55 protein-coding genes (1 of these 55 cut by a window edge) are annotated in these 57,671 nt (G+C 43.3%); 7 read left to right on the top strand and 48 right to left on the bottom strand.

Annotation, left to right across the window (positions count from 1 at the left end):
* The 24 genes from ACFVP7_RS08910 to ACFVP7_RS08795 form a co-directional block, all read right to left on the bottom strand.
* Positions 1–489, bottom strand: partial view of an ABC transporter ATP-binding protein gene (locus ACFVP7_RS08910; protein WP_014479731.1) — the 5' portion only. It extends 306 nt beyond the left edge of the window; the window shows 489 of its 795 coding nt (coding positions 1–489); the start codon lies at positions 487–489; its stop codon lies off the left edge, out of view.
* A gap of 147 nt (positions 490–636) precedes the next feature.
* Positions 637–1,419 carry an RNA polymerase sporulation sigma factor SigG gene (sigG, locus tag ACFVP7_RS08905; RefSeq protein WP_009967190.1) on the bottom strand — a complete coding sequence of 261 codons (783 nt, stop codon included), beginning with the start codon at positions 1,417–1,419 and terminating at the stop codon, positions 637–639.
* Between the two features lie 139 nt (positions 1,420–1,558).
* A complete protein-coding gene (gene sigE / locus ACFVP7_RS08900) occupies positions 1,559–2,278 on the bottom strand; it encodes an RNA polymerase sporulation sigma factor SigE (protein ID WP_003221446.1) in 720 nt (239 codons plus the stop codon).
* 62 nt (positions 2,279–2,340) lie between these two features.
* Complete coding sequence (gene spoIIGA / locus ACFVP7_RS08895) at positions 2,341–3,270, bottom strand: sigma-E processing peptidase SpoIIGA (protein ID WP_338734148.1); 930 nt, start codon at positions 3,268–3,270, stop codon at positions 2,341–2,343.
* Positions 3,271–3,464: 194 nt separating this feature from the next.
* Complete coding sequence (locus ACFVP7_RS08890) at positions 3,465–7,766, bottom strand: bacillopeptidase F (protein ID WP_396583157.1); 4,302 nt, start codon at positions 7,764–7,766, stop codon at positions 3,465–3,467.
* A gap of 302 nt (positions 7,767–8,068) precedes the next feature.
* Complete coding sequence (ftsZ, locus tag ACFVP7_RS08885) at positions 8,069–9,217, bottom strand: cell division protein FtsZ (RefSeq protein WP_003232167.1); 1,149 nt, start codon at positions 9,215–9,217, stop codon at positions 8,069–8,071.
* A gap of 35 nt (positions 9,218–9,252) precedes the next feature.
* Positions 9,253–10,575, bottom strand: coding sequence for a cell division protein FtsA (ftsA, locus tag ACFVP7_RS08880; protein WP_003232169.1), 1,323 nt, complete (start codon positions 10,573–10,575; stop codon positions 9,253–9,255).
* A gap of 173 nt (positions 10,576–10,748) precedes the next feature.
* Positions 10,749–11,114 carry a small basic family protein gene (locus ACFVP7_RS08875; RefSeq protein WP_003238683.1) on the bottom strand — a complete coding sequence of 122 codons (366 nt, stop codon included), beginning with the start codon at positions 11,112–11,114 and terminating at the stop codon, positions 10,749–10,751.
* Between the two features lie 17 nt (positions 11,115–11,131).
* Positions 11,132–11,839: a DUF881 domain-containing protein gene (locus ACFVP7_RS08870; RefSeq protein ID WP_009967184.1), complete on the bottom strand. Its 708-nt coding sequence runs from the start codon at positions 11,837–11,839 to the stop codon at positions 11,132–11,134.
* Between the two features lie 22 nt (positions 11,840–11,861).
* Positions 11,862–12,557: a DUF881 domain-containing protein gene (locus tag ACFVP7_RS08865; RefSeq protein ID WP_014476745.1), complete on the bottom strand. Its 696-nt coding sequence runs from the start codon at positions 12,555–12,557 to the stop codon at positions 11,862–11,864.
* Complete coding sequence (divIB, locus tag ACFVP7_RS08860; protein WP_003232178.1) at positions 12,554–13,345, bottom strand: cell division protein DivIB; 792 nt, start codon at positions 13,343–13,345, stop codon at positions 12,554–12,556. Before divIB ends, ACFVP7_RS08865 begins: the two co-directional genes overlap by 4 nt.
* 129 nt (positions 13,346–13,474) lie before the next feature.
* Positions 13,475–14,386 carry a UDP-N-acetylmuramate dehydrogenase gene (gene murB, locus ACFVP7_RS08855; RefSeq protein WP_003232182.1) on the bottom strand — a complete coding sequence of 304 codons (912 nt, stop codon included), beginning with the start codon at positions 14,384–14,386 and terminating at the stop codon, positions 13,475–13,477.
* A 31-nt stretch (positions 14,387–14,417) separates the two neighbouring features.
* The gene (gene murG, locus ACFVP7_RS08850; protein ID WP_338733662.1) at positions 14,418–15,509 is read right to left on the bottom strand and encodes an undecaprenyldiphospho-muramoylpentapeptide beta-N-acetylglucosaminyltransferase; all 1,092 of its coding nucleotides are present in this window, start codon (positions 15,507–15,509) and stop codon (positions 14,418–14,420) included.
* 120 nt (positions 15,510–15,629) lie between these two features.
* On the bottom strand, positions 15,630–16,730 hold the full coding sequence (spoVE, locus tag ACFVP7_RS08845) for a stage V sporulation protein E (RefSeq protein WP_003244810.1): 1,101 nt from the start codon (positions 16,728–16,730) through the stop codon (positions 15,630–15,632).
* A 60-nt stretch (positions 16,731–16,790) separates the two neighbouring features.
* Complete coding sequence (gene murD / locus ACFVP7_RS08840; RefSeq protein ID WP_003232189.1) at positions 16,791–18,146, bottom strand: UDP-N-acetylmuramoyl-L-alanine--D-glutamate ligase; 1,356 nt, start codon at positions 18,144–18,146, stop codon at positions 16,791–16,793.
* Complete coding sequence (gene mraY / locus ACFVP7_RS08835; RefSeq protein ID WP_003232192.1) at positions 18,147–19,121, bottom strand: phospho-N-acetylmuramoyl-pentapeptide-transferase; 975 nt, start codon at positions 19,119–19,121, stop codon at positions 18,147–18,149.
* Positions 19,122–19,232: 111 nt separating this feature from the next.
* On the bottom strand, positions 19,233–20,717 hold the full coding sequence (locus ACFVP7_RS08830; RefSeq protein ID WP_021479338.1) for a UDP-N-acetylmuramoyl-L-alanyl-D-glutamate--2,6-diaminopimelate ligase: 1,485 nt from the start codon (positions 20,715–20,717) through the stop codon (positions 19,233–19,235).
* 175 nt (positions 20,718–20,892) lie between these two features.
* The gene (locus tag ACFVP7_RS08825; protein WP_003245048.1) at positions 20,893–22,833 is read right to left on the bottom strand and encodes a stage V sporulation protein D; all 1,941 of its coding nucleotides are present in this window, start codon (positions 22,831–22,833) and stop codon (positions 20,893–20,895) included.
* A gap of 116 nt (positions 22,834–22,949) precedes the next feature.
* A complete protein-coding gene (pbpB, locus tag ACFVP7_RS08820; protein WP_338733656.1) occupies positions 22,950–25,100 on the bottom strand; it encodes a penicillin-binding protein 2B in 2,151 nt (716 codons plus the stop codon).
* Positions 25,097–25,450, bottom strand: coding sequence for a cell division protein FtsL (gene ftsL / locus ACFVP7_RS08815; RefSeq protein WP_003232200.1), 354 nt, complete (start codon positions 25,448–25,450; stop codon positions 25,097–25,099). Before ftsL ends, pbpB begins: the two co-directional genes overlap by 4 nt.
* A gap of 39 nt (positions 25,451–25,489) precedes the next feature.
* Complete coding sequence (rsmH, locus tag ACFVP7_RS08810; protein ID WP_338733653.1) at positions 25,490–26,425, bottom strand: 16S rRNA (cytosine(1402)-N(4))-methyltransferase RsmH; 936 nt, start codon at positions 26,423–26,425, stop codon at positions 25,490–25,492.
* A gap of 69 nt (positions 26,426–26,494) precedes the next feature.
* Positions 26,495–26,926 carry a division/cell wall cluster transcriptional repressor MraZ gene (mraZ, locus tag ACFVP7_RS08805; protein ID WP_003221402.1) on the bottom strand — a complete coding sequence of 144 codons (432 nt, stop codon included), beginning with the start codon at positions 26,924–26,926 and terminating at the stop codon, positions 26,495–26,497.
* Between the two features lie 125 nt (positions 26,927–27,051).
* A complete protein-coding gene (gene bshC / locus ACFVP7_RS08800; protein WP_163131328.1) occupies positions 27,052–28,671 on the bottom strand; it encodes a bacillithiol biosynthesis cysteine-adding enzyme BshC in 1,620 nt (539 codons plus the stop codon).
* A gap of 70 nt (positions 28,672–28,741) precedes the next feature.
* Positions 28,742–29,638 (bottom strand): 2-dehydropantoate 2-reductase, encoded by an 897-nt coding sequence (locus tag ACFVP7_RS08795; protein ID WP_021479342.1) that lies wholly within the window; start codon positions 29,636–29,638, stop codon positions 28,742–28,744.
* 159 nt (positions 29,639–29,797) lie between these two features.
* Here ACFVP7_RS08795 and ACFVP7_RS08790 point away from each other — a divergent pair, with 159 nt between their 5' ends.
* Positions 29,798–30,280 (top strand): N-acetyltransferase, encoded by a 483-nt coding sequence (locus ACFVP7_RS08790; RefSeq protein ID WP_003244940.1) that lies wholly within the window; start codon positions 29,798–29,800, stop codon positions 30,278–30,280.
* 56 nt (positions 30,281–30,336) lie between these two features.
* Here ACFVP7_RS08790 and gerR read toward each other — a convergent pair whose 3' ends face one another.
* The 3 genes from gerR to ACFVP7_RS08775 form a co-directional block, all read right to left on the bottom strand.
* Positions 30,337–30,918 (bottom strand): sporulation specific transcriptional regulator GerR, encoded by a 582-nt coding sequence (gene gerR / locus ACFVP7_RS08785; protein WP_015383592.1) that lies wholly within the window; start codon positions 30,916–30,918, stop codon positions 30,337–30,339.
* Between the two features lie 145 nt (positions 30,919–31,063).
* A complete protein-coding gene (gene rpmF, locus ACFVP7_RS08780; protein ID WP_003154457.1) occupies positions 31,064–31,243 on the bottom strand; it encodes a 50S ribosomal protein L32 in 180 nt (59 codons plus the stop codon).
* A 21-nt stretch (positions 31,244–31,264) separates the two neighbouring features.
* Positions 31,265–31,783, bottom strand: a complete 519-nt coding sequence (locus ACFVP7_RS08775; RefSeq protein WP_069837491.1) for a DUF177 domain-containing protein — start codon at positions 31,781–31,783, stop codon at positions 31,265–31,267.
* Between the two features lie 27 nt (positions 31,784–31,810).
* Here ACFVP7_RS08775 and ACFVP7_RS08770 point away from each other — a divergent pair, with 27 nt between their 5' ends.
* Both ACFVP7_RS08770 and ACFVP7_RS08765 read left to right on the top strand, forming a co-directional pair.
* Entirely contained in the window at positions 31,811–31,996 is a 186-nt protein-coding gene (locus ACFVP7_RS08770) for a hypothetical protein (RefSeq protein ID WP_003232215.1), read from the top strand.
* Positions 31,993–33,240 (top strand): nucleotidyltransferase, encoded by a 1,248-nt coding sequence (locus tag ACFVP7_RS08765; RefSeq protein ID WP_338733646.1) that lies wholly within the window; start codon positions 31,993–31,995, stop codon positions 33,238–33,240. The genes ACFVP7_RS08770 and ACFVP7_RS08765 overlap by 4 nt, the downstream gene beginning before the upstream one ends.
* A gap of 16 nt (positions 33,241–33,256) precedes the next feature.
* On the opposite strand, the gene ddcP is transcribed toward ACFVP7_RS08765, so the two are convergent.
* Together ddcP and ACFVP7_RS08755 are read right to left on the bottom strand one after the other, a co-directional pair.
* On the bottom strand, positions 33,257–34,282 hold the full coding sequence (gene ddcP, locus ACFVP7_RS08760) for a protease DdcP (protein ID WP_003245451.1): 1,026 nt from the start codon (positions 34,280–34,282) through the stop codon (positions 33,257–33,259).
* A gap of 1 nt (position 34,283) precedes the next feature.
* Positions 34,284–35,066, bottom strand: a complete 783-nt coding sequence (locus tag ACFVP7_RS08755) for a patatin family protein (RefSeq protein WP_003232221.1) — start codon at positions 35,064–35,066, stop codon at positions 34,284–34,286.
* Between the two features lie 180 nt (positions 35,067–35,246).
* Between ACFVP7_RS08755 and spoVV the strand changes: the two genes are divergently transcribed.
* The gene (gene spoVV / locus ACFVP7_RS08750; protein WP_015252149.1) at positions 35,247–36,473 is read left to right on the top strand and encodes a dipicolinic acid transporter SpoVV; all 1,227 of its coding nucleotides are present in this window, start codon (positions 35,247–35,249) and stop codon (positions 36,471–36,473) included.
* A gap of 10 nt (positions 36,474–36,483) precedes the next feature.
* Here spoVV and coaD read toward each other — a convergent pair whose 3' ends face one another.
* The 8 genes from coaD to ACFVP7_RS08710 all read right to left on the bottom strand — a co-directional run bounded on the left by coaD (position 36,484) and on the right by ACFVP7_RS08710 (position 41,198).
* Complete coding sequence (gene coaD, locus ACFVP7_RS08745; RefSeq protein ID WP_003245283.1) at positions 36,484–36,969, bottom strand: pantetheine-phosphate adenylyltransferase; 486 nt, start codon at positions 36,967–36,969, stop codon at positions 36,484–36,486.
* Positions 36,970–36,973: 4 nt separating this feature from the next.
* The gene (gene rsmD / locus ACFVP7_RS08740; protein WP_019258325.1) at positions 36,974–37,528 is read right to left on the bottom strand and encodes a 16S rRNA (guanine(966)-N(2))-methyltransferase RsmD; all 555 of its coding nucleotides are present in this window, start codon (positions 37,526–37,528) and stop codon (positions 36,974–36,976) included.
* A gap of 322 nt (positions 37,529–37,850) precedes the next feature.
* Positions 37,851–38,123 (bottom strand): YlbG family protein, encoded by a 273-nt coding sequence (locus tag ACFVP7_RS08735; RefSeq protein WP_072175371.1) that lies wholly within the window; start codon positions 38,121–38,123, stop codon positions 37,851–37,853.
* A gap of 54 nt (positions 38,124–38,177) precedes the next feature.
* On the bottom strand, positions 38,178–38,627 hold the full coding sequence (ricF, locus tag ACFVP7_RS08730; protein ID WP_003221370.1) for a regulatory iron-sulfur-containing complex subunit RicF: 450 nt from the start codon (positions 38,625–38,627) through the stop codon (positions 38,178–38,180).
* 115 nt (positions 38,628–38,742) lie between these two features.
* Positions 38,743–38,982 (bottom strand): YlbE-like family protein, encoded by a 240-nt coding sequence (locus ACFVP7_RS08725; protein ID WP_003232231.1) that lies wholly within the window; start codon positions 38,980–38,982, stop codon positions 38,743–38,745.
* A gap of 15 nt (positions 38,983–38,997) precedes the next feature.
* On the bottom strand, positions 38,998–39,396 hold the full coding sequence (locus ACFVP7_RS08720; protein ID WP_003232233.1) for a YlbD family protein: 399 nt from the start codon (positions 39,394–39,396) through the stop codon (positions 38,998–39,000).
* Positions 39,397–39,627: 231 nt separating this feature from the next.
* Positions 39,628–40,668 carry a CAP domain-containing protein gene (locus ACFVP7_RS08715; RefSeq protein WP_396583156.1) on the bottom strand — a complete coding sequence of 347 codons (1,041 nt, stop codon included), beginning with the start codon at positions 40,666–40,668 and terminating at the stop codon, positions 39,628–39,630.
* Positions 40,669–40,751: 83 nt separating this feature from the next.
* On the bottom strand, positions 40,752–41,198 hold the full coding sequence (locus ACFVP7_RS08710; protein ID WP_106073895.1) for a CBS domain-containing protein: 447 nt from the start codon (positions 41,196–41,198) through the stop codon (positions 40,752–40,754).
* Positions 41,199–41,337: 139 nt separating this feature from the next.
* Here ACFVP7_RS08710 and ACFVP7_RS08705 point away from each other — a divergent pair, with 139 nt between their 5' ends.
* Positions 41,338–41,700, top strand: a complete 363-nt coding sequence (locus ACFVP7_RS08705; protein ID WP_080474471.1) for a YugN family protein — start codon at positions 41,338–41,340, stop codon at positions 41,698–41,700.
* Positions 41,701–41,731: 31 nt separating this feature from the next.
* Here ACFVP7_RS08705 and ctaG read toward each other — a convergent pair whose 3' ends face one another.
* The 6 genes from ctaG to cyoE all read right to left on the bottom strand — a co-directional run bounded on the left by ctaG (position 41,732) and on the right by cyoE (position 47,739).
* Positions 41,732–42,625, bottom strand: a complete 894-nt coding sequence (gene ctaG / locus ACFVP7_RS08700) for a cytochrome c oxidase assembly factor CtaG (RefSeq protein WP_338733631.1) — start codon at positions 42,623–42,625, stop codon at positions 41,732–41,734.
* A gap of 27 nt (positions 42,626–42,652) precedes the next feature.
* Positions 42,653–42,985: a cytochrome c oxidase subunit IVB gene (gene ctaF / locus ACFVP7_RS08695; RefSeq protein ID WP_003232242.1), complete on the bottom strand. Its 333-nt coding sequence runs from the start codon at positions 42,983–42,985 to the stop codon at positions 42,653–42,655.
* Between the two features lie 2 nt (positions 42,986–42,987).
* Positions 42,988–43,611: a cytochrome c oxidase subunit III gene (gene ctaE, locus ACFVP7_RS08690; protein ID WP_038828405.1), complete on the bottom strand. Its 624-nt coding sequence runs from the start codon at positions 43,609–43,611 to the stop codon at positions 42,988–42,990.
* Positions 43,611–45,479, bottom strand: a complete 1,869-nt coding sequence (ctaD, locus tag ACFVP7_RS08685) for a cytochrome c oxidase subunit I (RefSeq protein WP_032725638.1) — start codon at positions 45,477–45,479, stop codon at positions 43,611–43,613. Before ctaD ends, ctaE begins: the two co-directional genes overlap by 1 nt.
* Positions 45,480–45,511: 32 nt before the next feature.
* Positions 45,512–46,582, bottom strand: coding sequence for a cytochrome c oxidase subunit II (gene coxB / locus ACFVP7_RS08680; RefSeq protein ID WP_014663859.1), 1,071 nt, complete (start codon positions 46,580–46,582; stop codon positions 45,512–45,514).
* A gap of 239 nt (positions 46,583–46,821) precedes the next feature.
* Entirely contained in the window at positions 46,822–47,739 is a 918-nt protein-coding gene (gene cyoE, locus ACFVP7_RS08675; RefSeq protein ID WP_003232250.1) for a heme o synthase, read from the bottom strand.
* A 354-nt stretch (positions 47,740–48,093) separates the two neighbouring features.
* On the opposite strand from cyoE, the gene ctaA reads away from it, so the two are divergent.
* Positions 48,094–49,014: a heme A synthase CtaA gene (gene ctaA, locus ACFVP7_RS08670; protein WP_021479351.1), complete on the top strand. Its 921-nt coding sequence runs from the start codon at positions 48,094–48,096 to the stop codon at positions 49,012–49,014.
* Between the two features lie 402 nt (positions 49,015–49,416).
* On the opposite strand, the gene pyc is transcribed toward ctaA, so the two are convergent.
* From pyc to glsA, 4 genes are all read right to left on the bottom strand, one after another.
* Positions 49,417–52,863, bottom strand: a complete 3,447-nt coding sequence (pyc, locus tag ACFVP7_RS08665) for a pyruvate carboxylase (protein ID WP_029726522.1) — start codon at positions 52,861–52,863, stop codon at positions 49,417–49,419.
* A 74-nt stretch (positions 52,864–52,937) separates the two neighbouring features.
* Positions 52,938–54,149 carry a cell division protein FtsW gene (ftsW, locus tag ACFVP7_RS08660; RefSeq protein WP_021479353.1) on the bottom strand — a complete coding sequence of 404 codons (1,212 nt, stop codon included), beginning with the start codon at positions 54,147–54,149 and terminating at the stop codon, positions 52,938–52,940.
* A gap of 205 nt (positions 54,150–54,354) precedes the next feature.
* Positions 54,355–54,636 (bottom strand): YlaN family protein, encoded by a 282-nt coding sequence (locus ACFVP7_RS08655; protein WP_003245286.1) that lies wholly within the window; start codon positions 54,634–54,636, stop codon positions 54,355–54,357.
* A 97-nt stretch (positions 54,637–54,733) separates the two neighbouring features.
* Positions 54,734–55,663, bottom strand: a complete 930-nt coding sequence (gene glsA, locus ACFVP7_RS08650) for a glutaminase A (RefSeq protein ID WP_003232263.1) — start codon at positions 55,661–55,663, stop codon at positions 54,734–54,736.
* Between the two features lie 102 nt (positions 55,664–55,765).
* Here glsA and ACFVP7_RS08645 point away from each other — a divergent pair, with 102 nt between their 5' ends.
* Complete coding sequence (locus tag ACFVP7_RS08645; protein ID WP_003245279.1) at positions 55,766–56,251, top strand: hypothetical protein; 486 nt, start codon at positions 55,766–55,768, stop codon at positions 56,249–56,251.
* Between the two features lie 2 nt (positions 56,252–56,253).
* On the opposite strand, the gene ACFVP7_RS08640 is transcribed toward ACFVP7_RS08645, so the two are convergent.
* Positions 56,254–57,582, bottom strand: a complete 1,329-nt coding sequence (locus tag ACFVP7_RS08640; protein ID WP_003245272.1) for a PhoH family protein — start codon at positions 57,580–57,582, stop codon at positions 56,254–56,256.
* Positions 57,583–57,671: the final 89 nt, after the last annotated feature.

Below are 57,671 nucleotides of genomic sequence, written 5' to 3'. Positions count from 1 at the left end.
CAGCAACTCCGGATCGGCCATTAGTGCTCTAGCAATCAACGCTCTTTGTTTTTCCCCTTGAGAAAGGGTTTCATAGCGGCGATCGGCATATTCAATTGCTCCCAAGTCCTCTAACAAACCAATCGCTTTTTCCCTGGTTTCCTTACTTGGCGTTTCATATAACCCAATCGAAGCGTAAGCTCCGCTCAAAGCAATTTCAAAGGCTGAATCTGCCGGATACAATTTTTGCTGAAGAGCTGCTGAGACGAGGCCAATTTTACGTCTGAGCTTTTCCCCAAGCTCTGTTTTGCCAAATTCATGGCCAAGCACCTGCATCTCGCCTGATGTTGGAAAATAATAAGAGCAAAGCATATTTAACAGCGCTGTCTTCCCGGCGCCATTTAGGCCGTAAAGCACCCAATTTTCCTTTTCTTCCACCTTCCAATGAATATCTCTCAGTATCCATTTCCCATTCCGTTTTAGTGAGACATTGTCAAGCTGCAAAATCATCGTGGTCCTCCTCTTTATTGCCTTTTATAATTGTTTTAATTTTCATAAAAGTTTGTACGAACTAGGATACCTTACTTTTTCCAAAACGTAAACCATCCGTAATCAATAGAAAAGCCTTTAAAACAACATCGTTTTAAAGGCTTTTCATTATTGATGAATATTTTTATTCATTTGTTTGATAGCCGCTTTTTCAAGTCTGGACACCTGCGCCTGGGAAATTCCGATTTCCTCGGCGACTTCCATTTGGGTTTTCCCTTGGAAGAATCGCTTTCTCAAAATCATTTTTTCCCTATCGTTCAGCCTTCTCATGCCCTCTTTTAAAGCCAGCTCTTCAATCCATTGTGAATCTGTATTACGCTCATCACTGATTTGGTCCATCACATAGATCGGGTCTCCGCCGTCGTTATAGATCGGTTCAAATAGAGAAACCGGATCCTGGATGGCATCAAGCGCAAATACAATTTCCTCATGCGGTACTTCAAGAACTTTTGCGATGTCTTCTGCAGTCGGCTCCTTGCTTGTCTCACTGATTAACCGCTCTCTTACCTGAAGCGCCTTGTAAGCGATGTCCCGGAGTGATCTTGAGACACGGATCGGGTTATTATCGCGTAAATACCTGCGGATCTCTCCGATAATCATAGGTACAGCGTATGTTGAAAACTTAACATTGTGGCTTAGGTCAAAATTATCAATGGATTTCATTAGTCCGATGCAGCCGACTTGAAATAAGTCATCAACATACTCCCCTCTGTTATTAAATCGTTGAATGACACTTAAGACAAGACGCAAGTTCCCGTTTACAAGCTTTTCTCTTGCTGAATCATCGCCTTCATCCTGCAGCTGCCTAAACAGCTTTCTCATCTCTTCATTCTTGAGTACTGGTAATTTGGAGGTATCCACCCCGCAGATTTCGACTTTATTTCTCGACACTTTTTTCCCTCCCTACAGGAGCTGCTGTACAACGTTAAGTATCTCCTTGGGTGGGAAAAATATGCACTGCACTCAGACCGAAAAACTGTCGAAATCAGGAAATCCCTGTAAAATCAAGGGGTTCTAACCATAAAATTTTTTACACCATTTTGTTGAACTCTTTTCTCAATCTTTTTATAATTCTTTTCTCAAGCCGCGAAATATAAGACTGAGAAATCCCCATCATATCCGCTACATCCTTTTGGGTTTTTTCTTCTTCACCGACAAGCCCAAACCGCAGCTCCATGATTTGCTTTTCTCTCTCATTAAGCTGTTCAAGCGCTTTTTTCAAAAGCTTTTTATCGACGTTAGCTTCTATGTCTTTAGTGATGATGTCATCGTCAGTGCCGAGCACATCAGAAAGCAAAAGCTCATTGCCGTCCCAATCAATATTAAGCGGTTCATCAAAGGAAACCTCTGAACGGATTTTGTTATTTCTTCTTAAATACATCAGGATTTCATTTTCTATACACCGGGAGGCATAGGTAGCAAGCTTGATTTTCTTTTCTGGATTGAATGTATTCACGGCTTTGATTAGACCGATGGTACCGATGCTGATTAAATCCTCTATATTAATTCCCGTATTTTCAAATTTACGGGCGATATATACGACCAGACGCAAATTGCGTTCAATTAGAATGGCGCGCGCCGCCTGATCGCCGTTTGGGAGCTTCATTAACAAAACCTGCTCCTCATCTTTAGATAATGGAGGCGGCAGGGCTTCACTCCCGCCTATGTAATAGACTTCATCACTTTTCAGCCCAAGTTTCATCAGCAGCTTATACCAGAGGTGCGTCAACCGTAATTTCAGTTTTTTCATCTTCCTCTCCCTTCTAAATGTCACGCCGTTTGAGTATGATAAGTAACGGACATTTGCGAACATTATGAAACGTGTTTGACAGCCTTGCCCGAAAGCATTTTCGGATGAATAATCGCGTCAAACTCTCCATCTGCCGACAGCTTTGTTGTGCTGATGCCGATTAAACATTTATCTGCAGAGATCATTTCTTTTTTTGTCATAATCGTTACGTGATCCGGTTTAACGCATAATAAAAATTGATTTTGCTGACCAACTCCCCTGTATGGAATCAACCTCATTTTATCTAAAAAGCGAAAGGAATCATCGAGCTGTTCGATGGCTTCCAATGGGTCTGTGTTTCGAATGATCATCGTTTCGGCTGTTCCGAAAATCGGCTCCAGTTTATCAATGTAAATGATCATTACCGGTGTTTTTGTAAGAGGATCGTACAGCTGATTACCGGAATCAATCAGGCCTCTGACATGAAGTGTTTGGCTGCCCAAATCTGCCTGCACGCTGACTCGTTCCTCATATTGAATGTTTTTTGTTTCAATATCTTCAATTCTTCTTTTAGAAAAAAACCATAATGCTGGAAAGCCACCAACAATAAACAACCAGCTGATCGGGTCTCCAAACCCTGTTTGATTGGTAATCATGACACCGTTTTGAACAATAGAATTTGACTGCAGCAAAGAATGGGCTCCGATAATTCCTCCCCCCATTAAAAAAGTGACAAAATAAAAGGAAAACAAATTTTGAAAGAAAAACCGAAATCTTTTAAAGCCAAATGTCACCACCACAATCACAACTGAAAAAGCTAGCTTCCCAGCCGGATGTTCAACAATCGGCGAAAAAGGAGTAAACATCAAAAGGACAATACTGGAACCGATGAACGCTCCGCCTACCAGTCTTCTTTTTTTTACATGCCGTTTTAAAATAAATGCCGTGAGCAAAAGCAAAAGTGCATCAAAACAAAAGTTTAACAGCCAAATGACATCTAAATAGATTTTCACATCTGACTCCTTTCTTTCTTGCCTCACGCTGTTCCCCTTCTTGCTTCATAAGTATAAAGCAAGCTCTGTGGGAAAGTCTGTCAATTAATGTTGAGAGGAAAATACAATTTTTCAGGGAAATCTGCTTAATTTGTCGAGGAAGTGTACTGAGAGGATATATAAAAAAGCTGCCAATGACGGCAGCTTTTTTCCACTTAATTTTCTGTGTTGATATTAAGTTTTCCATTCGCAGTTTTTCTTGTTTCATTTCCATAATCATCTCGTACGATCACTTCTACTTTTGCTCCTTTTGCTTTAATAGAAGAAGTGGCTGTCCAATAGCCTTCATATCTTCCCGGAGAAATTTCTCTTAACGGGAGTTCGGTGGCGTTTTGCACACTCGCTCTTGCATTGGTCAGCGGCATACGAATGATAAACGTTGCATCTAAATCCTCAGCGCTTGAGAAAGCGATTTTCACAGATTCACCGGCTTTTAAGTTTTTATCCTCTCCCGGAATTAAGCCGGAAATGACAGGCTTATCAAAATTGACATCAATGACAGCCTTTTTCGTCGTTTTGTTGCCTGCTAAGTCTGTAGCAATCACCTTGATTTCATTGCTTCCATTCTCCAAAAGAATCCGGGCTGAGTATGAACCATCGGTTATTGTTGCTTTTTTGCCATTCACCTTGACGTCTTTCAGATTGTCATCGGATACAGCCCCTTTGACAGTCAGCGTTTCTTTATTTGTTTTCCCGCCATCCTTTGGAGTGTCCAGCGTTAACTCAGGCTTTTCTTGATCAAGCGTGACCGTGATTGGGCTGGAGGCATCTGTTGTTCCGTTGTCAGTTGATGCAGTTGCCGTCAGCTCATTTTCACCCTTGTTGAGTGTGATGCCTGCATGGAACGTGCCATCCGCAGCAGCTTTCGTTTCTCCTGCCTCTTTCTCTCCATTATAAATGTGTACCGTTGTACCAGGAGAAGCTTTTCCTTTTACAGTGACGTTCTCCTTATTTGTGTATGACTTGTCTGTCGGTGAAATAATCTCAGGTACAGCAGCTTCGTAATCAACTAATGCGCGAATCATATAGTTGCCGTCTGCTTCGTCACCCGGCTCCCATTGTCCACCTATATACTGCCAGTTGCGGCCGGAATTCTGGCCGGTTTCATCCATTGCCAGTCCAGGTGAATACGGGTCAGGTTTCGACTGGATATATACGAGATAAAAGTCTTTATCGACCATAATCCCTTTTGAACTGAGATCTACCTTAGTCCACTCGCCATTGCGAAGAGCTTCAGCGTTAAATGGCCCGGCAATTTTCTTGCCCGGTGCTCCGTCTTTTCCTGTAGCATCATATACCTCAACCTTAAACTCTGTACCGCCTGGATCTGGGAACTCTGTATCCCAGAATCTGAACAGCCCTCCTGTAAGCATGCCTTTGTCCTTGCCGTCAGCCAGCGTCATTTTTACCGCCCATCCGTTACCGGCAGCAAAATAGGAATTGGCATTCTCCGCTGTTCCGTCATCATATGCAATTTCACCCGGATAACCGACGAAAGGCTTCAATGCAGTTTCTTTTGTAACATCACCTTTTAACTCAACGGAAAATTCATCACTGTAATAACCCGGTGCAGCGACTTTAATCGTATAAGCGCCTTCATAGGCCTCCAGCGTATATTCACCTTTATCGTTTGTCATAGCCGGTTCCACCGCAGCATCCTCTACAACATAAACGGAAGCGCCTTTTACCGGCTCTCCTGTCGTTTTATTGATGACCGTGCCTTTTAATGTGCCCTTCTTCATCTCTTCTAACGTAAAATTAGCTTGTGTCGTCTGATCCGTCTTTAAAGATACTTTTTGTGTTTTCGACTGATAACCATATGCTTCTGCCATAAGCGTATAGTCTCCCGCTTTGTGCTTCAGCGTGTACTGCCCTGTGGATTGATCTGAATATGTTGATTTTCCTGTTTCCACTACACTGACTTGTGCCCTGAGCGGCAAAACTTGAGGCTGTATAGCCTTGTTCTGATGTTTTACCGCTGTGTTTGCAGATGGCTTAGCCTTTTTCGGATTTACTGGCTTTTTCTTTTGCTTTCCAGACGGCTTTTCGACGCCCAGCTTATTCTTTTTGACTGTTTTTCCGGCTGATTTGTCAGAAAGCACTACATCATCAATGTACCAGCCCTCTTTTGCAATGCTTTCATCTGATTGAAGGTTAAACATCACTTGAATGTTTTGACCTTTATAAGCCGATAAATCAATTTCTTCGTCCGTCCAGCTTGATGTCTTTCCGTTATAGACACCAGCCTGCTCCCAATTCTTTTCACCTTCCGGAAGAACAAAAACGTAGCCGTAATCAAAATCATCCTCTAAATTGTGCCAGCTTTTAAATTGAAGGAACAAACTTCCTGAATCAGGTACTTTAACAGGAGGCATAACAAGGTTCATGTTTGCTGAGTTGGCATAATTTCCTGTCAAATTCGTTCCATATACTTTTTCTCCGGATGCTGCTGTATTTGGGCCAGTTGACGGAACTCCCCATTCCCAGTTATTATTTGTTCCGCTCGCAACCCAGCCGCCGGGTGCAGTTTCAAAGTCCTGCTTATATCCCGCCGTGATGCTTGGTTTCACTGTTACATCGTATATGTCAGACGAAACGACATGACCGCCAAAATCGTGAATCATCCACTTATAGCTTAGTTTAGTTCCTTTTATATCTGGGATCTCTGCCTGATACGTTCCTTTTAGATGATCACCGCTGATTCGTTTAGCCGTTATTTCTGTCCATTCACCTTGATCAAGCTTGTAGGACAGCTTTACAGATGTCACACTCACATTGTCTTCAGCTGTCAAAGTCAGTGGCAGCCTGCCACCCTCATAAGCTTCAGTTACTTTCTCATGCTGATAGGCAGGAGGCTCTTGGTCATCCCCCTCTACAGAAACTTGTCCTTCCGCTTTCCCTAAACCATCTGTAACAGCGGATACAGCATCAAAAGCATTCACCAGACCATGGCCATATCCGTTATTCGGTGAATCAGGAAATGTTGAATCCGTGAGCGGTTCAGCCGTGCTGGTTAATATATCCTCCATCTCATCAACAGAAAGTGAGGCATTCGCCTGTTTTAGCAGTGCAGCAACAGCGGATACATGCGGCCCTGCCATTGATGTGCCGTCCCAACCATCCTCATATGTCTGACCGGGAACGGATGAACGAATATTAACGCCCGGTGCAGATATTTCCGGCTTTATTTCATCATATGGAGATGGCCCTTGAAGAGAAAAGTCAGCGAGCTTTTTATTGATATCAGTCGCACCAGTTGCAAACGATTCTGGATAGTTTGCCGGATTTGCGATAGAACCAGGCCCGCCGGGAATAAAGAGATCCGTATTCCCCGCTGAAAACTCAGGGAAAATATCGGCCGCACGCCAGGCATTGACCATGTCTCTGTACCATTCATCAAGTCCAGAGCCCCCTCCCCATGAGTTATTGACAACATCAGGAGCCATTTCCGGGTGGGGATTTCCTTCCGCGTCCTTTGGTGCTAAAACCCATTCACCAGCTTCCAAAATGTCAGCATCAGTGCCGCCATCTTCAGAGAACGCTTTAACAGCAATCCATTTTGCGCCAGGCGCTACACCGATTTGATTTGTTCCATCAGGTTCAGAGCCCACCATCGTGCCTGTCACATGGGTTCCATGAGCCAAATCATCATAAGGGCTTGCCTCGCCTGCTACGGCATCATACCAGTTCATTTCATTTTCAGGCTCATTAGGATTTTCCGGATTATACCCGCGATATTTCTCTTTTAATGCCGGATGATTCCATTCCACCCCGGTATCAATGGACGCAACAACCGTGCCAGTTCCATCATATCCAAGTGCCCAAGCTTTTGGGGCACCGATTTGGTCTACATTCCATTCCACACCGTCAGTTGCTTTAATAGCTTTCTGTGCTTTTTTCATATTAAATGGGGAGGATGACTTAAAAAGCTGCCGTTTCTCATTAGGAAGCACCTTTTCCACTTCCGGAAACTGCGCCACTTTTTCCATAACCTCTTTTGAGGCATGAACAGCAATCCCGTTCACCACATAATAAGAATGAATTTGGTCTGCATTTCCTTTATCTTTCTGGGTGTTCAAGTATTTTAGGACATCTTGCTGGGATTCATCGGCTGTGACTTTTAAAGAAGACACAACAGCAGAACGCTTTTGATATTCCGTCTTAGCGGCAGACAGCTTCTTCGATTTCGCTTTTTTAACAGCCGCTTTTGCCGCTTTTTCTGTGTTAGCCTGATCTTTAAATTTAATCAGAAAAGTCGTTTTTTCTTTCTTTTTAAAGCTTTTCTTTAATGAACTCGAAATCTTGTTTTGAATGGATTCCGCAGATTGAAGCTCCTTTTTAACAGAAGGTGAGGTGACTTTACTGCTTGCCCCGGCTGCTCCCGGAAACAGCAGTGAACTGATGACAACTGTACTTAAAACAGAGCTGATGAGTCTGTTTTTCGTTTTTTTCCTCATTTTCATCCCCCTTTTTCAACATGCTTTTTAAAAAAAGTGTCGTCCCTCCTTTTAATAATGAATGGTTTGTCAGAACATCGCTGTATATTAACTGTAGACAATCTGAATTACAGATATTGTCGTTTCATGTCATTCAATTTCCATATATATGAAAATGATAAAAATGTCACAAAAATAAATGGGTCTAATTATCTGTTTTGTTACTAAGCGAAGGAAGCAATAGGGAAAAAGACTTTATAAGAAGGAAAGTGTGAAGAGAAAAACAAAAAAGGACAAAATCGAAAACGATTTTGTCCTTTACATTAGCCGCGTTTATTACGGTTTCTTAAGAATGTCGGGATGTCAAGCGTATCATCAGCCGGCTGTGAAGTATGACGGCTTACTGTGTTCTGCTGCTGAGGCTCCTCACGTTTTGGCTCACGCTTCGGAACACTTTGATTGTGTGTTTTGATGCTTTGATTTAAGCTTGGACGCTGAGGCTTCGTCACGTCCTTCTCTTGTTCGATAAAGCCGGTTGCAATCACTGTCACCACAATCTCATCTTTTAGATTTTCATTAATAACAGAACCGAAAATCATGTTTACGTCTTGATCAGACGCCGAAGCGACAATGTCTGCTGCTTCTTGAACCTCATATAGGCTGAGGTTTGTTCCTCCAGTGATGTTCATGAGGACGCCTTGCGCACCGTCAATGGCCGCTTCAAGAAGCGGGCTGGAAATTGCTTTTTTTGCTGCCTCTGCCGCGCGATTTTCCCCAGTAGCAATACCGATACCCATCAAAGCAGATCCTTTGTTTGACATGATTGTTTTCACATCAGCAAAGTCAAGGTTGATAAGACCAGGTGTAGCAATCAAGTCAGAAATACCTTGAACCCCTTGGCGAAGTACGTTATCCGCTTCACGGAATGCTTCAAGCATCGGTGTGTTTTTATCAACAATTTCAAGGATACGGTCGTTCGGGATCACGATCAGTGTATCCACCGCTTCTTTCATTGCCGAGATTCCGCCTGCAGCCTGAAGCTGTCTTTTGCGTCCTTCGAAGGTAAACGGTCTTGTCACAACGCCGACAGTTAATGCGCCTAAGTCTTTCGCGATTTGTGCGATAACCGGTGCGGCACCTGTTCCTGTTCCGCCGCCCATACCAGCTGTCACGAATACCATGTCAGCACCTTTAAGTGCTTCTTCAATCTGCTCTTTGCTTTCTTCAGCAGCTTTTTTCCCGACTTCCGGATTCGCACCTGCTCCCAATCCTCTAGTCAGCTTTGCGCCGATTTGCATTTTCACTTCTGCTTTTGACAGGTTAAGAGCTTGAGCGTCCGTGTTTACCGCGATATACTCTACTCCTTGCACTTCATTTTCAATCATTCGGTTAACGGCGTTGTTTCCGCCGCCTCCTACTCCGATTACTTTAATTGATGCTAAGCCGTCTATGTTTGTTTCGAACTCCAACATGCTAAATCCTCCTAATCTGCCGAATGACTATCTATCTATTCCCAAAACATGCTTAATAGTTTTTTCATTTTGCTCTGTTTATTATGTTCGGCTTGTGTTTTTTGTTTTCCTTTTGGCCGCTGCTGCACCTCATTTTGGTGATGATGCTGCTCTTGTTCCTCAGATGATGAGACTGCGATTTCCTGTATCGCTTCTTCAGGCATCTTAAAGCCTATTTTTCTGCCTTGGATTCTTGCATTCCGGCAGGCGAATTGGATCAGGCCCACTCCCGTCATATATTGAGGATCTCTTACACCGATATAATTCGGGCTTGCCACTCTGACATTGTTTTGCAGCACATCCTGTGCCAAAGACATGACACCCGGCATAGCTGCTTGTCCTCCTGTCAGCACGAAGCCTCCCGGCAGATCGGTAATTCCCATACTGCGAAGCTCTTCTGAAACAATTTCAAGAATTTCCTCTACTCTCGCTTCAATGATATTCGCTGCTTCTTGCTGTGTAAATGTTTGTTTTTGATTGGTGCCTATAACGGTTACCTCAAATATTTCATCTTCCGAGGCTTCGTCATAGTAGGCATGTCCAAATTGCTTTTTCACGCGTTCTGCTTCTTCTGTTGACGTTCTCAATCCGATGGAGATATCTTTGGTGATATTTTCGCCTCCGAGAGGAATGACACGGGTAGAAGTGAGATGTCCGTTCTGGAATACGGCAATAGTTGTTGACCCTCCCCCTATATCAATGAGAGCCACACCAAGGTTTTTCTCGTCCTTTGATAATGCAGCAGAACCTGCTGCCAGCGGCTGAAGGCAAATATCAGTTATTTCAATACCAGCTCTTTCAACGCAGCGGAGTAAGTTATGTAAGATTGTTTTTGAACCGGTGATCAAGGTGCCCTCTACTTCTAAACGCACACCCAGCATTTTTTTCGGGTCGGTGATTTCATCTCTTCCATCTACGATAAACTGTTTAGGAATGACGTCAACAATCAGCTGTTCATGCGGTACGGAAACAACCTGTGCCGCCTCCATGACACGGCGTACATCTTCAACCTGAATTTCTTTATTTTCACTGGAAACTGCTACAACACCGTTTGTATCTTGAATATTGATATAATTTCCATTAACGCCGACAATAGCTTTTCTAAGCGGAAAACCTACCATTCTTTCAGCTTGGTCAAACGCTTTTCTTATAGAATGAACGGTCTCATCTATATCAACGATTGAGCCTTTTTTCAACCCTTCAGACGGTACATTTCCCACACCGATAATATTAAGGGAATCATCTGTCATTTCTCCGACGATCACTTTTGTATTGGACGTACCGATGTCAAGACTGACGTAAAGTTCATTGTTGTTCATTCTATGGCACCTCCTCACATTTCGATCATTTCTATTCTATTATTTGCGGAACAACAATACAATGAATGTGGCTTTACAAGTGTGTAACAAAAAATAACAACAGAATATTTTTATGTGCTTTTCACATTTTATGTTTATTGAAAATATTCGTTATATCCTATGTATATCCTCTTTTATATCACATTTTTTTTATTTTTTTTAGAAAGAGTCCACTTTGTTAGTAGATTTCTTCTGATAACGGCTATATTCTGAAATAATCTGACTCCAAATGCGAATATACCTGCTAAATACAAGTCTACACCAAGATGGACTCCCAGAAAAGCTAAACTTATTGCCAATATAATATTAAAAAAGAAACCGGAAACAAATACCATTTCATCATATGTACCTTGTAAATGCGCCCTGATTCCGCCGATTAATGTATCAAGTGCGGCAAGCACCGCAAGCGATAAATAGTTTGAGTATTCACTCGGTATCGTTAAGTTTGTCATTAGTCCAATCGCTATTCCGAGCACCAGTCCCAACACGGGCAGCCACATGACAATTCTCCTCCTTTTCAGTCTTTAAGCAGTTTCAGCTGTTGTACGTCCAGTGGTCTGTCATATGCTTTTAATGTTAGTTTGCTTTCAGATTTACCGGCTTTTAATGCTAAATTTTCAGATGCAAAAAGATCCTCAAGGCCTGACCCCTTCACTCTGCTGTGTAACATGTCCGGATCTTTGGCAAGCACTTTTACTGTTAAAGGATAATCGTCAAGGGCGTATCCGTCTATTTTTGTAGTGCCGTTTATATCTCTGATGACTGTATGATTCACAACTCTTCGCTCGTTAATCGAGATATGCTCTGCACCGTAGGAGTTGAGTTCATTAATCAGCTTTTTCAGCAAATCCGGAGGCGGATTTTCGATCGGCTCTCCTGTTAAGCTTTCAGAAAAAAGCGGGGAAATCGTAATGACAATTCCGCTACCTGTTATATCGGTCATGCCGGCTGTTTTTTTTAAGGATTGCAAGGTATTATTTAGCGCGGTTTCTTTTGTCATTTCTTTCGTTTGCGAATAGCTATTCAGCAGTTTGTCATATTTGTTTATTTCAGCCAGCAGCTTTTCCTGCTTCTTCTGCTCTGATGTCAGCTCTTCCCTAATATCCCACATATCTCTTGTATCCCGGACTTTGGGGTGCTTTAACGAATTAAACTGAACAGATATCATCAGGCCGAAGATGACCATAAGCACACTGATGCTTATGAAGGAACGCTTTATTTTCAATCTATTTCACCCGCTTTTTCAGTCATTCCTTCGTTTTCAGAATCGGTTTCATTTGTACGTTTTTCTCTTTTTCTGCCGACACAGAAATATGATCCATTGACAGCTGATCAATTAGGCCTCCTGCGATATTTAACGAGGGCAGCAGGACATCTGGATCTCCAATAGCGGATACCGTAAACGGAGCGGGATGCTGCACCCCGTCTACCGTTACCACAGGACCATTGCATTTGATATACGAATCATGCGTCAAACGCTGTCCATTAACGGCGACAGCTGCCGCTCCTGAGATATACAGTTCGTTTACTACTTGGAAGATATGGCTTTCGTGAACGATGTAACTATTCACATTCTCCCCTTCCGGTATGTATGACGCATCTTCCAATGTCACCTCAACGCCTTCTCCCTGCACACCGACTTCCCCAATATACATCCTGTATTTTTCTGTATCTTCGAGGACATTATAGTATTCCGTCTTCTCTTTCTTCAGCTTATTTTCCGCCTGACGGACTTTGTTTTGCTTTTGATATAATTCTTTTTCAAGCTTCTTATTTTCTTTCTCTTGTTTCAGAAGTTCATCTCTCAGCGCATATTCTTTTTTCCACTCTTCCGTCTCAGCCGCGCTTTTGTTGTTTTCTTTTGTCATTTGAAAAGAAAATGAAATCAAAAAGCCTGCGATAAGCATAATCAAGGAAAGAAGGACTGCTGATTTGCCCCTCAATTTTCATCTTCCTTTTTAGCAGCTTTATCGTTTTTTCCAAACTCTTCAAAATAGGTGGCAACTTCTAAATGAATGATTCCTTTTTTATTGCTGCTTAGCTGTGAGATGATAGAAGGATACGTCTTCATTCGGTCTGCAAACGTTTTAATAGATGCAGTAACAACATAACCGTCGTTCATGTACAACTTAATACGGTTTTCATCCATTTTTACAGGCGTATAATAAATTTCTGAAATCGACTGTTTTAACGAATTTGACAATGCATCGAGCTGCTTGGCCATTTGAGACCGCTTCTTCGCGTTTGTCCAATTCACTAAAATCGGTCCGGCATCATCTGGCGTTACTTCGTTTGGCAGAACTGAGCCGTTTTCAAGCACTTCATAGTACACATCGTCTTTTTCTAAATAAGCAATCGCTTTATATTCTTCGATTGCAATGTTGATTTTATTAGGAAGCGATTTGCTGATCTCCGCTTTTTTCACTAATTTATTTTGCTGAATCTTCTTTTCTGTTTTTTGCTTGTCCAAACTCCAAAACTCAGTATCTCCGCTATTAATATCGGAAAGGTCGATAATTTCCTTTTTTGATACATTTTCATTCCCTGTAACAGAGATTGTTGACACTTTACTGATTGGTGTTTGCAGGTACACAATGATCAGCACCATAATAAAAAAGAGCATAATAAATGAAATGAGACGGCGGTTTGCCTTTTGTTTCCTCTGCTCTTTAATTTTAGGGATACGTTCTTCAATGTTAACGATTTTTTCTCGGTCTTGACCCGGGTTCATTGCCTGTTCACCTCATTCAAATGAAACAGCTGTTAAAAGTCTGTCTATTCCAAAACAAACGGCATACTATGATGCCGTTTGTCGTTTGCTTACAGTATATCATATGAACAGCTTCAGTCAGAACTTGAATCAGCGATTTCCGCCGATGATTTCAACCTCTGTGTGCATATCAATCTCGTATTTTTCACGGATTGTCTTTTTCACATGGTCAATGAGATCAAGCACATCTTTTGCTGATGCTCCCCCCGCATTGACGATGAAGTTTCCGTGCATCTCCGATATCTTTGCACCGCCGATTTGATATCCTTTCAAGCCCGCTTTTTCTACAAGGTTCCCGGCATGATTCGGAAGCGGATTTCTGAATATGCTTCCCGCACAAGGGCTTGAATACGGCTGTGTATTTTTTCTATAGTCTTTATTGCTTTGCATTTGCTGAACGATTGATTCCTTATCCTTCTGCTCCAGCTGCAAAACAGCTTCAAGGCAAACGCCCGGGCGTTTCTTTTGCAGTACAGATGTCCTATAGCTGAAATCCATCTGCTCATTTGTCAGCCACTCAATCGTTCCGTCTTCAAATAAAATATGCGCTTTGACGAGGATCTCGCTCATATCAGAACCGTGAGCGCCGGCATTCATATAAACCGCTCCGCCGACTGATCCTGGAATGCCGGCAGCAAATTCCAAACCGGACAGACCTTTTTTGCTCAATGATGTAGCAAGGCGGACCACTGAATAACCGCCTCCGACTGTTACTTGTTCCCCTTCAAGCTCCAAATGGTCAAGACCCGCACCCAGCTTGATCACTACGCCTCTAATTCCTTCATCTAAAACAAGAAGATTTGATCCGCGGCCGATGACTGTCCACTTCACATCATATTTTTTAATCACGTCCATGATGTCTTTAACAGCATCTACACTGCTTGGAATGACCAATACATCCGCAGGTCCGCCGATTTTCATCGTTGTATGATTCGCGAGCGGTTCATTTGCAAGAACCTTGCCGACTTCGCGTTCTTTTAATTCCTGTATCACTTTCTCCATCGTAAACCTCCGCATTCCATTTGCTTTTCTACTATTTTTTTAATTCCTCGAGTACGCTGTATAAACGGGCAGCCGCGTCAGGAACACCAAGTGACTTTGTTCGTTCGCTCATTTCCTTTAACGTTTGCTCATTCAGTACAATCCGGTCTAGCGCTTCAATCAGCTTCTCCCCGCTGAGCTCTGTTTCTTTCAGTACAATCGCCGCATCATGCTGGCCAAGAGATCTCGCATTGACCTCCTGGTGATTCGCTGTCACATATGGACTTGGGATCAGAACACTTGGGATTCCGAGAGCAGTAATTTCGGCAATCGTTGTCGCACCGGCTCTGGCCACAATGACATCAATGGCCTTTAAATACTCAGGCATTTGATGAAGAAACGGCTTTGTGACCATATTATCAGCGGCACCCTTGCTTTTCAGCTCATTCATTACTTTTTCATAGTGAACTTCACCGGTGATATACAGCACTTGATAGTCTCTTGTTTTCAGCGCAACCTGCATGTCAATGACAGCGCGGTTAATCGGTGCAGCGCCTCGGCTTCCGCCGAAAATTAAGACCGTTTTTTTGTCTTCAGAAAGCCCAAATTCAGCCATTGATCGTCCCGTCTTTATTGAGACGACTTCAGAGGCTCTCGGGTTTCCCGTAAATACAACTTTCTCGCTAGGAAAATGTGATTTCGCTTCTTCAAAACAAATCGCTACTTTATTAACATATTTTGAAAGAAACTTATTCGTGATGCCCGGCAGGCTGTTTTGTTCATGGACAATAGTCGGAATTCCCATTTTCGCAGCGGCATAAACAACCGGCCCGCATACATAACCGCCCGTTCCAATTACGGCATCGGGCTTAAATTCCGCTAAATACGATTTACTCTTTTTGACGCCCTTCAGAAAACGCATCACAGTCTTGACATTTTCAAATGACAATTTTCTTTTAAATCCTGTAATGTCAATTGAACGAAACGGTATATTCTCCCGCTCAACAATTTTTTTCTCCAGTCCGTTTTCTGTTCCGATATATAAAAATTCCACATTAGGATGACGTCTTTGCACTTCTTTAATAAAAGCAAGCGCAGGATAAATATGTCCCCCTGTACCGCCTCCGCTTATTGCAATTCGCATTTCTTTTCCCCCAGTCTAAGTTTCTCTATAACATAACGATAACCCTGTTTTGTTGGACAGGGTTATCGCATCAATTGTTTCCAAGCTTCATGTTAGACAGGAAGCATGGACATACATTCGTTAATACCTCGAGTAGCGGCTTACATTCAGCAGCACACCAACTGCCATCAGCATTAGAGTCAATGAAGAGCCTCCGTAGCTCAGAAACGGGAGCGTGATGCCTGTTACAGGAATCAGGCCCGTGACTACGCCGATATTTATCATGACTTGAATGGCAATCATTGAAATAATGCCGACTGCGACAAAGCTTCCGTACAGATCAGGGGCACCAAGCGCAATTCTGATTCCTCTCCACAGCAGGACGCTGAAGAGGAGCAAAATAAGTGTTCCCCCGATAAAGCCCAGCTCCTCTGACAAGATGGCGAAAATAAAGTCTGTTTGCGGCTCAGGCAGATAAAAGAACTTCTGTCTGCTTTGTCCGAGCCCCATTCCGAACAACCCGCCGGGCCCCACTGCATAAAGCGATTGAATGATCTGAAATCCGCTTCCGAGCGGATCTTCCCATGGATTTAAGTATGAGGTAATCCGTTTAATTCGATATGGAGCCGATAGTACGAGCCCGACAAATCCGCTGAGGCCGATCAGCCCGAGAAAGACGAAATGGGCGATCCGCGCGCCGGCTACAAAAATCATGACAATACAAGTTCCGACCATTACTGTCCCCGTTCCGAGGTCAGGCTGGCACATGATAATCAAAAATGCTGAAAACACGATGCCAAGTGCGGGGACGAACCCCCGTCTGAACGATGTGATGTTTTTTTGTTTTTCAGAGAGAAATTTAGCAAGGAATGCAATCATCGCAAGCTTCATAAACTCTGAAGGCTGTATGCTGAATGCTCCGACTCCGATCCAGCTTCTTGAACCGTTCCGCACCATTCCGACGCCCGGTATCAAAACAAGCACCAGAAGGAAAAAGCAGATAACCATCAGCAATTTGGACCATGTCCTCCAAGTCCAATAATCGACATTCATGATAAAAAACATAGCAATGACGCCGATTCCCGCAAACAAAAGCTGCCGTTTCGCGAAAAAGAATGAGTCGTCAAATTTATAATCCGCCCATACCGCACTCGCACTGTACACCATAATTAATCCGATTGTTAATAATAATAACGTAATGATGACCAATAACAAATCAGGCGATGTTTTTTTAGTAGTCAAAGCAATCGACACCCCAAGCTTAAAGTCATTAGGGCTGCCGATTTACTTCAAGACAAGCCCTTACTTAAGCATATGCACGGCATCTATAAACATGTCACCGCGTTCTTCAAATGTTTTGAATTGATCCCAGCTCGCACACGCGGGTGACAGCAGGATGACATCTCCTTCATTTGAGAGCGCAAACGCCGCAGATACTGCTTGTTCAACATTATCGACACGTTTGACATGTTGTATTCCCAGTTCATTGCCGAGTTTCTCAAGTTTTGGCGCCGTCTGGCCAAATGTAAGCACTGCTTTGACATGCTTCATATAAGGTTTCAAGTCATCAAAACCATTTCCGCGATCCAGTCCGCCCGCAAGCAGAATGACCGGCTTATCAAAAGCTGAAAGCGCCTTGCTTGTCGCCAGAATGTTTGTTGCTTTACTGTCGTTATAAAATTTGCGGCCATTCACAGTTGTGACATATTGGAGGCGGTGCTTCACACCAGTAAAGCTTGTCAGCACCTTTTTAACCGCCTCATTGGAAGCTCCTGCCGTTTTCACAACTGCAATAGCTGCTAAAATGTTCTCCAGGTTATGAGCACCGGGCAGTACAACCTCTTCCAGAGGAAGAATGGCTTCGCCGTTAAACATAATCATACTGTCTTTTACATATGCGCCCTGTTCAAGCGTTTTGCTGACTGAAAACGGGACGATTTCGGCTTTTCCGGCTTCAGCAAGACGCACGACGGTTTCATCATCCTGGTTGACAATAGCTTTATCTGAAGCAGTCTGATGAAGGTATACTTTCTGTTTCGCTTTTTCATAGTTTTCGCGCGTATGGTGATAATCCAGATGGGCGTCAAATACATTTAAAATCAGGCTGATTTCCGGTCTGAAAGCGTGTGTTCCCATCAGCTGAAACGAAGACAGTTCAGTAACGATCCATTCATCTCCATCAGCATGATAGGCAACCTCACTTGCGACTGTGCCGATGTTTCCGGCAATCAGTGCTTTTTGCGAGTCAGCTTTGAGCATTTCGTAAATTAGCGTTGTCGTGGTCGTTTTACCGTTCGATCCGGTAATCCCGATAAACTTGGCGCTGGTCAGGTAGTAAGCGAGCTCAATTTCCGTCCAAACCGGAATGCCTCGTTTCTCCGCTTCCTGAACCATGATATTTTCATAAGGAATTCCCGGGTTTTTGATCAGAATCGTGATTTGATGCTGATCGAACAGAGAAACTGGATGCTCTCCGCAAACAACTTCGATTCCTTTTTCAGAAAGCTTTTGTGCCGGTTCATTTTCTTCAAAAGGCTTTTGATCATTGACTGCAACATAAATGCCTTTTTCATGAAGAATGGAGGCCGCCGCATATCCGCTTTTCGCAAGCCCAAGGATTAAAAAATGCTGTTTCTGTAAAAATTGATCATTTTCCACTTATAACCACACCTCGATGTAAATTCCTAAAACGGCAAGCAAAAGTCCCGCAGCCCAAAACGTCACGACTACTCTCCATTCAGACCAGCCGACAAGCTCATAATGGTGATGAAGCGGACTCATTTTAAAGATTCGTTTACCTGTCGTTTTAAAGCTGATGACCTGCAAAATAACGGATAATGTCTCGATAACGAATACACCGCCGATGATAACCAGCAGGATCTCTAATTTCGTTAAAATGGCAATGGTAACGATGGCTCCTCCCAATGCAAGCGATCCCGTATCTCCCATAAAAACTTTGGCCGGATGAGCATTAAATACAAGGAAGCCCAGAACTGCACCGACAACGGCAACTGAGAAAATCGCTACGTCATATTGAGACTGATTCCATGCCAGAATGGCAAAGGCGCCAAAGGCAATCGCCGCAGTACCGGATAATAACCCGTCAAGGCCGTCAGTCAGGTTAACTGCGTTTGATCCGCCGACTAGCATAAAGAGCACAAGGATAAAGTAAGCCCAGCCAAGATCAAATGATAAGTCAGTTCCAGGGATGCGAATATCCGTCGCAAAATTGTAGTAATGATACACAGCGTAAAATACAACTGCAATAATAATTTGTCCGATCAGCTTTTGCTTTGATGTCAACCCAAGATTGCGCTTCATGACAACCTTGATGTAATCATCTAAAAAGCCAAGCAAACCGTAGCCTAGCGTAACAAACAGAAGCAGCACCATTTCGGGGCTTATTTCTGAAAACTTCTGTGTCATAACAATTGTTGTCACTATGATAGAAAGTATGATCATGACCCCGCCCATTGTCGGTGTCCCTGATTTTTTCTGATGTGATTTCGGTCCTTCTTCTCTAATACTCTGGCCGAATTTTAATCTTCTTAAAAACGGAATAAGAATCGGAGAGAGCAGAACACTAATTAAAAACCCCATTAAAATTGTAAACAGAATGACTTGCTCAAGCATTGTCCTTTTCTCCTCCTGTTTCTTTCAAACGACATACGTAGTTATCATATTCATGATTTTTTCCCATATGAAAAATCTTTTCAAGCTCCATTATTCAGTAACATCTCTTTCCTATGAATTCGTCTTATTCTTATTGAGTTCAACAATGGCTCTCGCCGCTACTTCAGCATCATCAAAATCGAAAGTTTCATTTCCGATCTGCTGATAGGTTTCATGTCCTTTTCCGGCAATGAGGACAACGTCGCCTTTTTTGGCATTGGCAATTGCGAAAAAGATCGCCTGCTCGCGGTTTGCAATACTGTGATAGTATGCGTTCTCTACTCCGGCTTCCATATCTCTTAAAATCGCGCGAGGATCTTCGCTTCTCGGGTTATCTGACGTGAAAATCGGCTCGTCAGCCAGCTCCACAGCAATTTTAGCCATTTTCGGGCGCTTCGTCTTATCTCTGTCTCCTCCGCAGCCGACAACGACAAATAGCTTTCCTTCCGTCATATCTCTGCATGTCTCCAGCACATTTTCAAGGCTGTCCGGTGTGTGCGCGTAGTCTACAATGACAGGAAACTCCTGCTGCTGATTGACCAATTCAAAACGGCCTCTTACACCATGCAATTCTTCAACGGCCTCAGTGATGATTTCAAACGGTATGCCTGCTGCAATACATGTTGCAACAGCGGCCAGCACGTTATACACATTAAATTGTCCGACGAGAGACATCGTGATGTGCTTCGTGCCTTTGTTTGTCACGAGATCAAAGCTTGTGCCCTGTGCAGTGATACTGATGTTCTTCGCCATCACATCAGCATCGTTTTTAATTCCGTATGTAGAGATATGCGCAGCTGTTACCTTTTCAAAATAAGCGCTCGCCTCATCGTCAGCATTCAGTACGGCACGCTTTGGATGTTCATGGTTGAAAGCCCCGCCAAGTTGGGAAAAGAGCAAGCTTTTTGCATGCCGGTACTCATCCATCGTTTTATGATAGTCCAGATGGTCCTGTGTTAAATTCGTAAACACGGCAATATCATAATCACAGCCATGGACGCGTCCTAAAGACAAAGCGTGAGAAGAAACCTCCATGATAGCAGTGTCAACGTGCTTGTCATTCATTTTCTTAAACGTTTTCTGCAGCGTGACGCTTTCCGGAGTCGTGTTTTTAACAGGAAGTGTTTCGTCTCCGATTTTCATGTACATTGTACCGATCAAGCCTGTGCGTTTTCCCGCTTTTCTCAGAATCTCATCGACCATGTGGGTCGTTGATGTTTTGCCGTTTGTTCCTGTTATCCCAATCAGCTGAAGCTTCTTCGTCGGCTGTCCGTAAAACGCATCAGACAAAACGCTGAGCGCGCGAAGTGACTGCCGGACAATAATAACAGGAACATTCACATCGACTTCTCTTTCTGCCACAATAGCCGCTGCGCCGTTTTCTACTGCTTTTTGCGCGAAATCGTGGCCATCCACCGTATACCCTTTTACACATACAAAAAGACTCCCTTTCTTTACTTCTCTGGAGTCCATCTCAATTGAAGTTATTTCAGGGTCTTGTGAGTCGTTTACAGAAGGTTCGGTTGTTAAGTATGTAAGCAGCTTTGTAAGTTTCATCGTATCAAACCTCTCAACATTCTAATTCGTTCTTTTTATCATTGAAGTCACATCAAATGATGTGGTAATGATTTTAAGCATACAGTTCATATTTTAGCGTAAATAAAAGGATACATCCAGCTAATCTTGAAAGATATCAGCATTTTTTCTGCAATAAAAGAATAGGCAGCCCGAATCAATCGGCTGCCTCCTTTTCATCTTCTTCAGTCAAATACACGCGTATCTTTGAGCCTTCTTTTACTTTCGTTCCGGCAGCTGGCGATTGTTTAACGATTTTGCTCCCTTTCCCGGAAGCATCCACATTGAGATTCACCAATAGTGACTCAAGATCTGAGACAGACATCCCTACAACATTCGGAACTTCTATTGTTTTTGTGTCGTTCCATTGGTATTTTTTCTCGATTTGATTTTTCCGGGGCTTCACACCAAGTTCCGGCAGACTGTCTCTCATAATATTTCCGACAATAGGCGCTGCAACCGTTCCGCCAAACTGAATCGTGCCTTTCGGGTTATCCACCGCAACGTAGACGACTAGACTCGGATCATCAGCGGGCGCGAAACCAATAAATGATACAATATGGTTGTTTTCAAGATATTTTCCATCTTTAACCTTTTGTGCAGTTCCCGTTTTTCCTCCGACACGATATCCTTCTACAAATGCATTGCGGCCGGTTCCTTCTGCGACGACGCTTTCTAGAGCATAGCGGATTTGTTTGGATGTTTCCTCAGAAATGACTTGTTTCTTTGCGATTGGTGATTGTTTTTTGACCGTTTTCTTCGTAACAGGATCGATCCATTCCTTTGCAATATAAGGTGTGTAGAGCGTTCCTCCGTTTACAGCGGCGGATACTGCTGCAACCTGCTGAATCGGCGTGACGGATACTCCCTGTCCGAAAGCCGTAGTTGCTTGCTCCACCGGGCCCACTCTCTCAAGCGGGAATAAGATGCCTGTTCCCTCGCCTTGGAGATCAATCCCCGTTTTTTGTCCAAAACCAAAGTCTTTGATATATTTGAAAAGCTTTTCCTTTCCTAAGCGCTCGCCTAATTCAACAAACCCCGGGTTGCAGGAGTTCTGCACAACTTCCAGATACGTCTGCAGCCCGTGCCCGCCTCTTTTCCAGCACCGCAGTCTCGCTCCGTCCACTTCCGCATGCCCTTTATCATAAAATTGATCCCGTTTCAAATTTACTTTTTGCTCTTCAAGGGCTGCTGCAAGTGTAATAATTTTAAAGGTAGATCCCGGTTCATACGTGCTCCATACTGGCAGATTTCGATTGTAGACGGACGGATCAACAGATTGGTAATCAGCAGGGTCGAAGTCAGGCCTGCTAGACATCCCCAAAATTTCTCCGTTTTTCGGATTCATGGCTACGGCAATCATGCCGTCCGGATGATATTTGGCCTCAGCGTTATCAAGCTCTCTTTCCATTATCGTCTGGACCTTTGAATCAACCGTCAGCTTCATATCAAGCCCATCCTTAGGCGGCGTATAGTCATCCGCTTCATCAGGCATCTTCTTCCCCTTGGCATCTGTATAAAACTTAACAGAACCTTTTTCCCCTTTTAAATCATCGTCGTAATAGGCTTCAAGTCCAAGGAGCCCTTGGTTGTCAATTCCTGCAAATCCAAGCACATGAGATAAAAAGCTGCCGAATGGGTAATGACGGATACTGTCCTCCGCAACATACACACCTTTTAAATCAAGCGCTTTGATTTCTTTCGCCTTCTCATTTGAAATTTTTCTCCCTTCAGGAGTAATCTTTTCGATTGACGCTTTTTTTGTCACATGTTTATATACTTTTTCTTCTGACATATTGAGCACCGCCGCAAGCTGCTTGCTCGTTTTCATCGGATTCTGAACTTGGCGCGGCACGACGAATACGGTCGGCGCACTTTTATTTGTTGCGAGCTTCACACCATTCCGATCCAGAATCTCGCCTCTCTCCGGCTCAAACGGCAAGTTCCGGCTCCAGGAATCTTTCGCTAGCGAAGTCAGTTTTTCGCCCATCACAAACTGAACATACCCCAGCCTTGTATCAATGATCAGAAACACGATCACGCCAAAAAGCAAAACAAATAATAAACGTTTTCTAACCGTTACATTCGAGACGCGCAAGAGACCGTTCACTCCTTATTTAGGCTTGTTTCATTTTATGCCTGAATTTGGACAGGTAGAACGATGCTCCTCTGAAGGCATAAAAAAAGAAAGCCTGCATAACGCAGGCTTTCTTTTTAATCAGGATTTTTAAACTTAACCTTGATTACGGTTTTGTCTTTGATTTCTTTGTCTTTCTTAACACTTTGGCTGACAGCGTAGCCTTGTCCGCTTACTTCAATATGAATTCCCGCGAGCTCGCCGTACTGCAGAACCTCTCTTCTCGACCAGCCTGTCATATCAGGCATTTTGATTTTGCCGCCCGTTTTCAGGAAGACCTTTTGATTGGTGAGAACTTCCTCATCCGCTTTCGGATACTGTTCTTTTACAGCGACATCACTGCCGATGACAATTGGTGTGAGATTCTCCTCTTTTGCTTTCTTTTGAGCAGCAGCTACCGTTTGATCTGTTAAATCAGGCATTGTCTGCGCTTTTGTTTCTTCCTTATCTGAGTCAGATTTTTCAGTTGGTTCGATGTTTAGGTAGTGCAGGCTATTTTTCATTGTTGGATTGAAGATTTCTGATACTGGATCAGAGCCAGTTTCATCATCCTCTAATTGCGGTTGCTGTACCGCAACATAAATCAACAACTCAGGATTATCTTTAGGAGCCATTCCCATAAATGAGAAAATATAGTTATCCCGTCCCTTTAAATAACCATTTGTTCCTGCAATTTGTGCTGTACCTGTTTTCCCAGCCACGTCAAATCCCTCAATTTTATAAGGGCGTCCGGTTCCAATGTCTGATGAAACGACATCTCCTAGGATATTACGCACGTTTTTAGCTGTACTGGCAGAGATCGGTGTCCCTGCAGATTCCGGTTTATTTTGATAAACAGTTTTCTTCGTATCAGGATCAACAATATGATCAATTACATAAGGCTTCATCATTTTTCCATCATTTGCGACGGCAGTCGCAGCTTCTAGCTGCTGAATCGGGGTGACTGCAGATGCTTGACCGTATGCAGTTGAAGCCTTATCGTAATCATACTTAAAGTTCATTTTACTTGATGCTTCTCCCGGCAGATCGATTCCTGTCTTTTGATAAAAACCAAATTTATGCAAATATTCATTATAACGATCAAACCCCAACTTTTCATTGGCTAATTTGGCAAAAGCTACGTTAGAGGATCTAAGTACTCCGTCTTTGAAAGATATAGGGCCCCAACCTACACCTCTGTTATGGTCATATACTTTTCCGCCGCCAACTTTATAGGTCCCTGATTTATATTTTTCGTTCGCATTAAACACGTTTTCCTGCATCGCAGCAGCGAGTGTAAAGATCTTCATCGTTGATCCGGGTTCATACGCATATGAAATCAAATCATTATAGTAGTTTGTCACATCGCGCTTGTTCGGATCAAAGCTTGGGCGCTGTCCCATGGCAAGGACTTTGCCCGTTTTCGGATCAACGACTGCGGCCATGATTTTTTTCGGATTATACTTTTGTGCCACTTTTGTCATGCTGTCTTCCAAAAAGGTTTGAATTTTCTGGTCAATGGTTAAATATACATTGTCACCATTTTTTGGCGCTGTAATTTTATTTTTGCTGTTCGGGAGCTCCCAGCCGGATTTGTCGCTTTCATATGTCACATATCCGTCGCGCTCCTTCAGATACTTATCCAGAACTTTTTCTAACCCCATTGCGCCGGAAATTTCATTTGTGTCTTGATCAACCTCGGCATAGCCGATTAAATTGGATGCGAAAATACCATTTGGATAGTAGCGTTTTGTATCCCGCAAAAATGAAATGCCCGCGAGTTTCATTTTTTCAATTTTTTGCTTTTGTGAATACGTAATATCCCGGCCAGCTGAGCCAAACTCGACTTGTTTTGCATCTTTATTTAAGATATCAAGGATGTCGGCCTTGTCCAAGTTTATCACTTTAGACAATGCTTCCGCCGTTTTTTCTTTGTTTACAACATGCTGAGGATGCTTGACATCAGTGGTCATTTTTTTATCGAGAATCGCAATCAATTTATACGTCGCTGTGTCCTCGGCAATGACTTTTCCTTTTCGGTCTAAAATCGAGCCGCGGCTCGCTTCGATGGTCCGTTTCTTTTCATGCTGCTCTGTCGCTTTTGTCGCAAGCACTTCGCCGTTCGCTTTTCCGGTTATTTGAATATATGCCATTCTCCCCAGGATGACAAAGAAAAAGAGAGCGAAACAAATACTTAGAATCGCTGCTCCTCTATTCATAAATTTATTCTTTTTTGGCATTTGAATCATTCCTGTATGTTTTTCACTTTTTTATCTTTTAAATTCAAGCCGTTCTTTTTCGCAATGTCCATAATGCGCTGCGGTTTGCTTAAATCAGCAACGCTTTTTTCGAGGTCACCAATTTGCTTATTTTCGGATGAAATTTGCTCCTCAAGCTTTTGCACCTCAATATTGGTTTGATATGCCGCATACGCCTTCGATACGATCAAAAGCGATACGCTGAGCACCGCCGCCGCAAAGAGGACAAGAAGCACTTTTTCTCCGAGAGTAATGGAAGCCCTTTTCTTGACAATCACTTTTTTCTCAGGACTGATCGCATGCCGCTGCTGTTTCTCTGGTTGGTAAGCTAAATTGCTCATAGGCTGATGACCTCCTTTTAATTTTGCGTTCGCGTTTCGTTATTTTCTTTTTTCAGCAATCCGAAGCTTGGCAGAACGAGCCCGGTTGTTCTCTTCAAGCTCTTCTTGAGATGCCGTAATCGGTTTTCGTGTGATGAGCCTCAGCTCCGGTTCAAACTCTTCCGGTATAACAGGAAGTCCCGGAGGAAGTTCCGGAAGCGACGACTTTTCTTTAAAAGTGGTTTTGCAAATTCTGTCTTCTAGCGAGTGGAAGGTAATGACTGATACCCTGCCCCCTGGCTTCAGAACCTCAATTGCCTGCTCCAAAGCTTCTTCAAACACCCTAAGTTCATCGTTTACGGCAATTCTGATTGCCTGAAACACGCGTTTAGCGGGATGTCCCCCGCTCCTTCTCGCTGGAGCGGGAATCGCGTCTTTTATTAGATCGACCAGTTGGCCCGTAGTTTGAATAGGAGACTTCATTCTTGCCTCCTCAATTTTTCTGGCGATCTGTTTACTGAACTTCTCTTCTCCGTATTTAAAGAAAATACGGACGAGATCCTCATAGCGCCACTCATTAACGACTTCTTTCGCCGTAAGCGTAGCCGACTGGTCCATCCTCATGTCCAACGGTGCGTCATGATGGTAACTGAATCCGCGCTCCGGTGTATCCAGCTGCGGAGAGGACACCCCTAAATCAAATAAAATGCCGTCTACTTCTGTAATGCCTTGTTCATTCAAACATTCTTTTAAATACCTGAAATTGCTTTTAATCAGAATGAGCTGTCCTTTATAGTCGGACAACACTTCTTTAGCATGCTGTAATGCCGTATCATCTTGGTCAAAAGCGATTAAACGCCCCTTCTCGGATAACTGCTGCAATAAGTATGTACTATGCCCAGCTCCGCCGAGTGTGCAGTCTACATATGTACCGTCTGGTTTAATATTAAGTCCGTCTACGGTTTCACGAAGAAGTACTGTCTTGTGTTGAAACATATTGTGTTGGTCCCACCTTTTATCAGGATGAATTGAAATTGTTTTTAGAGTGTTATACACGAAGAATCATTATATATCAAACCCAATCATGTTTTCAGCAATTTCAGCAAATGAATCTTCTTGCTCTTCTGTGTATTGTTCCCAAATTACTTTACTCCACAATTCAATTCGATTAGAAACCCCGATAACAACACATTCTTTTTCCAGTTTGGCGTAATTCAATAGAGATGATGCGATATTTACCCTGCCTTGCTTGTCCAGTTCGCATTCAGTCGCCCCTGAAAAGAAGAAACGGGTAAACGCGCGGGCATCTTTCTTTGTGAGAGGAAGAGCTTTTAGTTTTTCTTCAATTTGTTTCCATTCGTGCATAGGGTAGCCGAAGAGACATTGGTCAAGTCCTCTAGTCAGCACAAATTGCTCACCTAGGCCTTCTCTAAATTTAGCGGGTACGATCATGCGGCCTTTCGCATCGATGGTATGCTGATATTCACCCATAAACATGATCTCTTGCCCCACTTTCTCTCCTTAACTCACCACTATTCACCACTTCGCTCCACAACTTCATTTTACACTGTTTACCCATAAAAAAAAACCCTGAACTATTCAGGGTTCTTTAAAACTTTATTTCAAAGTTTGACAACTTGATGTTGATTTTGAAAAGAAAATGGCAGATTCTTGAATGTCGTGAAGAATTTTGGACCGTACCTGTTCAAATAATACATAATATTCCAAATCCGTTCCTGCGGCGCAAGAAGTGGCTTAATGCTATTTTGAATTCTTTCATAATCCTTCAAAACGTAGCCTTCTTTTTCTTCAATTCGCTTCGTCACCGTGCGCTCTAAGAATTGAAGCTGATCCTGAATAAAAGCGGCATTTTTCAGGAGTAAAGGTTCCATGCTTTGATCAACCTTTAACGCCTCCTGCCGGACCGTTTTGTGAATCGCTTCAATTTGGCTTTTCGCCTGATCCATCACCGCCGTAAACTCTTCCGGAATCTGGCGCTCGAAGTATGTCTCTCTTTGATTCTCCGTTCCGCGCTCAATCGCGTCTTGTAACGAGATATTCCGTTCAGCCAGTTTTTTCTCAATATGCCGCTCAAGTATCGTAATGTTCAGCCTTGGCATGACAGGAGGCATTTTGAAGCCCATCACCGCAAAAGCCTGTTTGAGCTCGCCCCAATAATTGATTTCTCCAGGCCCTGCAATAAATGCTAAAGTCGGAATGAGAAATTCCTGCATTAACGGTCTCGTTACAACATTGTTGCTGAAACGCTCTGGATGTTCTTCCATATGTGTATGAAGTTCATCCATCGTCCATCCTAGATCAAGCTCTTTGATGACAAATCGGCCGTTATCTTTTTCAATTAAAAAACGCTCTTCTTCGTATTCATAAAACAGATTCGCCTGCTCTTTTCCGGACTCGATAATCGGTTTGTAGCCTGCTTGACGCATGAAGGCCTGCTGATCTGATACAGCACGGGCGAGTTCATCATTTTCTCGAAGAATCTTTTGGAACATGGCCGTTTCCAGCTTTTTAATCCCCGGATCTCCAGAATTTAATAAAACTAAGCCCTCTTCTTGGAACAAATCCGCGATCAGCAGTTCAAAGAAGTCAGTAAACGTAACAGATTCCCTTAAACATCGTTTCACATTGTCGAGAAGTGTATTCGTATGGTCTGTTTCTTCAAAAGCGGCAAAAACATCATCTATCCACGCGGCACACTTTTCCTGATCAAGCGATGTACTCGCTGCTGATGATTTCTTCCAATAAGACTGAGGCAGCTTTTTTTTCACAGGCCCATTCTCTTCAGATGTGTGAACAAAATTAATCTCATCCAAATCGTGGTCTTCTCCAGCCACCCAGAAGATTGGTATGACAGGCACTTGCAGTTCCTTTTCTTGTTGCTTTGCTAAAACAATGATTGAAATGATTTTATGTATGGTGTAAAGCGGTCCTGTTAAAAGTCCTGCCTGCTGTCCGCCGACTACAGCGGCACTTGACGGATCCTTCAGCTTCTCAATAGCAGACTGCATCGCACTTGAACCGAATTTATTATGGTAAGAGGTTAAGTACGCCGCCAATTCCTCTCTTGCGAAAAACCGGGAAGATAAGTCTTCCAGTCTTTCGCGCCACATGTCCTTATGATGAATACTGTAATCAAAAAAAGAAGACATTTCTTCTTTGCCATCTATATAGTGCTGTACAAACACATTCTGATTTTTGATGGAAAGTTCAGTTAGCTGCATCTTCTAGAACTTCCTTTCTCCAATAAATAGTTAGTGATCCGAAATGAGTATAGCATGTTACCGAAAAAGCTCAAAAGACTTTGTTTGTATTTCGCTCCAATGCTTTGATGCTGCCATATAAAAACTCTAGGTGGACGGCATCAAGACCTTGAAGACTTGCTTCCTTCAATAAGTATCCGATAATGGCGTCAGCTTCCGTCTGCCGGCCTCCAATGACGTCAACCAGCATTGATGAACGATTCTCTTTCGTTTGTCCACAAACGGCCTGAACCTGCTCCCAAGCCTTTTCTTCATTTTCAAGTTTTAAAATGCGGCACGCCTCCTGAAATACCAGCTTCATAAAAGCCAGATAAGCTGGCGTTGTCAGCAGTTCTCCATTTTTCACCTGCAATAAAGCAGTTAAAGGATTAATACACGCATTTACAATCAGCTTGCCCGTCAGCAGACGGTACCAATCCGTCTCATAATAAATCGGAAAATCCGAATGGTTATGCTGAAACAAGATGTTCAGCCGGTCTGGTTCAGCATCGCCGAACGCGCTCCATTTTATCGCACCTAGGCCTGTATGATCAACAGCTGTATCCGATTTTCTTACAGCTCCGTGCTCAACGATTCCAACATAAATGGAATGGCCAACGTGCCAGTCTTTTAGGTCGTGGATATGCCCCATGCCGTTTTGCAAAAATAATATATTCGTCTTCCCGATCCGTTCAAGCGACGAAAAAACAGATTGAAGCTGATGCTGCTTCACTGTCACGACAAGCAGGTCAAAGTCCGAATTGATACTCGTGTCCGCACTGCAATCAGCCCTGAATTCCTCCCCGCCTTTATACAGCCGGATTCCTTCAGACTGAATGGCCGCAGCCTGTTCTTGCCGCCTCGTCACAACAGTCACGTCGTGATAAAGTGACAAATAATAGGCGCATAAAAGACCGACGGAGCCTCCGCCGATAATTCCAATTTTCATGATGTCACACCCAATTTAGCATTTACGTATTATCATAGCAGAAGTAAGAAGAAATTACTTCTCAAAGATCCCATGTGCTTAAAATTAAAGTTTAAATATTTGGATTTTTTAAATAAAGCGTTTACAATATATGTAGAAACAACAAAGGGGGAGATTTGTTTGACAAAGGTAGAACGTCTGCTTATCAACTATAAAACGCTGGAAGAATTCAAGAAATTCAAAGAATACGGCATTCAGGAGCTTTCAATGCTTGAAGAACTTCAGGATAATATTATTGAAAATGACAGCACCTCGCCTTTTTACGGGATTTATTTTGGCGATAAACTTGTAGCACGAATGAGTCTGTATCAAGTTAACGGCAAATCGAATCCCTATTTTGACAACCGCCAGGATTATTTGGAGCTGTGGAAGCTTGAGGTTCTTCCGGGCTACCAGAACAGGGGATACGGGAGAGCCTTGGTTGAATTTGCAAAATCATTCAAAATGCCGATCCGGACAAATCCGAGAATGAAATCAGCGGAATTTTGGAACAAAATGAACTTTAAAACTGTTAAGTATGATATGGCGCGGGACAAAGGGGAAAACCCGCTTATCTGGCATCCTGATATGGATCGCGAAATGACACCGGGAGAGTCTGCATAGAAATCAAAACAACCGGCCTATTCTTACTATAGGGCCGGTTCATTTCAGGCGTTTCTTTACGTTTCTTGAGCCGCTTTTTTCATTCTTCCGTCTTCCTTCGAAACAACCATTTTTCTGGCCCGATCCATGATATCGATCAGTGCCTTGTAATCCTCTTCTGTCATCTCTAGCTGATTCCGCAATGTCTGATTTTCACTCCGCAAATCCTCAAGCTCTTTTTGCAGCGATTGGATTTGCTCCTTCAATTTTTCCCTTTCAAGCTGAAATTCTTGTGCAGACGGTGCTTCTTTGAATTGTTCGAGAAATTGAATGACATCCTGAATGGACAAATCTCGTTTTCCTTCTGACGATGCCGAGGCAGTCTGCTTCATGGAATTCGGCATATTTACCGAATGAACGCCGATTTGCTTTCTCAGTTCTTTCCTTTGCTTTTTTGCAAGCTCTATACCTGACTGGTATTGTTTTCTCACATACGAGTTCCACCTGAAACCACAGGCTGCCGCGGTTCTGGTCAGCGCCCTTCCAACCTCCTCAAAGGCTGAAAGCTGTGTTCCTCCCTCTCGAATATGACGAAGCACCACTTCTGCCAGCAGCAAATCCTCATCCTGAGTCCAAGCATCTTGTCTTGTAATGGTCAAATTCAATCTCCCTCCATGTCAGCTTATTTATCTCATACATATGCCGGTAATAGATTAGATAGACTATTTGCACTCACAAATTTTCCGCAAGCTGACAGGAAGAGAAAAAGAAAAAGCGCAGGGCTTTCACCCCGCGCTTTTCTCATTAGTTACTTTTTACATTTATGTCTTTGCCGTTGTATGATCCGCATGCTTTGCATACACGGTGAGACAACTTCATCTCTCCGCATGACGGACATTCTGTCATACCAGGTACATTAAGTTTGAAATGTGTACGGCGCAATCTTTTCTTCATTTTAGAAGTTCTTCTAAAAGGTACAGCCATTATTCCCACCTCCTTAAAGAGTTAAGATTCATCATCTTGTTTTAAGAGCTTTTCAAGGGCTGCAAGTCTCGGATCAACTTGTTTCTTCTTGTCTTCTTCCGAAATGACTTGCCAATCCTTTCCTTCTTGAGGAGCAGCTCCTTTTTCTTGTTCAGATTCACAAAAGATTTGCATAGGGATTTCTAAAAGAATTTCTTCTTTCACGATCGGAGTTAAGTCGATAGTATCGTCCTCAACAATGTGAACGTCATCATCTTCTATATCATCCGTGTGATGAAATATAAACAGTTCTTTTGTTGAAATTTCAAATGGATACGGGACATCAACGAGTGTTCTTGAGCATGGCAAAATCATTTCGCCTGAAATTGTAAAATCAAACGAAACCTGTTTGGATTTGATATCCGCTCTGCCCTTCACCCGGACGGGAGAAATGCGGCGAATGTCAGAATTCAGCTTTGTCAGCTCATTTAACTCAACTGTTTCATCAAACTCAAAACTTTGTTTTGGCATTTGATGCAGCTGATAAATCGTCCATTTCATTTGTATCACCTCAGGAAAGCAACAAACATGATTATAGCTTTTAAGATTGTTTTTGTCAATATTTTTTCTTTACAGCATAATGCTGCCATTGAAGTATCGTTGACAGCGGAATATGCTATGCATACACTTAAAACAAAAATAAGGCGTAAGAGTTTTCATTTGCAAATGTACCATACGTTTTTAAACATAGCAAGAAAGGCGGAAAAAATATGAAAGCTGTCGGATTGGTGGTTGAATATAATCCCTTTCATAACGGTCACCTTTATCATGCCCAAACAGCAAAGCGGCAAACCGGATGTGACACGGCTGTCGCGGTCATGAGCGGGCATTTTTTACAGCGCGGGGAGCCCGCTGTTGTATCAAAATGGGCCCGAACAAAAATGGCCCTGCAAAGCGGAGTTGACCTCGTCATTGAGCTGCCTTATCTTTATGCCGTGCAAAAAGCAGACATTTTTGCACGCGGCAGTGTTTCCATCCTGAACGAACTTGAATGTGAGGCACTGTTTTTCGGGAGTGAAAATGGGGATATCAAGCCTTTTTTAGAAACAGCACAGCTTATTGATGAGCATAAACATATATTAAATGACCGAATTAAAGAAGAACTTAAAAAGGGAGCCAGTTACCCAGCAGCGGCGGCTAGCGCCTTCAGCTCCATTTTGCATACTGAAAGTGCACTTGACTTGTCAAAACCAAATAACATTTTGGGATACCAGTATGTGACCTCGATTCTAACCGGGGGATATCCTATGAAACCTTATACTACGGCACGCATCTCTTCGGACTATCATGATGCCGATCTCCCTGAAGGCGAAAACCATATCGCAAGCGCCACAAGCATCAGAAAAGCAATGACTGGCCAGAATCTCGAAGCCTGCTTTCGTTTTCTCCCTGCTGCATCTGCACGTGAATTAGCAGCTTACCGCAAATCTTTCGGATTGTGGCATACACCTGAAAGCTACTTTTCTTACTTAAAATACAGCCTTTCAACTGTAACGGCACGGGAATTACAGCAAGTATACGAGGTGGAGGAAGGTTTAGAGCACAGAATTATTCGTTCGATCAGAAAATCCAGCTCCTATCAGGAATTTATGGAACTGCTGAAAACAAAACGCTATACGTGGACAAGGCTCCAGCGGATGAATACACACATTTTAACCAGAACAAAAAAACAGGATATGCAAAAGCTGCTTGACAACGATAAGGCGCCGTATATCAGGCTTCTCGGCATGACGAAAAAAGGACAGGCTTATTTATCCGAAAAGAAAAAAGCACTGTCTGTTCCGCTTGTCAGCAAACTGTCCTCTTTCTCCCATCCAGCTCTCGATCTGGACGTAAAAGCAAGCAGGATTTACAGCCTGCCGATAGAAGAGCCGCTGAGAACTGAGTTTGACCTACAGGAATACGGACATGCACCGATTCGATATGACGAAGATGAACAACACTTTTTAAATGTATAGAAAAAGCACCTGAGAATCAGGTGCTTTTCGCTTTCAGCTTATTCAAATAATCAATCGCATCCTGCATGGTATCAACAGGCACAATCTTCATATTTGAATCAATATCTTTTGCTGTTTTTACTGCGTTCTTATAATCGGAATTGCTGGCGCCGTTTTGATTTGGCGCGAAGAAAATGTCTTTTCCGGCTTTGTCTGCGGCGACGACTTTTTGATCAATGCCGCCGATCGGGCCTACTTTTCCGTCAACATCAATCGTACCTGTTCCCGCAATATCGTAGCCTTTTGTTTCGTCTGGTTTTGTCAGCTGATTATAGATTTCAAGGGACATCATTAACCCTGCTGACGGGCCGCCAATATTTTCGATTTCAAAATCAATATCAGGCTCTACCTTCACGTTTCTGTCTGTATAAAGCGAAACTCCGATTCCTGCCCGATCCGGCTCATCAGGAAATTGTTTTAACGTAAGGGTGACACGCTTTTCTTTTTCTTCTCTTTCGATCTTTAACGTGACTTTATCTCCCGCTTTTTTGCTGCTGATATAATCAATCAGCTTTTCAGCAGACTGATAGTTTTTGCCGTCTGCGCTGATGATTTTATCACCGACTTCTATTTTCCCTTTTGCCGGCATGTTTTCTACAACTGAGCTTGCGTATATGCCGTTAAAGGAATAGCTGACTTTTTTTCCTGCCTTTTGATAGGCGGCTATAACCGCATTTTCTTGCGAGCTTTTCATCATTTGGAGCTGTCTTTTCATATACTCCTTATCTGACTCGCCTTCCTCCTTAATGCTCTCATCAGGAACAATTTCATAATAAGGGTGCATCTTTGCCCACACATATGTAAACGGATTAGCCGGTCCCACTTTAACAGTCATTAAGGACAGGCTTCCTTTTTCCGGGTAGCCTCCCTCCACTTTTATCAATGAAGCAAGCTCTGTCGCTTCTCCCGGTTTTGTAATATAGTATGGAAGTTTTATAAATGATAAAACGGCGATCAGTATGAGGATGACGAGCATCCAGCTAAAATGTTTTTTACGTAGCAAATTATGAGCCCTCCCAATTCTCTATTTCTTTTCTTATCTTGCTGATCATTCGGTTTGTCGCCTCTTCGCCTGCCGATATCATTTCTTCAATATTGGCAAACGAGCTTGAGCTGTATGTTTCAAGGGAAGGGCGAATCATGATATCTGCGGCAATTGTTTGATGCCGCACTAATTCATTTTGCAGTATATCCATACTTTGCATAATCACATCAAAAATATGCACTGCTGTCTCAGTTTTTCGAACCCTGGAAACATCCGAAGCGATGATAATATCAGCTCCCATGTCTTTTACAACAGAAACCGGAATTCGATCGACGACCGCGCCGTCTACAAGAAGGCGTCCGTCCAGCCGCTGCGGAATAAAGATACCCGGGATGCTGATGCTGGCCCTCACTGCATCTGACACTGATCCTTTTCGGAACACAATCTTTTCTCCCGTCTGTAGATCACACGCAACAATGCCCAGCGGGATTTGGAGCTCTTCAATCGGTTTTCCGAATGTATAAGCATGCACAAGCTGTCTGACGCGGTCACCTTTTAAAAAACCGAGCTTCGGCACCGTATAATCAGCATAAAGCCTTCGTTTAAAGGCTTTGGCTACTTTTTTCATCGTTGCCACGTCATGTCCGGCGGCATAAAAACTGCCCACCAAAGCGCCCATGCTGCTTCCTGCAATCATATCCACTTCAATTTGGTGCTTATGTAAACTGGAAAGCACACCGAGATGAGCAAGCCCTCTGGCCCCTCCCGATCCTAACGCTAACCCGATTTTAGGTTTGGCCAAAGCGTTAACCTCCTGCCTGAATTCCCTGTATACCGAATTCTATGGTCTAAACTTAACCCCTATGCTCGTATATTAGTACAAAGAATCAAGAGGACAGGTACTGCTTGGCCGTTTTACATCATACATTATTTTATCATGATATACATGTCATTGGGCATTTTTAGCATCGGGGAGGTAAGAATGAACTTGTCGAAGATTAATACACTTTTGATTGCCTCGTTTTTTCTTTTTTTAACAGCGACTGTCATCTCACATCCACAGGCCTCATTCGAAGCCTCTAAAACCGGGCTGTCTATGTGGTGGGAGGTTGTGTTTCCGTCATTGCTGCCATTTTTCATTCTGTCCGAACTCTTAATCGGCTTTGGCATTGTGCGGTTTGTCGGTGTTTTGCTTGAGCCTTTTATGCGGCCGATCTTTCGCGTGCCGGGTGTCGGCGGCTTCGTTCTTGCTATGGGAATGGCATCAGGAAACCCAGCGGGAGCAAAACTCACTGCCCGTCTGCGGCAGGAAAATCAGATTTCAAGAGTAGAAGCAGAACGGCTCGCGTCGTTTACCAATTCTTCAAACCCGCTCTTTATTTTCGGCGCTGTTGCCGTCGGTTTCTTTCAAAACGCGTCACTAGGCATTTTATTAGCTTCTGCACACTATTTAGGGAATCTGGCTGTCGGTTTAACAATGCGTTCCTATGGCCGCAAGGAAGAGCAGCATCTCAGAAGAAAGAAAACGATACCTTTCCCTTCAGTCAAAGATGCTTTACACGCTCTTCATACCGCCAGACTTGCAGAAAAACGGCCCTTGGGTAAAATTTTAGGCGACGCCGTGACGTCTTCTGTTCAAACGCTTCTTATGGTAGGCGGCTTTATTATTTTATTTTCTGTCTTCAATCGGCTGTTGTCAGTGGTCCAGCTGACTGATGTTTTGTCTGTTTTCACAAAAGGAGCACTGACTTTGTTTCAGCTTCCGACTCAATTGGACATTCCGCTTTTATCAGGGATGTTTGAAATTACATTAGGCAGCAAGCTTGTCAGCGAGACCGATGTTTCTCTTCTGCAAAAAGCCATTATCGTCAGCTTTATTCTTGGGTTTAGCGGCTTTTCCGTACAAGCTCAGGTGGCAGGTATTTTATCGGAAACCGACATTCGATTTAAACCATTCTTTATCGCACGTTTGCTGCAGGGCGTTTATGCCGCTGTCTTCGTCATGCTTTTATGGAAACCTCTTTACACGGCATGGCATGATCCCTATCAGTATGTATTTAAATCTCTTAACAGCAGTGACATGCCAACTGCCTTCATAAACGGCTGGAATCTGCTTGTGCAGATCGGACCTGCTGTCACACTATGCGCGCTGTTTACGTACATTATCATTTTTTCTTACAGACTGACAAACGGAACAAAAAAAGGATGAGTCAAAACCCTCATCCTTGTCTGAATTTTTGCTGAAGCGCCAGCTCTACTTCCGGCGGTACAAACTCTGATACCGAGCCGTTGTATCTCGCCACTTCTTTTACGATGCTTGAACTTAGAAACGAATATTGATTGTTTGTCATCATAAAAAATGTCTCGATGGATTCATCAAGCACACGGTTTACTGATGTCCCCTGCATCTCGTATTCAAAATCAGATACAGCTCTCAAGCCTCTTAAAATCGCTTTCGCATTTTTTCTTTTTGCATAATCAATTAACAGGCCTTGCGATGTTTCAACTGTTATGTTCGGAATGTCTTTTGTCACTTCTCTCAGAAGCTCACACCGTTCTTCCACACTGAACAAAGGCTTTTTTGAAGAATTATTCAGCACACATACATACACTTGTTCAAAAATATGCGCCCCGCGTTTGATGATGTCCAGATGCCCGTAGGTCACCGGATCAAAACTGCCGGGACAGACAGCTATACTCGCCACCTCACTACCCCCTCTTTTTATAAATCGCCACACCTGTTAACCCATAGGTTTCTTTTCTTGTCATCACAAGATCTCCTACGGTTTCGGGAAGCTCGACCTCTCTGTCATGCTCAGCGACGATAAAGCCGTCTTCTTCCAGCATTTGATATTCGTCAATCATCGTTAAAAGTGCTTTCAGCTTTTGTTCCTTATACGGCGGATCGAGAAAAATTCCGCGAAAGCCGGTTTCTCTTTTAGCAGCAGCATGCAAAGCACGTTCCGCATCATTGCGGTATACCTGTGCATGTTTTGTAAGCTCCAGCGTTTTCAAATTAGATTTTACCGTTTGAATCGCTTTAAAATCACGGTCAACGAATATACAATGCTCAAACCCGCGTGAAAGCGCTTCGATTCCAAGACCTCCGCTCCCTGCGAATAAGTCAAGTCCCCGGCCCCCGTCAAAATAAGGGCCGATCATATTGAAAATGGATTCCTTCACTTTGTCGGTTGTCGGTCTTGTTGATGTTCCGGGTACAGCCTTTAGTGAACGGCCTTTTTTTGATCCAGAAATTACTCTCATGTTCCACACCACTTTTTCTAAAAGCTATTTTGTTTCTTTATTCGGCCGGACGCCGCTATGTACATAGAAAAAAATCAATCCTATCTTAACATAAAGCATTCTTCCAAACAATGAACGCTAATCTTGATAAACAGGTGTATAGGCAGCATGATCCTTGTCCATACTATTAGCAACAGCATCTAGAGGATGTTGTTGCCAACCGCGGAGAAGACTTACGTTTCCCCATAAGTTCTTCCTCCGGTTTCTCCTCTCCCTTTGCCTTCTCCTTAACATATTAAGGAATAGAAGGACCCCGCAGATGCCTGCGGGGATTTTTTTATAGCTATATGCCGATTTTATAATCGTATTCTTTTGCCTTATCAAGCTTTGACTCGAATTCCAATTTTAAAAACGGTTTATAAGAAGGCTCCACTTTTTTCACAAATGAGTAAGATTCAATCTTGTCCATTGTTTTTTCAATTTGGTCCATATCACAGTACAGTACGACATATTTTAATCGTTTTGATACATAGTGCACATTCCCGAACTTCCTCAGCATTTTGCTCTGCTTTAGGGAGTGCAGATACACAACCATGCCCTGGCGCCTATTCTCCAATACAATCACCTGCCTGTTTTCTCTTATATGTAAAAGACGAGACGGCCAGTCTCGTCAGGACACTTTACATCCGCAGCTTCCGCCTGAACCGCAGCCGCCTCCGCATGAAGACAAACCGTCAAAATAAGGGTTCCCAGTCGGAACTTTCACATGCTCCGAGACAGCTGTCCCAATCTCAACGCTGACCTCATCAAGAATAGACTGGAGCTCATTTTCAGCTCTCTTGAAGTCAGCCACCTTATCGTTCAGGTCCAGCTCACGTTTGATCTCCCTCATTTTCCGGGATATTTCTCTATAGTCAGGATGATATTTGCCAAAACGCTGTACATCCTCATACTGCTCTTTTATTTTGATAAAAGAACGAATAATCCGACCTGCCTCTTCATCTTCCTGGAGACGCTTGTAACAATTGCGGTAGTTCTCAGCCGTCTCCGACTGCAGAATCATCTCGGCAAGCTGCTGAGCTTCACTTTGAAGCCGCACGGATTCCATCGTCGCATACATAACATGCACCTCCAGTTGTTAGTTTACCATGAAACCAGCCAATTGGAAAATGCTTAACCGCAGCCGTATACAAAACCTTATGTCCGCATGAAAAAAGACCCTTTTTCGGGGCCTTTTAATCTTTTGTCCGCATCGCTTGAAACATTTGCATCATCATTTGCGCCATTTGAATCCCGTTCGTAAACTGATTCACCCGATGCGGAATGGTTTTTTCATAAAAATTCATCATTTCAAGCTGAAAGGAGGACAGATCATCCGGTTTTCTTGAAAGCCTGCGGTACCATATCGGCTGTTCTCTGATGAATCGTTTCCGTTCTTCGTTTGCTAAAATATATTCCTGAACCTCTTTGCGCATATGAGCTCCCCTTTTTTAATCCTTTCGAAAAGAAAAAGGATGCTGTCCAGAGCCTGGCTGAGAATGCTTCTGTCCGCTTCCGGAAAATGTATTAAGAAGGCTTTGCAACGATGAGATCGACTGGCTCATTTTATTGATTTGTTCGTTCATTTGATTGACATCCATCTTTTTCACCGCTGTCACCATTTTCGAGACAAAATCATTTTTTTGCGGTGTTTCAGGCACAGCTTCAGAAGCTTCTTCCGGTTCCCGATATGGATCCCAAATCGGGTCGCTCTCCCCGAAGAGGACCCAATTTTCATATACGTCCTGCCAGCTTCTTTGTTCTTTGCGCACTTCTTTTATCAGCTTGGGATGCTTTTTGACGAATTGTTTAAAGTCATTGATTGAATGATTGGCATGTTGATTCGCCACAATCCTCACCCCCTCCGAAAATCGTTACCTACTACAATGTATCGTTTTGTCGGGCATTGTGTTCGCCTATATTCATTCCCAAATGAATTTTTAGCGATATCCCTATACACTGGTGAAAAAGCCTGACTGAAGGGATGGGAAACGGCCTTATCTGTAAGCTATCAGCACATTCATTCAGACCAGCTTGTATGGAAATAGAAAAAGCCGGGAACCATTCGTCCGCGGCTTTCATTACCATCGCTTAATAAAATTTTGGGTGTAATATTTCCGGTCTACTCCGACACCAAGATGCGTATAATCTGAATTCAGAAGCGCTTTTCGATGGCCTTCGCTATTCAGCCAGCCTTCTACAGCGGCCGGACCGTCCACATAATTGTATGCGATATTTTCTCCCGCTTGCTGAAAGTCAACATGCCCTTCTTCTAAGCGGTCTTTCAGCGAGCCGTATTTTTTAGAGACATGGGAGAAATAATTATTTTCCTTCATATCCTCACTATGCCCAAATGCCACTTCCGCCGTTGGCTGATCCCACTCAAGCTTCGCAAGTCCATGTTTAACGCGTATGACATTCGTCAAATCAAGGATTTGCTTTTCGCTCGTTGTTTGGATCTTTTTCCATTTCTCATCTGAAACAGCTTTCGGTTTAATTAATTCCCCGCGGTACACTACCTCATAAGGTCTTTGCTTTACAAAGGTCTGCGCATCAAACGCCCTGATGCTGGATAGCTTCCCCTCAAATTTGTCCATATACAGCTGGACATACATCTTTCCTACCTTTACAGTCGGTCTTGTATTGATATCTTCTTCAGAAAATTCAAACCGATAGGAATTTCCTTTATACTCTACATTCACAAATGGTGCCACCTGGGTGGTCTTGAATACTTCGCCAGTTGATTCTCCAATTTTGAAAGGCTTGGCGTTAATATCATTACCCGCCGCGAATAATGTGACCACTTTATTGTTTAATACCCCGATTTGGATATATTGATCCTTATCTTGATTGTATACCCACCAATCGTAATCATAAGCCGAAGGGTCAATACGTTCAGGTTCCCCAAGCTTTTTCGTTACTTCATCGGCGGGCTTGCCCATGAAGGACAATAACCCTGAAGTCGGCATATGTATTCGTTTGCCGCTTTGCGCTTCCTCATTCGACACCTGAGGCTCGCTGTCATTTGATTTCTTTTCAGGAACAGATCCATATTGAATAAACAGAACATAAGTTCCGCAGATAATCAAAAGGATAACCATTGCTCTCAATATATTTTTCAATCTATCACCCCCGTGGCGATTCACAATCTCTTGCTTACATTCCATTACAATACAGCCTATTTAACATGTCAAAGATTTATGTGTTAATGAAAAAAGCCTTCTTCTCTATTATCACCTTCGGAAATATCCGATAAGGCGCTGCCGGCACGTTCATTCGTTTGCTCAGATAAAGAAAGATCACCAAGCGTGACAATTCCAGTCAGTTTTTTATTTTTTGTAACTGGTATCCTTCTGAGCTGATGCGATGCCATCAAATGAAGAACCTCATCGACTGAAGCATCTTCCTCCACACTGACAGGTTTTTCAGTCATCGCGTCAGTGATTTTTTGCGAGTTCGGTTTTTTTATGGCGATTCCTCTTAATACGAGATCGCGGTCGGTTACGATGCCGACCAATGTTTTCCCGTCCTCATCAACTACCGGAATCGCTCCTACATTTGCGTCCTTCATCTTTACTGCAGCTTCATATACATTATCTAATACCGTGCAATATTGCAAGTCGGCTGTCATCAGATCTTTTATTTTTGTCATCCGTTTAACCTCCTTTAGTCTAGTGCTATTGTCGTCAAAATTTAATTTTTACATACTTTCAAAAGAAGAAGATTCATTGAAAGTTTAACGCTTTCATACTATGATTGTCAGGAAAGGTAATTTTTATAAGGAGGGGTCAGTGTTGAAGTTTACTGAAAGCGGACTTGAAGGGGTTAAGGCTGAGCTCAGCTGGCTAGACGACTTAATGGAAAGCAAAGGTCTTATCAGAGCGGGTCAATGGGATTACGAGAGAGTCACCTATGACAAGAAGTTTTCGACGATTGAGGGTACGTTTTACCTGCGGATACAAGGTATTGCGGCAGAAGGCGATGTCGGAAGCGGGCGCGCCGTGATTCAATTAATGTCCCCTCTCCTAGGAAAGCATTACTACCCGCATGGAGTAGAATATGGAGAAACGGAAGAGTTTCCCGTACAGGTTGTAACAAAAAGCAAGGCACTGATTCAGGACATAGCCGACATGTTAAAAACAGTTCAAATGTAACGAAAAGGTACAGCATATTTCGCTGTACCTTTTATGATATCGTCTGCTGAATATACGGCGGCTCCTCCTGCCCGTCCTTTTCCCTTTCTTTCTTCACCCATTGGAAAAAAATAATGGCCAAAAAAGTACCGTACACAATTTCCTGAATGATTTTCATCATGACTGCCCCGAGCTGCTGATCCTCTAACAAAGGCAGTGTATTCAACATCTCTGGCCCTGTTAATGGGACCTGCCCCATCATATCCGCTGGCACGCAAAGCCTCATTGCCTCAGCCCATAAAGCCGGATCTGTATAGGTGGAGTATAACGGTGCACCGCTGAACATGATCAAGGCGCAAGCAGGTGTGAGCAGCATACCGTCCGCCATAATATAACCCAGCTTCATCAAGCCGCTGAGCTGCCGTAGACGCTCAACCTTATGAACAAGCGGCCACCACATAAAGAACGCAAGCACAAAGATAAGCCAAGTGATTAATGTATGGTAAAACGGATCCGTTTTGACAGTATCAAATATAAGCGGTACATGATATAAAGAAAAAATGCCGTTAAACAAAAGCAAAGCAATTAAAGGCGTCGTAAAAAAGGAAAAAAACGGTTTGATTGAAGGCCTGAAAATGATTTTTTCCCAGAGCCATGCAGGAATTCCCGCGATTAACAGCGGCGGGACAACCAAATACAGGACGGCCATCTGCACCATATGTGCGCTGAACATAATATGTCCGAGCAAATCAACCGGGCTTCCCTCGGCTGCATATAAAAACAGTATCGCCGACAGAAAGCACACCATCTCTTTACCAGTTATTCGATTTGGCTTTGAGGACAATCGCCTGTAAAAATAGAGATAAAGCGCCGTAATGCCTAACAGGATACAAAAAAGATAAGGGCTCCACATCGCGCGAAACCCAAATATCTCCAACTGGTTCATTTCTTCACCTCCGGCGGCTGTTTCAAATTACCACCATATAATTGTCACAAACGCAAGCACAGTGATAAACGCGACAAACACCCCTGAATACAAAAACAGTGCCGGCGCCTCATGCCCTTTCTGATTCATATGCATGAAATAATACAGCTGAAAAATGACTTGAATTGCAGCTAGCAAAATAATGAAAGGAATCGTAAACCAGCTGCCGACACCGTCCGTGGCCACAGTCAGAAATGCAACAATCGTAAGACCGATCATTAAACCAAAAGACAGGACTTGATATTTCATCTCTCGGGCATGCTTTTTTTTCTTAAATTCAAGGTCGCTATTGATATGCCCTCTGCTTTTTTTATCGACCATGTTTATCCCACCATCCCCATTAAATATACAACGGTAAAGATGAAGACCCACACGACATCAATAAAGTGCCAATAAAGGCTGGCAACGTAAAACTTAGGCGCCGTATACAGATTCAGCCCTCTCTTGGCATTGCGGATCATAAGCGTGCTGATCCACAAAAGCCCAAATGCCACGTGGGCGCCGTGTGTACCGACAAGCGTGTAAAACGCAGAACCAAGGGCAGAGCTTGTGATGGTAAAGCCAAATTCATGGGTGTAATGCTTGAACTCATAGATTTCCAGTCCTAAAAAGCCCGCCCCCAATAAAATCGTAATTCCCAGCCAAAGCTGCATCTTGCCGAAGGAAAAGTTCTTCATGTGGTACATCGCGTACACACTCGTTAAACTGCTCGTTAATAGAAGCATTGTGGCAATGAATACAAGTGTCACATCGAACATTTCCGTCGTAGGCGGATCACCGGCATTTGAATTCCGAAGCGCAAGAAACGTGGCGAAGAGAGACGCAAACAGAACAGTCTCTCCGCCAAGAAAAAGCCAAAAGCCTAAAAATTTATTTTTCCCTTCCAGGGTTACTTTTTCAGGAGAAGCTGGAAAGGTTTCTGCGGTGAATTTTTCTTGAACTTGCATTATGCCTTCACCCCTTTATCATCGTTCGGCAGTTCCTCTTTATGAATATGATAGCCGTGATCATCAATTACTGAACGAAGCAGCATCGTAATAAATGTGATGCCGAGCCCGATAAAGATCACCGGCAGGCCCCAAGCGTAATCACTTCTGTACAGCAGCCCGAACGCTGCGACAAAAAGGCCGAAGGAAATGACGAGCGGCAGGATCGAGCCGTTTGGCATATGAATATCATCAACCGGTTCCGCCGGCGTCATTGATTTGTGCCCTGCCTGCTTCTCAATCCAAAACGGATCAAGTCCTCTGACAAAAGGAAGCTGTTTAAAGTTATACTCCGGCGGTGGTGAAGAAACGGTCCATTCCAGCGTACGTCCGTCATGCCATGGATCAGCACCTACATATTCACCTTTTACCGATGTCCATATGACATTGACCAGCAGAAGAATAACAGCTGCCGCCATAAAAAACGCCCCGATTGTACTGATCAAGTTGCCGGTTTCCAGACCCTGTCCTGGCAAAAACGTATAAACCCGGCGCGGCATCCCCATTAAGCCGACAAAATGCTGAATGAAAAACGTGAGGTGAAAGCCGATAAAAAACAATACAAATGAAATTTTCCCCATCGTTTCATGCAGAATTTTACCGAACATTTTCGGCCACCAGAAATGAACACCGGCTAAAAGGCCGAATACAACGCCGCCAATAATGACGTAGTGGAAGTGCGCAACCACAAAATACGTATCATGGAACTGATAATCAGCCGCAGCAGCTGCCAGCATGACTCCCGTCACACCGCCGAGCACAAAGGATGGAATAAATGAGACAGCATACAGCATAGCGGTTGTATACTTCACATTTCCTCCCCAAATCGTCAACAGCCAGTTAAAAATCTTAATCCCGGTCGGAATCGCGATAGCCATTGTTGCAACCGCAAAAATCGCATTTGCAATCGGGCCGAGACCAGTCGTGAACATGTGGTGCACCCAAACCATAAAGCCCAGAAAGCCGATGAGCACGATTGCAAAAACCATTGAAGAATAGCCAAACAAACGCTTTCTGGCGAACACAGGGATGACCTCAGAAAAAATACCGAATGCAGGCAAAATTAGGATATAAACCTCCGGGTGGCCGAAGATCCAAAATAAATGTTCCCAAATGACCGTATTTCCGCCAAGCTCCGGATTAAAGAAATTGGTTCCGAACAGCCGATCCAGCATCATGAGAGCCAATCCAACCGTAAGCGGCGGAAACGCGAACAAAATCAATGCCGAGGCCACAAATGTCGTCCATGTAAACAAAGGCAGCCTCATATACGTCATGCCCGGAGCCCTCATGTTGATAATCGTAGCCAAAAAGTTAATCCCGGCTATCAGCGTCCCGAGCCCCGATATTTGGAGTCCGAGGACGAAAAAGTCTATGCCGTGCCCTTTAGAATGAAGCGAAAGTGAGGCATATGACGTCCAGCCCGCATCTGGCGCTCCGCCCAAAAACCAGCTTAGATTTAAGAAAATGCCCCCGAAAAAGAAGAGCCAAAAACCAAGCGCGTTTAAAAATGGAAACGAAACGTCCCGAGCCCCGATCTGCAAAGGCACAACCGCATTCATCAAGGCAAATAAGAGCGGCATCGCAGCCAGAAAGATCATCGTCGTTCCGTGCATAGTCATTACTTCATTGTACGCTTGAGCACTGAGAAACGCATTTTCCGGCTTTGCCAGCTGAATTCTGATAAACATCGCTTCAATTCCCCCGACAAGAAAGAAGAATCCCCCTGCCACTAAATAAAGAATCGCGATTTTTTTATGGTCCACCGTCGTCAAATAATCCCAAAGCATAGATCCGCGCGTCCGCTTTTCTGTAAGCGCATTCAACATATGTGACCTCCCCCAATATCTCCCTTTCTTCCCTACTTGCTTTCCGCTTTTAAGCCTTTTAAGTATTCATAAAGCGCATCTGTTTCGCTGTCTGAGAGCTTTGGATATGTGCCTGTCATTTTGTTCCCCGGCTTTATGCTGTCAGGGTCCTTCAGCCAAGCCTTCACATTTTCTTTGTTGGCCTCTTTCACCCCTGCCACTTTTGTCCTTTCACCGAAGGTCGCCAAGTTGGGTGCCGTTCTAGCGGCTTCTGCACGCTTATCATTCGGCTCTACCGCATGGCAGCTCAGGCAGTTTTTCTCTTTAAACAGTTCTTCACCCTGCTTAGCCAAATCGCTCTCTGCTGTAGATTTATAGTTTTTCATTTCTTTTGTCCAGCCCTGAAATTCCTTTGCAGACATTGTCTTCACTTTAAAATCCATCAGCGCATGTGAAGGGCCGCAAAGCTCTGCACACTTCCCAAAAAACATATCTCCTGCCTCTTTGCTTCGTTTTGAATCAAATGTCAGGAAGAACTTATTTTCATTATCCGTATTCGTATCAAGTTTTCCTCCAACTGAAGGAATCCAGAAGGAATGTTTTACATCAGAGGCTTTTAAATTAAAATAAACACGCTGATCTGTCGGTACAATCAGCTCCTGGCTTGTGATAATGCCGTAATCAGGGTACTCAAACTCCCACCAGTATAAATTTGCCCTAACATTGACTACAAGAGCATCCTCAGCTTTGCGGCCTTTCTTATCCATTGGTGATGTGTCCGCTAGCTCCAGCGTATATAATACAACAGGAATCACAAGAATAATGAGCAGCAAAATCGGGATCACGGTCCATGTGATTTCTAAAAATTTATTCCCCTCTACCTGTTTCGGTATCGTGTTCTCACCGACCCGTGATCTTCTGAATCTCACAATCACATAAAAGAAGATAACAGATACTACTGCAACAACAACAACCATAATCAATGTGCTGAGCACTGTCAGGTCATACTGTTTATCAGCCACCTCGCCAGCAGGCTTGAGCGTGGATAAAAAAGGTTTTCCACATCCGCTTAATAGAAGCGGCACTAAGGCTAATAATAAAATAAGACGCCAATGCTTTACCATTTCACCCAACCCCTTTTCTGGTCAATACAAAGGCGGAAAGCGGATCGAAATCTATCGCCATCCAACCTATCACCAATAAAGCACTTACATTTCCTCTTCTCTTAAATTATGAGTTTTTTTACTCAAAATGCCATCTATGTATAAAAGTAAAGCCGCCTGATTAAACAAGAGGTCAAGGCGGCATTTACTAGTTGTCATCGTTTATTTTGAAGCGATAAAACAAGCATCATATCTATTTTTTAGAAAAGCGTCAAGACAACCATGGCAACGAAATAGATTGTCATGTAGTTAAGCGAGTAAACGAACATCTGCGTTGCCCACTTCATGATATTCTTGGAGCGGAATCCCATTAAGCCAAGAATCAGCCAGCCGATATTTAACAGCAAGCCGAGAATGACAATCGGAAGACCCAGGCTACCAAGGAAAAACGGAAGCGGCATCAGGCACGCAACCCACACAATAATTTGTCTTTTTGTCACTTCAAATCCGTATACGACAGGAAGCATCGGAATATTTGCAGCTCTGTAATCCTCAGTTTTCTTAATAGCCAATGCTAAGAAGTGAGGAATCTGCCAAATAAATAAAATCATGAATAACACCCATGCTACGACACCGATATTCCCTTCCACTGCCGTCCATCCAATAAGCGGCGGCACTGCACCGGAAACGCTTCCTACTACTGTGTTAATCGTATAGCGGCGTTTCGTCCACATTGTGTACAATACAACATACGTAAAGACTCCGATAAAACCGATAACAGCAGCCATGACAGTTGTCATCAGCAGCATGATCAATCCTAAAGCAACCAGCAAAATTCCAGACCATAACGCCTGACTCGGCTGAATTTTACCCGTAACCGTCGGTCTTACTTTCGTACGCTCCATAAGATGGTCAATGTCCCGGTCATACCAGTTATTGATCGCGCAGGAGCCCGCAATAATCAGTGAAGACCCGATTAACGTAAGAAGAACGGTGTTTATATTGCCTAAAAAACTTAAACCGGATATATGCAGTGCAAGCCACATTCCAGTGAAAGTCGTGATGAGGTTAGAATTGACGATCCCTATTTTAATAAGGGACAGAAAATCTTTCCATGCCGTTGTTTCTTCAATTTGTCCGTCTATAGCTGTATCATTTAAGATTCTGGAGTTAGCCATAACGTAAACCTCCCTTACAAACCTAGCGCAGGAGAATAAAATAACCTGCAACTCTATCATACAAGATAACATCTTGTAAAAAAACATCCTATTAAATATTAAACGACAAACAGGAATTTATTTGTGAACTTTTTATGAATTTTACCAAAGATGAAGGCAATCTCCAAATCGGCATTGCGTTTACCTTATTTCTATCAGACCCGGCATGAATAATCAAGTGTACATTTTCCAGAAGCCGTCATTCTATTATATTTTTGTGAACAAAAGGCTCTGGGAATTGCCACAAAACACATATTCGCTTACACTTGGAACGTATATAAAATTGCAGCAGTATGTTAAGAAGGTGAATATTGTATGAATAAAGCATTAAAAGCTCTCGGTGTTCTGACGACATTTGTCATGCTAATTGTTTTAATCGGGGGTGCCCTCGTTACAAAAACAGGTTCCGGCCAAGGATGCGGCAGACAGTGGCCGCTGTGTCACGGCCGTTTTTTCCCTGAACTGAATCCGGCTTCAATTATTGAATGGAGCCACCGATTCGCAAGCGGAATCTCTATTGTCCTTGTGCTAAGCCTTGCGTTTTGGTCATGGAGAAAAATCACGCCGATTTTCCGTGAAACAACGTTTCTCGCGATCATGTCAATTATCTTTTTATTTCTTCAGGCATTGCTTGGCGCATTGGCTGTCGTATTCGGTTCGAACGCGCTGATTATGGCGCTTCACTTCGGCATATCATTAATTTCTTTTGCTTCAGTGCTTATTTTGACATTGCTCATATTTGAAGCTGATAAATCAGTCAGAACACTGGTTAAGCCGCTTCAAATCGGCAAAAAGATGCAATTTCACATGATAGGAATTTTGATATATTCCTATATCGTTGTGTATACAGGCGCATATGTAAGACACACTGAATCAAGTCTGGCATGTCCTGATGTGCCGCTGTGCAGCCCGCTGAACAATGGACTTCCGACCCAATTCCATGAATGGGTGCAAATGGGCCACAGAGCAGCAGCCTTACTGTTATTTGTATGGATTATTGTTGCCGCTGTTCATGCTATTATCTCCTATAAAGATCAAAAACAGATCTTTTGGGGATGGATCTCATGTCTTATTTTCATTACATTACAGGCACTGTCCGGGATTATGATCGTATACTCTGAACTGGCTCTGGGCTTTGCACTTGCCCACTCGTTCTTTATTGCCTGTCTGTTTGGCGTTCTATGCTACTTCTTATTATTGATTGCTCGTTTCCGTTACGAATCCAGGCAATCATAAGGACTCAAGACCAAAGCCTTAGGCGGCTTTGGTCTTTTTTCATGTCTTGTTTTGGCGCTTTATTGTTTCAATGGCCAGCCTTCGCTGAACTTGATGATCAGTGAGCGGCTCACTTCAGCCTGTCCCCTTTCTCATCGTGATTATAGAAATTTCATATGCATCTATAGCCCGCGAACATAAGTATTAAAGCCTTTTAAATCAGATAGTGCTTAAAGATATATGCACGGCATACTACAAAGCATCTAAAATATTGGCTGTATAAGCCTCTATTTATTTTGGGCTTGTGACAGTATTGTATAATCTCTGAAGTCCCCTTATATCTCTTCTAACCATCTGTTTCACTCCACATTTTCTATATAAAAAAACAAGAGTGTATATCAAATGATATACACTCTTCGTTTATTATGCTTTTTCAATTTCAAGGAGCAGATCTCCCGTTTGGATCGGCTCGCCATTTTTCACATGAACCTGCTTGATTGTTCCTGAGAAAGGCGCCTGAACCGTTGTTTCCATTTTCATCGCTTCATTAATCATCAAATGATCACCTTTATTGACTTTTGTGCCTGCTTCAGCCAATACCTTAATAACGGTTCCAGGCATAGAAGCTGCGATGTGGCTTGGATTTGTCCGGTCTGCTTTCAGCCTTTCCTGAACGGAAGACTTAATGCTTTCATCTTTAATGACTACTTCACGCGGCTGCCCGTTGAGTTCGAAATAAACGACGCGGGTGGCATCAGGCTGAGGCTCACCGATTGAAATCAGCTTAACGATCAGCGTTTTGCCGCGCTCAATTTCAACTTCTATCTCTTCACCTAATGTCATACCGTAGAAGAATGTCGGTGTATCTAATACCGAGATGTCTCCATAGCTTTCTGTCGTTTTCACATAATCAGTGAAGACTTTAGGATAAAGGGCATATGCCACAGCATCCTGATCTGAAATTTCCAAGTTATGCTGCTCTTTAAATTCCTGTTTGATCGCTTCAAATGACACCGGCTCAAGCAGTTCGCCCGGTCTGACTGTAATCGGCTCCTGTCCTTTTAAGATCAGCTTTTGCAGTTTTTCCGGGAATCCGCCATGAGGCTGGCCGATATTTCCTTTAAAAAGCTCCACGACAGAATCAGGGAAATCTAAAGATTCACCTTTTTCGTAAACGTCTTTTTCAGTCAGATTGTTTTGCACCATGTAAAGTGCCATATCTCCGACAACTTTTGAGGAAGGCGTTACCTTGACGATGTCACCGAACATATCGTTCACGCGTCTGTACATTTCCTTGACTTCGTTCCATCGGTCGCCAAGGCCTACTCCCTTGGCCTGCTGCTGCAGGTTGCTGTATTGGCCCCCTGGCATTTCGTGTTCATAAATTTCAGTATGCGGAGACTTCATTCCGCTTTCAAATTCACTATAATATTTACGCACCGACTCCCAATATTGGGACAGCAATTCAACGCCTTGGACATTCATTTCCGGACGGCGGTCGTTGCCTTCCATCGCATGATAAAATCCGCTCGCGCTAGGCTGTGACGTTAATCCCGCCATTGAGCTGACCGCCACGTCTATGATATCAACGCCGGCTTCAACAGCTTTCGCATACATATAAATACCGTTTCCGCTCGTATCATGCGTATGAAGGTGAACCGGAATGTCGATCGTTTCTTTCAACGCAGAAACGAGTTCATATGCAGCCTGCGGTTTTAACAGCCCTGCCATATCTTTAATCCCGAGAATATGGGCTCCGGCCGCCTCAAGCTCCTTCGCCATCGATGTATAATATGCAAGGTCGTACTTCGTCCGGTTCTTGTCAAGGATATCTCCCGTATAACAAATCGCAGCTTCTGCCACTTTGCCGGTATCCCTAACAGCATCAATGGCTAACGTCATCCCTTTTACCCAGTTTAAGCTGTCGAAAATACGAAACACATCAATACCGGATTGAGCTGATTGCTTCACAAATTCTTTAATCACATTGTCCGGATAATTCGTATAGCCGACCGCATTTGATGAGCGAAGCAGCATCTGGAATAAGGTATTCGGCACTTCTTTGCGAAGATCTTCCAAACGCTTCCACGGATCTTCTTTCAGGAATCGGTAGGCTACATCGAAGGTCGCGCCTCCCCACATTTCCATACTGAATAGTTCAGGCCATAACGCAGCCGTCGGATTTGCGATTTTTTTCAAATCATGCGATCTGATTCTAGTTGCCAATAACGATTGGTGGGCATCCCTGAATGTCGTATCAGTTAAAAGGACAGATTTCTGCTCCTTAACCCAATTTGCAAGCCCTTCTGCACCTTTTTCATCAAGAATTTGCTTTGTTCCTCTGGCAGGCTGCTGATCAACGTCTACCTTTACGCTTAACGGTTTGTCAAACGCCGGTTTTTCTTTTTTCCCGATTCCAGGGAAGCCGTTCACTGTCACATTGCCGATGTAAGTGAGCATTTTCGTTCCGCGGTCTTTTTGTTTAGGGAATTTAAATAATTCAGGCGTTGTATCAATGAAAGACGTATCATATTGCCCTGTCAGGAACTTCTCATGTTTTGCAACGTTCTCAAGGAACGGAATGTTCGTTTTTATGCCTCTGATTCTAAACTCCTGAAGGTTTCGCACCATTTTGGCAGCTGCCTGTTCAAACGTTAAAGCCCAAGTTGAAAGCTTAACGAGAAGTGAATCATAGTATGGTGTGATCACGGCGCCCTGGAAGCTGTTTCCAGTATCAAGACGGACACCAAAACCGCCGCCTGAGCGGTAAGCCATGATTTTTCCTGTATCAGGCATGAAGTCATTTTGCGGATCCTCAGTCGTAACCCGTGACTGAATGGCATAGCCGATTGTAAAAATGTCCTTTTGCTCAGGAATATTTACTTTTTTGCTGTGAAGGCTGTGCCCTTGGGCAACAAGGATCTGAGTTTGAACAATATCGACACCAGTAATCATTTCTGTTATCGTGTGTTCAACTTGTACGCGAGGATTTACTTCAATAAAGTAAAACTCGTTGTTTGCAACAAGGAATTCGACCGTCCCCGCATTTATATAGTTTACATTTTTAGCAAGCGCAACTGCCGCCTCACAAATTTGATCCCTTAATTCAGGTGACAGCGAGACACTCGGCGCCACTTCAATGACCTTTTGATGGCGTCTTTGAACGGAACAATCCCTCTCAAAAAGATGGACGACATTTCCCTGCTTGTCTCCAATGACCTGAACCTCAATATGTTTCGGATTCTCAATTAATTTTTCTACATAAACTTCATCATTGCCAAAGGCTGCTTTCGCCTCTGATTTAGCACGCTCATATGCTTCTTTGACTTCACTTTCAGATCTGACAATCCGCATACCGCGGCCGCCGCCGCCAAGCGAGGCTTTAATGATGATCGGATAACCGTTAGCTTGTCCAAATTGTTCGACGGCTTCAAGCGTTTCGGCAGGACCGTCGCTTCCCGGAATCACGGGGATTCCCGCTTTTTCTGCCTGCTCACGCGCTTTTACCTTGTCACCAAACATATCGAGATGCTCGGATTTTGGCCCTATGAATACGATGCCTTCTTCTTCACATCGTCTCGCAAAATGAATATTTTCAGATAAGAAACCGTATCCCGGATGAATTGCATCGACTTTGTTTCTTTTCGCAATATCAATGATACCTTCAATATCCAGGTAAGCATCAATCGGTTTTTTCCCTTCACCGACCAAGTATGCTTCATCCGCTTTGTACCGATGGTAGGAACCGGAATCTTCTTTTGAATAGACCGCAACTGTACGAATATTCAACTCGGTACACGCCCGGAATATTCGGATTGCAATTTCTCCCCTGTTTGCTACTAATACTTTTTGTATCGATTGCTGAGACAAACTTTTCTCCCCCTTACCCGAATGGAATATAATCTATCATAGCGGATTATCCTTCCCCTGTACACACTTGTTTTTTACAGATAAACAGTTTTTTTGAGCTGTTTCTTTTTCATTCCCTTCGGCGCCAAGGGCTCTTTCTTTTTCTTATTCTCTGAATATTTCACAAACATGCTGATATTCGCTAATATCCCCATACTCCCCAGCAGCAGCACCAAAGAAGAGCCCCCGTAACTGATAAATGGCAGCGTAACCCCTGTAATCGGAATTAATCCGCTGACACCGCCAAGGTTAATAAACGACTGGATGGCAATCATGCTTGAAATGCCGATCGCCAGAAGACTTCCAAACGGGTCCTCACATTTTCTGGCAATATAAAAACCTTTTATGACGACAAAACCCAATAAGAAAATCACAAACAATACCCCAAAAATGCCGAGCTCTTCAGCAATGACAGCCATAATAAAGTCAGTGTGTGATTCAGGCAGATATCCGTATTTTTGGATACTTTCACCGAGCCCCAGGCCGAAAATGCCGCCTGAGCTGATCGCATAATAAGAATTGATCACTTGCAAACCTGATGAATTTGCATACTTAAATGGGTCTTCAAGACTCTCAAAACGCGCCAAACGGCCTTTAGTTAAAATTTGATCCTGATTTAAATAGAGAATCGGGCTGACTAAAATGAAAACAATTCCGCCGAGCAAAAGCAGCCTCACCAGCGTCTTTCCGCTGAATCCGGAGCACAAGATCATGCACGTCGCAATTAACCCTATAATCATGGCTGTACCGAAATCTGGCTGCATGGCAATTAACCCGCAAATTATAAGCGTCATGACTACCGGAGGGGCTACTCCCGTTAACAGATGGTCGATATAACTTTGTTTTTTTGCATATACGGCTGCAAGGTATAAAATCACGACCAGTTTCACAAACTCCCCAGGCTGAATACTCATTCCGCCGATTTTAAACCAGCTCTGCGCGTTTCCGGCAACATGCCCGAAAACAAACAGTGAGATAAGCGCAAGAACAGATACAAGCAGTATCCCCTTCTGAAACTTTTGATGGGCCAGTGCCTTGTAAGGAAACAACGCCATGAGAATAAATAGAGCGCCACCCGCAATTAAAGCAAACAGCTGCCGCATGAAGAAAAAATTACTGCTTACTCCATACCGGGAGACAGCTGTAATCATGCTTGAGCTGTATACCATCACTAAACCGAATCCGCATAATAAAACGATTGCGAATATCAGTGAGTAATCATAAGATTTTAGCATTTTTTTTAACATAACATCCTCTTCCCTGCTTCTAACTTCCAATATCTATGGTTTTTATGTATTTATCTTTTTTATTTTACTACAATTTATCAAACGAGACGAAGAATCTCTATACGATTCGGAAGGAATGTGTAAAAAAAGACCGTCTTTTATGAGATGAGAGAAAAATAGCGGTTATAAAAAAACCCAAACTGTTAATAAGTTTGAGTTTTATCATTTATTTAGCTGTAAACGCGTCATGTAAAGCAGACAATTCGCGTTCCAATGTGTATAAAAGGTCTTTACCGTCTTTTTCATCAACCAATCCCAGGCGGACAGCAAAATCGATTTCCCTCGAAAGCCCGAACATTTGAGTATCTAAAACCTCTTCATATAGAGGACATTGAGGCATCGTTAAGTTATCCATTTGTACTCGGATCAGCTTCAAAATCTTCTCAGCGTCCACTTTTAAGAGTTCAAAAGCTTTTTGCCGATGGTCAACTATCATCTCTGAAGCCAAAAGTATCCCTCCGTTCCCCAGGCGAGTACCTAATTCTTCTATTTATCATAAAGGGTATCAACAGAAAATGCAAGAGGATTTAAGCATATGACATAAATTAAAAAATACTCAGCCTGTACATCTCAGACATTATTTCCAAAAGCTTTACACCTGCAATGCTGTTCCCTTTTTCGTCTAATGCGGGGCCGAATATGCCGATCCCGAAATCGTAAGGCGAAATGCCCATAATCCCGCCGGATACGCCGCTTTTCGCAGGAATTCCGACCTTAATTGCGAATTCCCCGCTTGCATTGTACATTCCGCACGTCACCATAAACGTTTTGCAAATTCTAGCGACATCTTTTGAGATGACTTGCTCCCCAGTCTCTGGATGTCTGCCGTTCAATGCAAATACAGATCCGATTTTCGCTAAATCCAAGCTGTTCATCTCAATCGCGCATTGCTTCGTGTATAAATCCATTACTGCTTCTACATCATCTTCAAAAATGCCGTACTGCTTCATATAATAACACATCGCCCGATTAATCATTGAAGTGCTGTATTCAGATTCAGCCACTTCCCGGCAGTATGTAATCTCTTGGTTGTTTGTCAGCCTTCTGATAAAAGAAAGCAAATAATCAAGTCTCTCTTTCACCGTTCTTCCTCTTATCAGACTTGTCACTACCAATGCCCCGGCATTAATCATAGGGTTTAACGGCTTGCTCGGATTCACCGTTTCGAGCTTGATAATTGAATTAAACGGATCACCGGTCGGCTCCTGTCCAACATAACTGAAGACCTTATCTTTGCCGTATTCCATTAACACCAAAGCAAGGGAAAGGACTTTCGATATACTTTGAAGCGTAAATGTTTTTTCTACGTCACCTGCTGACAGACAAACATTATTGGAATAATAAATCGCCACTGACAGGTCGTGTTTATCAGCTTTTGCCAAGGCGGGAATATAGCTGGCTACCTCCCCCTTGTCCGTTACTTTTTTCGCCTTTTTCACTAAGGCTTCAAGCTCATCATTATGCCGGCATACCATGCAAACACCCTCGTTCCCTCAGCATTTCAATACACATAATTTGTACACAAAGTGACAATTCATGCGAAAACTTTTATAATTTTGAGAGAAGGGGGTCATATCATGAGCGTTATCCAAGTAAAAGGCAATGTTACATATCCAATTACCATTGATCCAAGCGTATGGATTTTTGATGATCGCAAATTTTCGTTTGACCGCAAAGGGGACAGTCAAGACACATATTTACAATCAGCCGGGGATGAATCAGACCTTGATCCGGAACGCGTCATCAGAGAGGGGCGAATCGCGCCGCCTACATTAAAGACGGAAAAACAATATGAGAAGCAAAAACTGATGAACGGCAGTTTCGCAATGAGACTTGGGACTGTCCTGAAAAATGCTGAGCCGAACAGCTCTGCGACACAATGTGTATTTGTCACAAGTTCGGGAAAGGCCGCCGTTTCTCTGGAAACCGCTCTGAACAGTATTGTCCATTTCAGTGAGGCAGGCAAGCCGATTCAAGAAGGCGGCCCCGTGCATATTTACTTTGAAGACCCGGTTCATCACAAACAGCCGATTACCGACGTAAAAGAGATCGAAATCATTTAATGTTACAGCAAATCAGCTGCGAGCTGGGCGAGACCTGATCTCTCACCTTTTAACAGCTTCACGCTGCCTGAGATGGGTTGTCCTTTAAACCGCTCAACCACATAGGCTAAACCATTGTTCAGACTGTCTAAATATGGGTGATCAATTTGTTCAGGGTCACCCATTAAGACAATTTTACTGCCCTCACCGACTCTCGTCAGCAAAGTTTTCACCTCATGCCTGGTCAAATTTTGCGCTTCATCAATGATAATAAATTGATCTGGAATGCTTCTCCCTCTGATATAAGTCAGCGCCTCTACCTGAATTGAGCCAATTCCCGCCAAAATAGCATCAAGCTCCCCCGGTTTTTTCGCATTAAACAGAAACTCTAAGTTGTCAAAAATCGGCTGCATCCAAGGCTTTAGCTTTTCCTCTTTTTCGCCTGGCAAATACCCGATGTCCTTGCCAACAGGAACAATCGGCCTTGCGACGACCAGCTTTTTGTATATTCCCAAGTCTTCTGTCTGTAATAGCCCTGCCGCCAAAGCTAAGAGCGTTTTGCCGGTTCCCGCTTTGCCGATTAGGGTGACAAGCGGAATATCTTCCCGCAGCAAAAGCTCTAATGCCATTGTCTGCTGTACATTTTTCGGCCTGATTCCCCATATATGTTCATCATCAAATACGAGTCTTTTTAATACCGTACCGGTTTTGTCTGCAATTCCGACTGCCGAAGAGGATCCTCCTAGCTCATCCTTCATTAAAGCAAACTGATTCGGGTAAAACGCATGCTGTTTCACATCGTTTACTGAAATTTGATTTTTTCCGTAAAAAGAGCTGAACAGCTGCTGACTGATATATAAATCTTTATAGCCGCTGTACATTTCATCATTGTCCACAACCCGGTCATTCAAGAAATCTTCAGCAAGCAGTCCGATTGCGTCGGCTTTAACTCTGACAAGTACATCCTTACTGACGAGGATAACCGGCCTGCCATTTTCCTTGGTTTCTTCCTCGAGGCTCAAGTTTTTCGCAACGGCTAATATGCGATTATCGTTCGTCTTTTCAATAAAGATCTCTTGCAGCTGGTGAAACGAACGATGATTCAGTTCAATTCTCAGTGTGCCGCCGGTGTCAAGCGGTACATGCTCATGCAGCCTGCCCTTTTGTCTTAGCGCATCGATTAGCTTAGATACGTGCCTTGCATTCCTCCCAACTTCGTCCATATACCGTTTTTTTGAATCAACCTCTTCTAAAACGACAGCAGGGATGACAACCTCATTTTCTTCAAAAGAAAATATCGCGTTAGGATCCTGTAATAACACATTCGTATCTAACACATAAATTTTACTCAAGTCTCAGCCTCCTGATATAAGGGTCAAAGTTCTTCCTGCTTCTCTTTTGATGAAAAAGGTGAATGCCTGCTAAAATATATGTTTTTGTG

The organism is Bacillus sp. SG20033 (assembly GCF_044570195.1).
In the GTDB taxonomy this organism is placed as follows: domain Bacteria; phylum Bacillota; class Bacilli; order Bacillales; family Bacillaceae; genus Bacillus; species Bacillus subtilis.
Note: the sequence above shows the minus strand (reverse complement) of the source record. Positions and strands in the feature narration are given on the sequence as shown.

Bases quoted from the DNA above. Each gene is read 5' to 3' on its own strand.
- mraY (WP_003232192.1), bottom strand. From the start codon at position 19,121: ATGCTTGAGCAAGTCATTCTGTTTACAATTTTAATGGGGTTTTTAATT.
- rpmF (WP_003154457.1), bottom strand. From the start codon at position 31,243: ATGGCTGTACCTTTTAGAAGAACTTCTAAAATGAAGAAAAGATTGCGC.
- ftsW (WP_021479353.1), bottom strand. From the start codon at position 54,149: ATGTTAAAAAAAATGCTAAAATCTTATGATTACTCACTGATATTCGCA.
- ACFVP7_RS08770 (WP_003232215.1), top strand. From the start codon at position 31,811: ATGATTATAGCTTTTAAGATTGTTTTTGTCAATATTTTTTCTTTACAG.
- ACFVP7_RS08890 (WP_396583157.1), bottom strand. From the start codon at position 7,766: ATGAGGAAAAAAACGAAAAACAGACTCATCAGCTCTGTTTTAAGTACA.
- rsmD (WP_019258325.1), bottom strand. From the start codon at position 37,528: ATGAGAGTAATTTCTGGATCAAAAAAAGGCCGTTCACTAAAGGCTGTA.
- ACFVP7_RS08795 (WP_021479342.1), bottom strand. From the start codon at position 29,638: ATGAAAATTGGAATTATCGGCGGAGGCTCCGTCGGTCTTTTATGCGCC.
- mraZ (WP_003221402.1), bottom strand. From the start codon at position 26,926: ATGTTTATGGGTGAATATCAGCATACCATCGATGCGAAAGGCCGCATG.
- ctaE (WP_038828405.1), bottom strand. From the start codon at position 43,611: ATGCAAGTTCAAGAAAAATTCACCGCAGAAACCTTTCCAGCTTCTCCT.
- ACFVP7_RS08875 (WP_003238683.1), bottom strand. From the start codon at position 11,114: ATGTGGCTGCCCGTGTTGGGACTGGTGCTCGGAATAGCGATTGGACTA.
- ctaG (WP_338733631.1), bottom strand. From the start codon at position 42,625: ATGAACCAGTTGGAGATATTTGGGTTTCGCGCGATGTGGAGCCCTTAT.
- pbpB (WP_338733656.1), bottom strand. From the start codon at position 25,100: ATGATTCAAATGCCAAAAAAGAATAAATTTATGAATAGAGGAGCAGCG.
- sigE (WP_003221446.1), bottom strand. From the start codon at position 2,278: ATGAAAAAACTGAAATTACGGTTGACGCACCTCTGGTATAAGCTGCTG.
- ACFVP7_RS08765 (WP_338733646.1), top strand. From the start codon at position 31,993: ATGAAAGCTGTCGGATTGGTGGTTGAATATAATCCCTTTCATAACGGT.
- ACFVP7_RS08830 (WP_021479338.1), bottom strand. From the start codon at position 20,717: ATGAAACTTACAAAGCTGCTTACATACTTAACAACCGAACCTTCTGTA.
- ctaF (WP_003232242.1), bottom strand. From the start codon at position 42,985: ATGGTCGATAAAAAAAGCAGAGGGCATATCAATAGCGACCTTGAATTT.
- ftsL (WP_003232200.1), bottom strand. From the start codon at position 25,450: ATGAGCAATTTAGCTTACCAACCAGAGAAACAGCAGCGGCATGCGATC.
- divIB (WP_003232178.1), bottom strand. From the start codon at position 13,345: ATGAACCCGGGTCAAGACCGAGAAAAAATCGTTAACATTGAAGAACGT.
- ACFVP7_RS08645 (WP_003245279.1), top strand. From the start codon at position 55,766: ATGAGCGTTATCCAAGTAAAAGGCAATGTTACATATCCAATTACCATT.
- ftsA (WP_003232169.1), bottom strand. From the start codon at position 10,575: ATGAACAACAATGAACTTTACGTCAGTCTTGACATCGGTACGTCCAAT.
- ftsZ (WP_003232167.1), bottom strand. From the start codon at position 9,217: ATGTTGGAGTTCGAAACAAACATAGACGGCTTAGCATCAATTAAAGTA.
- ctaA (WP_021479351.1), top strand. From the start codon at position 48,094: ATGAATAAAGCATTAAAAGCTCTCGGTGTTCTGACGACATTTGTCATG.
- ACFVP7_RS08725 (WP_003232231.1), bottom strand. From the start codon at position 38,982: ATGCGCAAAGAGGTTCAGGAATATATTTTAGCAAACGAAGAACGGAAA.
- ricF (WP_003221370.1), bottom strand. From the start codon at position 38,627: ATGTATGCGACGATGGAATCCGTGCGGCTTCAAAGTGAAGCTCAGCAG.
- ACFVP7_RS08710 (WP_106073895.1), bottom strand. From the start codon at position 41,198: ATGACAAAAATAAAAGATCTGATGACAGCCGACTTGCAATATTGCACG.
- coxB (WP_014663859.1), bottom strand. From the start codon at position 46,582: ATGGTAAAGCATTGGCGTCTTATTTTATTATTAGCCTTAGTGCCGCTT.
- rsmH (WP_338733653.1), bottom strand. From the start codon at position 26,425: ATGTTTCAACACAAGACAGTACTTCTTCGTGAAACCGTAGACGGACTT.
- ctaD (WP_032725638.1), bottom strand. From the start codon at position 45,479: ATGTTGAATGCGCTTACAGAAAAGCGGACGCGCGGATCTATGCTTTGG.
- spoVV (WP_015252149.1), top strand. From the start codon at position 35,247: ATGAACTTGTCGAAGATTAATACACTTTTGATTGCCTCGTTTTTTCTT.
- murB (WP_003232182.1), bottom strand. From the start codon at position 14,386: ATGGAGAAAGTGATACAGGAATTAAAAGAACGCGAAGTCGGCAAGGTT.
- ACFVP7_RS08775 (WP_069837491.1), bottom strand. From the start codon at position 31,783: ATGAAATGGACGATTTATCAGCTGCATCAAATGCCAAAACAAAGTTTT.
- glsA (WP_003232263.1), bottom strand. From the start codon at position 55,663: ATGGTATGCCGGCATAATGATGAGCTTGAAGCCTTAGTGAAAAAGGCG.
- murG (WP_338733662.1), bottom strand. From the start codon at position 15,509: ATGCGAATTGCAATAAGCGGAGGCGGTACAGGGGGACATATTTATCCT.
- bshC (WP_163131328.1), bottom strand. From the start codon at position 28,671: ATGCAGCTAACTGAACTTTCCATCAAAAATCAGAATGTGTTTGTACAG.
- cyoE (WP_003232250.1), bottom strand. From the start codon at position 47,739: ATGGCTAACTCCAGAATCTTAAATGATACAGCTATAGACGGACAAATT.